Raw genomic sequence first — 57,671 nt, forward strand, 5'->3', positions numbered from 1 at the left:
GTTGGCGGTCTGAAAATCACCCGTCACGCCCCTCTCCGCACCCACCCCCTCCACCGCCCCCTCCCGCAGCGCGTCCCTCTCGCCTGGGGTGGGTGAGGGGGTGGGGGGTTGGTGGGGGTGGGTGAGTGCGGGTGGGTGGGTGGGTGCCGGTGGGTGGGTGGGTGAGTGCCGGTGGGTGGGTGGGTGCTGCGGGTTGGGGGCGCGTGTCCTGGGGTGGTTGGGGGTCGTTGTTCCCGGAGTCCGGTGTTCCAGGTGTCGGATCCGAGTAGTGGGAGGCCCCGGGATGCGGCGCTGGGTGGCGGCGGTGGTGTGCTGTCTGGCTGTGGTCAGTGGGTGTGGTGGGTCGGGTGGGGGGTCGGCGGGGGGCGGGGTGCACATGCCGCCTCCGGCGGTGTCGCGGGCGGTGTTGGCGGTGGTGCCGGCGGACGGGGCGCAGGACGTGCCGTCGGAGGGGCCGGTGCGGGTGAGTGTGACGCAGGGGCGGCTGGTGTCGGTGCGGCTGGCCGATGCGAAGGGGGTCGAGCTGCCGGGGGTGATCGGTGCGGACGGTGCCAGTTGGGCGCCGGAGGGGGCGTTGCCGCTGGGGACGGCGTTCACCCTGGACTCGGTCGCGGAGGACGACCAGGGGCAGCGGGCGGCCCTGCACTCGGAGTTCTCCACGGCGGCCCGGGCGCACACCTTCGTGGCGTTCTTCACGCCGGAGGACGGGTCCACGGTCGGGGTGGGGATGCCGGTCTCGCTGCGGTTCAGCCGGCCGATCGCCGACCGGGCGGCGGTGGAGCGGGCCGTACAGGTCACCGCGGACCCGCCGGTGCCGGTGGCGGCGCACTGGTTCGGCAACCAGCGCCTGGACGTCCGTCCGCGGCAGTACTGGGCGGCCGGCACCAGGGTGACGGTGGCGCTGCGGCTCAAGGACGTACAGGGGGCGCCGGGGGAGCTCGGCAGCCAGAACCGGGACCTGCACTTCACGGTGGGCCGGGCGCAGGTGTCCACGGTGGACCTGGACGCGCACACCCTGACGGTCCGGTCCGGGCCGGGCGGCAAGGTGGTGCGGGTGCTCAAGGTCTCCGGGGGCAGCCCCGAGCACTCCACCTACCGGGGGGTGATGGTGGTGTCGGAGAAGTACAAGCTGACCCGGATGAATTCGCAGACCGTCGGAATGGGCGACGAGTACGACATCAAGGACGTCCCGCACGCGATGCGGCTGACCGCCTCCGGCACCTTCCTGCACGGCAACTACTGGACGGACCCCGGGGTGTTCGGCACCGCGAACACCAGCCACGGCTGCATCGGGCTGGCGGACGCCAAGGGGGGCGCCGGCAAGGACACTCCGGCGGGGTGGCTGTTCGAGCACACCCTCCCCGGGGACGTGGTCGAGGTGCGGGCCTCGGCGGGGGACGTCGTGCCGCCGTCGAACGGGCTGAACGGCTGGAACCTGCCGTGGGACCAGTGGGTGGCGGGCAGCGCGCTGCGGTAGGCCACCTCCCCGGGACCCCCTCAGACCCCCCGGTTATCCTGCTCCGGCGCGTCGGGCCCGACGCGAAAGATCGGGACCCGGTGCAACTCTTCCGGTCGCCCGTCGCGTCAAGTGAGTGAGTACCTGGAGGGGAGATTCCGTGAAGACGGGGAACACGGCCGGCGCTGCGATACGCACCGGTGGGCGATACCGGCGCAGGGGCGCGATGGCACTGGTCATGGGCAGCGTGCTGCTGCTCACCGCGGCGTGCAACGACGACAAGGGCGGCACCTCGGCGGACGCGGCGGCGACCGCCCCGGCGGACGCCGGTGGGACGACCGCCCCCGGCGGCGGCAACGCGGCCTCGCCGAAGACCTCGGCGGCCGTGCTCTCGGTGTCGGCGAAGGACGGCGCCCAGGACGTCGCGCCGAACGGGCTCCAGGTCTCCGTCGCCAGCGGCAAGCTGACCGCGGTCGAGGTGACCGACAAGAACGGCAAGCCGGTCGAGGGCGCGATCACCCCGGACGGCGCCGGTTGGAAGCCCGCGGCGGCGCTCGCCGTCGGCATGACGTACAAGGTGAACGCGCAGGCGAAGGACGACGCCGGGCTGGTTGCCGCGTCGACCACCTCGTTCACCACGCTGACGCCGGAGAAGAAGGCCTCGGCCAACGACAACATCGCCGACGGCGGCACCTACGGCGTCGGCATGATCGTCTCGGTGAACTTCACCAAGGACGTCAAGAACAAGGACGCCGTCCTCAAGGGCATCTCCTTCGAGACCGACAACGGCACCGTGGTCAAGGGGCACTGGTTCGACAGCCGCCGGGTGGACTTCCGCCCGGAGGAGTACTGGAAGCCGGGCACCAAGGTGACCATCAAGTACCGGTTGAAGAGCGTCGAGATCGCGCCGGGCGTCTACGGCGACGTGGACAAGGACGAGCCGTTCACCATCGGCCGGTCGATGGTCTCCACCGCGGACGCCAAGACCCACAAGATGACCGTCGAGCGGGACGGCAAGAGCACCGTCCTGCCGGTCACCCTGGGCGCGGACGCGACGCCGTCCTGGGGCGGGACCATGGTGATCATGGACAAGGAGCCGGTCACCCGGATGAACTCGCAGACCGTCGGTCTGGGCGGCGAGTACGACATCCAGGACGTGCCGCACGCGATGAGGCTGACCACCTCCGGCACCTTCCTGCACGGCAACTACTGGTCCAACCCGTTCGGCAAGTCCAACGGCAGCCACGGCTGCATCTCGATGCAGGACGTGAAGGGCGGCAGCGACTCCTCGGTCGCGGGCAAGTTCTACAACGACTCGATGGTCGGCGACGTGGTGAAGATCGTGAACACCAAGGAGAAGACCGTCTCGCCCTCCAACGGGCTGGGCGGCTGGAACGTGTCCTGGGTCAACTGGTAGGCCCGCAGGTTTTGTCGTCGAGCGGCCCGGACCTCACCCGTTGGGGTCGGGCCGCTCGGTTTTCGGGGCGAAAGACCCTCGAATGGCGCAACCTTTCCGGTGGCTCGACACATCTATGGGGCGGGTCCGTCGTGACCGCGGGGAGCAAGGGAGGGAATCGGCGATGAGGTCGATACGCAGAGTGGTGGCCGTCGGACTGGTCGGCGGGGCGATGACGTTGACCGCGGCCTGTGGCGGCGGCAACGGGGGCGGCAGCGGGAGCGGCGCCGCCAAGGCCGACCTGGGGGCCGGTGCCGGGGCCTCGGCGTCCGCCGCGGCGCCCAGCAGCTCGGTGCCGAAGGTGTCCACGGCCGCGGTGAGCATAGAGCCGAAGAACGGCGCGGTGGACGTGGCGCCGGGCGCGCTCAAGATCGGCGCGACAGGCGGCAAGCTGACCACCGTCAAGGTGAGCGACAAGGCGGGCAAGGAGGTCCCCGGCACGATCGCCGCCGACGGCGCCAGCTGGACCCCGTCCACCGGCCTCGCGGTGGGCACCGCCTACCAGGTCAGCGCGATGGCGGCGGACGCCAACGGCGCGGTCGCCGAGGCGGACAGCAGCTTCACCACGCTGACCCCGGCGGCGCTCGCCAAGGCCGTGGACAACGTGGACGACAACGCGACGTACGGCGTCGGCATGATCGTCTCGGTGGACTTCAGCAAGGACGTCCAGAACAAGGACGCCGTGCTGAAGGGCATCTCCTTCGAGACCGACAACGGCACCGTGGTCAAGGGCCACTGGTTCGACGACCGCCGGCTGGACTTCCGCCCGGAGGAGTACTGGAAGCCGGGCACCAAGGTGACGGTGCACTACCGCCTCAAGAGCGTGGAGATCGCCCCCGGGGTGTACGGCGCGGACCGGGACGAGCCCTTCACGATCGGGCGATCCCAGATCTCGACGGTTGACGCCGCCGCGCACCGGATGACGGTGGTCCGGGACGGGCAGTCCAGCGACATCGACATCACCTCCGGTTCGGACCAACACCCCACCTGGAACGGCACGATGGTGGTCATGGCCAAGGAGGACACGGTGCGGATGCAGTCCAGCACCCTGCCCGGCATGACCGGCGCCCCGTACGACCTCCAGGTGCCGCACTCGATCCGGCTGACCACCAGCGGGACGTACGTGCACGGCAACTACTGGAGCGGCTCCGCCTTCGGCGAGGACAACGTCAGCCACGGCTGCGTGGGCCTGCGCGACGTCAAGGGCGGCGGGGAGGGCACCTCGATGGGCAAGTTCTACGCGGGCACGCTGGTCGGGGACGTCGTCACCGTGAAGAACTCCATCAAGAAGGAGCCGCTCGACCCGGCGAACGGGCTGAGCGGCTGGAACCTGCCGTGGAGCAAGTGGTAACCGCCTGGTAGGCGGGGTTCGTCGTCAACCCGGGCTTGACTTCGGTCGGCCCGGGTCGACGCTTTTCCGGGGTCGGGTTGCTGGAGGCATATGCCGACTCGGGGGAGATCGTTTGCTCATTGTCCGTACGCGGCCGCTTGCGTTCCGCAATGATGGACCGCATGGCGGGTTGGGGCGAAACAGATCAGTCATCGGTTCCCGCGGCCGGCGTGGTCGCACAGGCGTCGTGGATCGACGTCCAGGGTGCGCTCTCGGCGCTGGAGCGGCTCAGCTCCGAGGAGCTGCAGGAGATGTACACCGGCAGACTGTGCGACCAGTCCGCGCCCAACGAGGCGCGGCTGCCGTCCCGGCCGGAGTCGGGCCCGGTGGCCCGTCGGCTGGTCCTGAACGTCCTGGAGTCCTGGGAGCTCCACCAGCACCTGGAGGCGGGCGAACTGCTGACCAGCGAGCTGGTCTCCAACGCCGTCCGGCACGCCGCCGGGCGCACCATCGGACTGTACGTCAGCCGCAAGCCCGGGTGGCTGCGGATCGAGGTCCGGGACTCCTCCCGCGCGCTGCCCTGCATGATCCTCGCCGAGCCCCGGCCGGTGAACGAGCGCGGCCGCGGGTTGAAGATCGTCGACGACCTCGCCGACCGCTGGGGGGCCGACCTGCTGCCGCGGGGCAAGGGCGTGTGGTTCGAGCTGAGGGTCCGCGAGCGGGGCTGAGGCCGCCGGTCCGTTCCGGCTGCGGATACGCGCAGGGCCCCCAGGTTCGCCGTGGTCGGCGGTGGGGGCCCCTGCAAGTCATCGCGCGGCCAAGGGGGTGCGTGTCGCGCGATGGGCGTCGGCAGTGCCAGGTCGGGCCCGCCGAAGTTCTCGATGTCTCGACTATCGCACGAGTCTCAGCATGTGGGCAAACCGGGCGTCTTGGATTGCAAGGTTTGTAACCTACTTCACCTTTGGATTTTGCATAGGTTCACGCTTCGGCCTGTGAATATTCACGATCCTGTCGGTGGTCACCGCTCCTGATCACTGCTCGGTGGACGCGTGCGGGTGCGTGGCTCGGGGGTGTGACGGCCAGGGCGGCCGAGGGTGCGGGTCGCGGGCGGGACGGCCGCGAGGGGGCGGCCGCGAGGGGGGACGGCGGGCCCGGCCCGGAAGATATCGATTCGTGATAACCGTCCGGCATTTCCGGGCGGCGCGTAAAAATGTGTCGGTCCTTTTCGCCCGGGACGTATGGATGTCGTCAACGGCCGCACTGCGGCGGGATTTCCGGCCCTACCATCCAGCTTTACCGAGAAGAAGGATGGATTTGACGTGGAATCCCTGTCCCGCCTGAAACGCGCCCTGGCTTGCGGGCTCGCCGCGGTCGCCGTTTTCGGCGGCCTGTCCGTACAGGCCCCGACGGCGTCGGCGGCGCCCCCCGTGGACACCACCTGCGGAACCCCGGCCGCCGTGGGCGGCGGCAACTGCATGACTGCGCTGATCAGTTCGGCCTTCGACATGATCAGGGGCATGCGTGCCGCGGCCAACAACAACAAGCTGGACAACGCGGAGTTCACCCAGAGCACCGCGAGCAAGTTGAGCCAGAAGTTCCCGGGGTTCAACGTTCTGGTGTACAAGACGGTGGGCACCGACCTGTACGACACCGAATGGTTCAAGGGCGAGTACAAGGCCGACATGCGCGGGGTGCTGCTCGACACCACGTACAAGCTCAATCATTTCCTGGACAAGGACAAGAAGGATCCCTCCGGCTACGACGTGTTCCGCATCTGGGTCTTCCAGGGGGACTCGACGTTCCGGAACCGGACCGACGGCGGCTTCATGAACTGGGCGTTCGTCGGCAACGACGGCGACAGCGTCAAGAAGGAGTCGTGGACCTGCCGGTCGGGCACCGCGCGGCCCTACAAGTGCGACGGCGACGTGCGCAGCATCCACTTCCCCGGGCGGTCCGGCTACGGCACCAGGACCGGCAGCCTGACCCCCGACTCCAGTCGCCCCGGCTACCACGCCTGCCTGGACGTCAGCGGCAACGGCACCGCGAACGGCACCCCCGTGCAGCTGTGGGAGTGCAACGGCGGCGACGCGCAGAAGTGGACCTACAACGGCTACCGGCTCCAGGCGGCCAACGGCAAGTGCCTCGACCTGCCGGGCAACAACACCGCGAACGGCAACAAGCTCCAGGTCTGGGACTGCCTGGACAACCCCGGGCAGCGCTGGAACATGTCGGCCAGCGGCGGGTTCCGGCACCTGGTGGACCAGGAGGACCGCTCCAAGGACGTCTGCATCGACGACTACAGCGGCCGGACCGGCAACGGCAGCCCGGTGGTGGCCTGGGGCTGCGGCTCCGAGGACAAGCGGGACGCGCCCAACCAGAACTGGGCCTGGGGCGGCACCCCGCCGACCACCACCCCGACCACACCCGCCAACGGCGCCGACGTGACCCTCAAGCTCGACAACGGGCTGGGCGCCGTTCCGGTCAGCGGTTCCGCCGGCGCGTCGGTCGTCGCCGGGATCCGGGGTGGCAGCGAATCCAAGTGGAAGCTCACCCCGGTGGGTGGCGGCCGCTACCGGATCACCAGCTCCTACGGGCTGGAACTCACCGAGAGCGGCGGCTACCTGGCCGAGCTCCAGCCGTGGAGCGACTCCTCCCAGCAGAAGTGGCAGCTCGTCCCGGTCGGCAACGGCAAGTACCGGATCCGGATCTCCGGGGACGACTGCCTCGCCCACGACGCCGACTTCAAGCAGCTCGGGGTGTGGACGTGCAAGTCGGGCTGGCAGCAGGAGTGGGTGCTGGAGGGCTACTCCGGCGGCGTGATCACGCCGACCGACCCGACCACGCCGACCAAGCCCCCGACGACCGGCGGCGGTGGTGGCGGGGGCGGTGCCGGCGTCCCGACCGAGCGGCCGCTGTTCCTCAAGCTCGCCAACGGGCTGGGCGCGACCGCGCCCAACGAGACCGCGAGCTGGGGTTCGCCGATCGTCGGCGGGATCCTGGGGGCCAAGGGGTCCCGCTGGACGATCAAGCCGCTGGGCGGGGACCGCTACCGGATCGTCAACGACCTCGGGTTCAACCTCACCGAGAACCCGGCGACCTACGTCGCCGAGCAGCAGGCCTGGGGCGACACCTCAAACCAGAAGTGGCAGTTCAAGAGCCTCGGCGACGGCAAGTACCGGATCCAGATCGGTGACGACGACTGCCTCACCCACGACTCCGACTTCAAGCAGCTCGGGGTGTGGACCTGTGAGGGCGGCTGGAAGCAGGAGTGGACCTTCCAGCTCCTCTGACCGCTCCTCCGCGGTGCGTGGGAAGTCGGCCCGGCCGACTTCCCGCGCGGCACCGGCTCCGGCCCCGGTAACCTCGGGGGCGTGAACCCTTACTGGCACGTCGCACTGCCACCGCTCCGCGCCTGATCGGGCGCCCGCTCCGGTGGCTTGATCCCCGCAGCCCCCTCCAGGGGCCCTGCGGCGTGCGCCCGTTCTCGGAACCAGTCCCCTCGACGGTCCTCGACGACGGAAGTTCACGACTGTGCCGAATCGTTTCTCAGCGCCTGCGCCCACGTCCGCGCGCGCTCGACTGACCCCCGCCCCCCGCCGTACCCGTCCGATCGACGGGCCGGTGCCGATCCTGGCCTCCGCGCTGCTGTGGGGCACCACCGGGACGGCCGCCTCGTTCGCGCCCGCGGGCGCTCCGGCGGCCGGGATCGGGGCGGCGGCCCTGATGCTCGGCGGAATGCTGCTGTTCCTCACCGACCGCGCCGCCTGGTCGCTGCCCCGGGTGTGCGGGGCGGGCGAGCGGTGGCTGCTGCTGGTCGGGGCGGTGGCCGTGGTGGGGTACCCGGTCACCTTCTACCCGGCGGTGACCCGGACCGGGGTCGCGGTCTCCACCGTGATCGCCCTCGGCAGCGCGCCGGTGTTCACCGGGCTGCTCGGCCGGCTCGCCCGGCAGGGCCGCCCCGGCGCCCGGTGGGCCGGGGCGACGGCGCTGGCCGTGCTCGGCTGCGCGGTGCTGGTGCTCGGGCCCGAACTCCTCGGCGGCGGTGCGGCGGTGGACCTCCCGGGGGTGCTGCTGGCGGCGCTCGCCGGGCTCTCGTACGCGGTGTACTCGCTGATCGCCGGGCGGCTGATCGCGGCCGGGCGCCCGGCCGGCGGGGTGATGGGCGCGATGTTCGGCGGGGCGGCGGTGCTGGTGCTGCCGGTGCTCGCCCTGGGCCCGGTGGGCTGGCTGCTCTCGGCGCGCGGCGCGGGCACAGTGCTGCACCTCGGGGTGGTCACCACCTTCCTCGCCTACCGGCTCTTCGGCCACGGCCTGCGCCACACCCCGGCGCAGACCGCCACCACCCTCACCCTCGCCGAACCCGCCGTCGCCGCCGTCCTCGGCGTCGCAGCCCTGGGCGAGCGCCTCCCGGCCCTCTCCTGGTGCGGCCTCGCCGTCCTCGCGGGCGGCCTGGCAGTACTCACGCTCCCCGGCCGGCGCTGAGGCGTGTCTCGGTGTACGGCCGGTGCTGGGTAGGGTGGGGCGGACCGAATGAGCTGTGGGGGCCAAGTCTGGTGCTGTGACGGTGTCCTGACTGATCCTCTGCCGTCGAAGGGGGCGCTCGTCATGTCGGAATCCGCTGTGCCCGGTCCGGTGGAGCTGCTGGCCCGTTACCGGCGGGCGATGCTCGAGCTGGATGCGGACGCGCTGGCCGGGCTGTACGCCGAGGACGGGGTGCACGAGTTCCCGTTCCTGTTCCCGGGGATGCCCGAGTGCTACCGGGGGCGGGAGGAGGTCCGGGCCGGGTACCGGGCCGCGTGGGGGGCGAGCGAGGCCCGGCCGCGGGAGATCAGGGAGGTGGCCGTCCATCCGGGGGCGGATCCCGAGGTGCTCACCGTCGAGCAGGTGGTGATCGGGACGGTCGCCACCACCGGTGCGCCGTTCGCCCTCCCGGGCCTGCTGGTGCTGCGGGCCCGGGACGGGCTGCTGGTGCACGTCCGGGACTACATGGACGGCCTCGGCGTCGCCCACGCGATGGGGCGGCTGGGCGCGGTGGCCGCGCGCCTGGAGGGCCGGGCCTGAGGGCCGGGCCCCAGGCCTGCGGCGCAGATGGCGAAGTGGGTGGCGATGCCGTCGAGGACGGGTCCGGGGAGTGTCCAGGGAGAATTCGATGCACGAGCGGCCCCCGGGTGGATCCGATCCACCCGGGGGCCGCTCGTCAGCGCGCCGCGATCAGCACTCGATGACGTTCACGGCGAGGCCGCCGCGCGAGGTCTCCTTGTACTTGATCTTCATGTCCGCCCCGGTCTCCTTCATCGTCTTGATCGCCTTGTCCAGCGAGACGTGGTGGCGCCCGTCGCCGCGCAGCGCCATCCGGGCCGCGGTGACGGCCTTGACCGAGGCCATGCCGTTGCGCTCGATGCACGGGATCTGGACCAGGCCGCCGACCGGGTCGCAGGTGAGGCCGAGGTTGTGCTCGATGCCGATCTCGGCGGCGTTCTCGACCTGCTCGGGGGTGCCGCCGAGGACCTCGGCGAGGCCGCCCGCGGCCATCGAGCAGGCGGAGCCGACCTCGCCCTGGCAGCCGACCTCGGCGCCGGAGATGGAGGCGTTCTCCTTGAAGAGCATGCCGATGGCGCCGGCCGCGAGCAGGAAGCGCACGATGCCGTCGTCGTCGGCGCCCGGGATGAAGTTCAGGTAGTAGTGCAGGGTGGCGGGGATGATCCCGGCCGCGCCGTTGGTCGGCGCGGTGACCACCCGGCGGCCGGAGGCGTTCTCCTCGTTGACCGCCATCGCGTAGAGGGTCACCCACTCCATCGCGTTGGCCGGGCCGATGCCCTCGGCCCGCAGCGCCCGGGCCGCGGCCGCCGCCCGGCGGCGCACCTTGAGGCCGCCCGGCAGGATGCCCTCACGGGACATGCCGGCCCGCACGCACTCCTGCATGACCCGCCAGATCTCCAGCAGTCCGGTGCGGATCTCCTCCTCGGTGCGCCAGGCCTTCTCGTTCTCCAGCATCAGGCCGGAGATCGACAGCCCGGTCTCCCGGCTGAGCCGCAGCAGTTCGTCGCCGGTGCGGAAGGGGTACTTGAGCACGGTGTCGTCGGGCTTGACCCGGTCCGCGCCGATCGCGTCCTCGTCCACGACGAAGCCGCCGCCGACCGAGTAGTAGGTCTTCTCCAGCAGCGTCGAGCCGTCCGCCGCGTACGCCCACAGGGTCATGCCGTTGGCGTGGTACGGCAGCGAGCGGCGCCGGTGCAGGATCAGCCGGTCGTCCGGGTCGAAGTCGACGGTGTGCTCGCCGAGCAGCGAGATCCGCTTCTCGGCGGTGATCCGCTCGACGTCCTTGTCGGCCTGGTCGACGTCGACGGTGCGGGGCGAGTTGCCCTCCAGGCCCAGCAGGACGGCCTTCGGGGTGCCGTGGCCGTGGCCGGTGGCGCCCAGGGAGCCGTAGAGCTCGGCGCGCAGGCCGGTCACCTGCTCCAGCAGGCCTTCGGAACGCAGGCGGCGGGCGAACATCCGGGCGGCGCGCATCGGGCCGACGGTGTGGGAGCTCGACGGGCCGATGCCGATGGAGAAGAGGTCGAAGACACTGATGGCCACGGAGGACGTCCTTGTCTGGTCTCGTGGAAGGACTTGCGGGCAGGGCGGCGGGCGGGGCGGGCTGACAAGGGACGGGGCACCGCGCGCACTGTCCAGTGTGCGCGGTGCCCCGGGGTCCCCGGTACGCCGGCGGAGTGAGGCCGGTCACCCGGAGCCGGACGGCCCGGCGGACCGGGCCGCTCCGGATCAGCCCTGGTCGGCCAGGTTCGGGTAGAGCGGGTACTTCTCGGCCAGGGCGGTGACCCGGGCCTTGAGCGCGGCGGCGACGGTCTCGTCGAAGGCGGGCTTGAGCGCCTCGGCGATGATGTCGGCGACCTCGCGGAAGTCCTCGGCGACGAAGCCGCGGGTGGCCAGGGCCGGGGTGCCGATCCGCAGGCCCGAGGTGACCATCGGCGGGCGCGGGTCGTTCGGGACGGCGTTGCGGTTGACCGTGATGCCGACCTCGTGCAGCCGGTCCTCGGCCTGCTGGCCGTCGAGCTGGCTGTTGCGCAGGTCGACCAGGACCAGGTGGACGTCGGTGCCGCCGGACAGCACGGTGGCGCCGGCCTCGGCGACGTCGGCCTGGAGCAGGCGCTCGGCGAGGATCTTGGCGCCCTCCAGGGTGCGCTGCTGGCGCTCCTTGAAGTCCTCCGAGGCGGCGACCTTGAAGGCGACGGCCTTGCCCGCGATCACGTGCTCCAGCGGACCGCCCTGCTGGCCCGGGAAGACCGCGGAGTTGATCTTCTTGGCCCACTCGGCCTTGGACAGGATGACGCCGCCGCGCGGGCCGCCCAGGGTCTTGTGGGTGGTGGTGGTGACCACGTCCGCGTACGGCACCGGGTTCGGGTGCAGGCCCGCGGCCACCAGGCCGGCGAAGTGCGCCATGTCCACCATGAGCAGGGCGCCGACCTCGTCGGCGACCCGGCGGAACGCGGCGAAGTCCAGCTGGCGCGGGTAGGCGGACCAGCCGGCGATGATCAGCTTCGGCTGGTGCTCCTTGGCGAGGCGCTCGACCTCGGCCATGTCGACCTGGCCGGTCTTCTCGTCGACGTGGTACGCGACCACGTTGTAGAGCTTGCCGGAGAAGTTGATCTTCATGCCGTGGGTCAGGTGACCGCCGTGGGCCAGGTTCAGGCCCAGGATGGTGTCGCCCGGCTGGATCAGCGCGAACATCGCGGCGGCGTTGGCCTGCGCGCCCGAGTGCGGCTGGACGTTGGCGTGCTCGGCGCCGAACAGGGCCTTCACCCGGTCGATCGCGATCTGCTCGACCACGTCGACGTGCTCGCAACCGCCGTAGTACCGGCGGCCGGGGTAACCCTCGGCGTACTTGTTGGTGAGCACCGAACCCTGGGCCTCCATGACCGCCACCGGGGCGAAGTTCTCGGAGGCGATCATCTCCAGCGTGGTCTGCTGGCGGTGCAGCTCGGCGTCGACCGCGGCGGCGATCTCCGGGTCGAGGGCGTGCAGGGACTGGTTGAGAACCGTCATGGTGTGGTCTTCCCGGGGAGGAGAGCGGAGGGACGGTGGGAGTGGGACGGACCGCCGTGCTGCGGTCCGTCCCGGGGGTGGCTCAGCCCTCGGCGTGGGTGAGCGCGTCGTACTCGGCGGCGCTGAGCAGCGTGTCGGTGGCCTCCACGCGGACCTTGAACAGCCAGCCGCCCTCGAACGGGGCGCTGTTGACCAGGCTGTTGTCGTCCAGGACGTCCTCGTTGACCTCGGTGACCTCGCCGGTCACCGGGGAGTACAGGTCGCTGACCGACTTGGTCGACTCCAGCTCGCCACAGGTCTCGCCGGCGGTCACCGTGTCGCCGACCGCGGGCAGCTGCACGTAGACGATGTCACCGAGCGCGTCGGCGGCGTGCTTGGTGATGCCGACCGTCGAGACACCGTCCTCGGCGGCGGTCAGCCACTCGTGCTCCTTGGTGTACTGCAGGTGCTGGGGGTTGCTCATGGCGTCATTCTCCAGGATGGGAAGCGGGTACGACGCAGCGGGCCGCCGCACGGACGGCTCCGACGTGCGCGGATGGGAAAACGAGGGGCGCCGACGGCCTCAGCGGGCGCGCTTGTAGAACGGCAGCGCCACGACCTGGACCGGCTCGTGCTTGCCGCGGACGTCCACCGCGACGGTGCCGCCGGGGGCGGAGTGGGCCGCGTCCACGTAGGCCATCGCGATCGGCTTGCCCAGCGTGGGGGACGGCGCGCCCGAGGTGATCCGGCCGATCGGGGCGCCCTCGGTGGAGACCACCGTGTACTCAGCACGCGGCACCCGCTTGCCTTCGGAGACCAGGCCGACCAGCACCTTCGGCGGGTTGGTCTCGGCCGCGGCGGCGGCCTGCTCCAGCGCCCTGCGGCCGATGAACGCGCCCTCGTTGGTGGTCTTGTCGAAGCGCACCACCCGGCCCAGACCGGCGTCGAACGGGGTCAGGTCGGTGGACAGCTCGTGCCCGTACAGCGGCATGCCCGCCTCCAGGCGCAGCGTGTCGCGGCAGGACAGGCCGCACGGGACCAGGCCGCGGCCCTCGCCGGCGGCGGTCAGCGCCTGCCAGACCGGCTCGGCGTCGGCCGGGGCGCAGAAGATCTCGAAGCCGTCCTCGCCGGTGTAGCCGGTGCGGGCCAGCAGCACGTCCTTCCCGGCCACGGTGGCCGGGAGGATCGCGTAGTACTTGAGACCGGGCAGGTCGGCGTCGGTGGTGTCGGCCAGGATCGCGGTGGCCTCCGGGCCCTGGACGGCGATCAGCGCGTAGGTGTCGCGGTCGTCGGTGACGACGGCGTCGAAGCCCTTGGCCCGGGCGATCAGCTCGTCCAGCACCAGCTGGGCGTTGGAGGCGTTGGCGACGACCAGGAAGGCGTCCTCGCGCAGCCGGTAGACGATCAGGTCGTCCAGGATGCCGCCGTCCTCGGCGCAGATCATGGTGTAGCGGGCGCGCAGCTCGCCGAGCGCGGAGACGAAGCCGACCAGCGCGTGGTCCAGCATCTCGCCGGCCTGCGGGCCGGTGACGGTGATCTCGCCCATGTGCGAGAGGTCGAACAGACCGGCCTTGGTGCGGACCGCGAGGTGCTCCTCGCGCTCGCTGCCGTAGCGCAGCGGCATGTCCCAGCCGGCGAAGTCGGTCATGGTCGCGCCGAGGGCGCGGTGCAGCGCGTCGAGCGCGGTCAGGCGGAGGGACGACATGGCCAGGAACTCCTCGGTCGGGGCACTCAGGGGTGCACGCGCCGGACCGGACCGCTGGGGGACCGACCCCGCGCGCGGGCATGCGGCGGCGTGGGTCTCCCCATCTGTCGTCGAACCTGAGAGCTTCACCGCCCACCTGCCCGCAGCCGGCACCAGCGTCGGCTGGTTCCAGCATCGGGGACAGGACGGCGGCTTGCACCGTGGGTGGGCGCGCGACACGGTCGTGCGCCGCTTTCCAGATGTGCCTAACCCGCGCGGTAGGGGGGCCTGAGAGATTCCGGGGAGGACTTGCTCCTTCGGCGCCGGCTGTGCTCCCTGAGGGGCACTCCGGGCTCTCCCGCGCGGGTTCGAGCGGCCGGTGTGGAGTTGTGGGGGCCCGCGGCGCATGCCGTCGGACGCGCACATCATGGCACGTCCTCGCGGAGGAGGGGAGAGGGGACCCGGTCACACCACGGCTGGGCGGACCCGGGCCCTAAAATCATCGCGTCGGCGCAGCAGTGGGCGGCCGACCCGGCCGTGGGCCGGATCGGCGGCGCATGGAGTACCCGGTGGAGCAGCAGCAGGGGTGGGGCGGGCCGCAGGCGGCGCCGGCGGGCGGCACGTGGCCGGCGAACGAGCTGGAGCAGGTGCTGACGGCCGCGCTGGGCGACCCGGGAGCGACTCCGCGGGTGATCGAGGTGCTGGCCCGCAGCCAGGTGTGGATCCCGCTGCCGGCCGGGGGCGACCCGGCCGGGCAGTCGCTGGACCTGCCGACCGTCGAGCTGGCCGGGGCCCCGTACGTGCCGGTGTTCTCCTCGCAGGAGGTGTTCCTGCAGCAGGCGCCGGGGATGGCCTTCGCGGTCGCGCCGGCCTGGGAGTTCGCCCGCGGGCTGCCGCTGGGCGTGGGCATCGCGGTCAACCCGGAGGCGGCGGTGGGCATCCCGGTGCCGCCGCAGGGCGTGGCGGAGCTGCGCCGCGGGCCCCGAGAGGCCGCTCGGTGGGAGCACACCGAGAACGCGCCGGAGGGGCCGACCGGCGGCCGGGTGGCCCTGCGCGAGCCGGTGCCGGGCGAGGACCCGGAGCACTTCCTGGCCGCCTGCCGGGCGGAACTGTCGGCCTTGCCGGGGGTGTTGACCGCGCGCCGGGCGCTGGCCAGCATCGAGGGCGAGCCGACCGTGATGTTCGTGGGCGTGCAGCTGGATCCGGCCGCCCCGGCCGACCCGGGGGCGGTGAACGAGGCGCTCGGCCGGGCGCTGGGAACCGCACCGCTGCCGGGCGGCGTCCACCTCGTGCTGCTCGACCTCGCCGACGACCCGGTGGTCGAGTGGCTGTTGACCCGGGTCATGCCCTTCTACTCGCGGGTGTGAGCGGGGATCCTTCACAGGCACGTCGCCGTGGCGGCGGCCGGTGCCGCGCCATAGGGTGCGTGCAGGCGGCTGACGGGCCGGCGGGTTCAGGAAAGAGGCGCGGCGAGGTGGGCGCATGAGTGCGGGAACGGGAGCGGGCGGGGCGCCGGGGCCCTGGGGCCAGGCACCGGCCGGGCGCCCGGGCGCGGACCCGGGCGGGTTGGAGCAGGCTCTGCGCGAGGTCGCGCCGGAGCGCTTCGACGCGTACGAGCGGCTGCTGCACGCGCTGGCCGACGGCCAGGTCTGGATGCTGCTCTGGCACGGTACGCCGGGCAGCCCGGACGCGCAGTACGGGAACATGGAGATCAGCGGCCACGGCTACGCGCCGGCCGTGACCTCGCCCGAGCAGCTGACGGCCTCCGGCTGGGCGCGGGCCCACGAGGTCATCTCGGGGCGGGAGATCGCCGCCTCGCTGTACCGCACCCGCTGGGGCCTGTGGCTGAACCCGCACGCGCCGGGCGGCGGGGTGGGCGTGCCCTGGGCGGACCTGCGGCGGGTCGCCGCGGGCCTGGACCGGCTGCCGGCCGGTCCGTTGAAGCTGAGCGAGCCGCAGGTCGACGCGCAGCAGTTCTTCGCCCTGCTGGAGCGGCAGGCCGGTGAGGTGCGCGCGGTGCGGGCGCTGCGCCGGGCCTGGGTGCAGCCGGCGGTGGGGGAGCCGTACCTGGCGATCGGTCTGGACCTGTACGAGAGTTCGCCGCCGGCCGTGGAGGCGGTGCGGGCGCTGATGCAGCGCGCGATCGCGGTGGCCCCGGAGGGGCTCGCGGTGTCCACGGTGGCGATGGCGGACGAGTTCGACCCGGTGGCGCTGTGGATGCGCGCCAACGCGCGGCCGTTCTTCGACCGGGAGGCCGGGCGCCCGCCGACCGGCCCGTACCCGCCGGTGCCGCCGCCGTACCCGGGCCAGTCGATGCCGGGGCAGCCGATGCCGGGCCGGCCGGTGCCGGGGCAGCCGGTGCCCGGGCAGTCGATGCCGGGCTACGCGTACGGCACCCAGCCGCCCGCGCCGGGCTGGGGGCAGCAGCCCCAGCCGCAGTGGCCCGGCTACCCCGGGCGCTGACCGGTAGACCCAATAGCCAAAATCGCTCACCCGAAGCCGACTTGATTCACCAACAGGTCGGCTTCGGTGCTTTCCGGACGAATTTCCGCACTCTCCGCAGAGGCATCTTGACATGGCAGTTACACCCGTGTGAAGAGGTATATGCCGAAGATCGGAGGCGTGCATGCAGGCAGATCACAGTTGGGCATCTGTCGGTTGTCAGGGCTGGCGCAAGCCAGTTCGGATGACAGAGAGTTCTGCGCAACGCATCGCGCGTACTGGAAACCCCACGAAGGTGAACGCGCACGCCGACCGCTCGATCCACGCGAAGCCCATCCCGCGTGGAGGCAGTGCCCGTGCACGACGCACTGCCGCGACCACCTGCTCCTAGCACCTCCGCACGTCCGCAGCCGTACCGCCGAAGCCGGCGCCCGGCACCCGTGGGCCGGCCACCGTCGGCGAGGGGACCAACTGACCATGACCGCACCCATCACTACCGCCGGGAACGAACCCGAGGCGCCCGCCTCCCCGAGCCCGGCCACCACGATCGAGGGCCGCTCCCTCGGTCGGATCGCCTGGACCCGCTTCAAGCGGGACAAGGCCGCCGTCGCCGGCGGCGTCGTGGTGATCCTGCTGATCCTCCTGGCCGTCCTGTCCGGCCCGATCGAGGCCCTGTTCGGGCTCGACCCCGACCAGCCGAACCCGGACCTGCTGGACGCCAACCTCGGCGGACTCCCGCTCGGGGACTGGGGCGGGATGAGCGGGGACCACCTGCTCGGCATCGACCCGCTGCAGGGCCGCGACCTGCTCGCCCGCGTGGTCGACGGCTCCTGGGTCTCCCTGCTGGTCGCCTTCGGCGCGACCGTGCTCTCCAACACCATCGGCACCGTGCTCGGCGTGATGGCCGGCTACTACGGCGGCTGGGTGGACACCCTGATCAGCCGGCTGATGGACGTCTTCCTGGCGTTCCCGCTGCTGCTGTTCGCCATCGCGATCTCCGCCTCGCTCCAGGGCGGCGCGTTCGGCCTGCACGGCCTGCCGCTGCACATCCTGGTGCTGATCTTCGTGATCGGCTTCTTCAACTGGCCCTACATGGGCCGGATCGTGCGCGGACAGACCCTCTCGCTGCGCGAGCGGGAGTTCGTCTTCGCGGCCCGCAGCCTCGGTGCGCGCGGCCCGTTCATCCTGTTCAAGGAGCTGCTGCCCAACCTGGTCGGCCCGATCCTGGTCTACTCGACCCTGCTGATCCCGACCAACATCCTCTTCGAGGCCGGGCTGAGCTTCCTCGGCGTCGGCATCCAGCCCCCGCAGTCCTCCTGGGGCGGCATGCTGGCGGACGCGAAGAACTACTACCAGGTCGACCCCCAGTACATGGTGGTCCCCGGTGTGGCGATCTTCATCACCGTGCTCGCGTTCAACCTGCTCGGCGACGGGCTGCGTGACGCCCTCGATCCCAAGAGCAACTGAGCCTGCGTCAATGCGCAGGCGCCAGGCCCTTCCTCCTCCACATCCTCAAGGGGTTGATCTCACCCATGCGTAGGTCCCGTACCGTCGCGTTGACCGCCGTGGCCGCAGCCGCGGTCCTGGTCGTCACCGGCTGCTCGTCCAGCACCAAGAACAACGGCGGAAGCTCGAACTCGGCCGATTCCAACGGTGGCGGCGCCGACGCGGCCACCAAGCAGATCGTCAACGCCTCGGACAAGAAGGGCGGGACGGTCACCTACGAGATGAAGGGCACCCCGGACTCCCTCGACCCGGGCAACACCTACTACGCCTACATCTACAACTTCTCGCGCCTGTACGGGCGTCCGCTGACCACCTTCAACCCGGCCGCCGGCGCGGACGGCAACAAGCTGGTCCCGGACCTCGCCGAGTCGCTGGGCCAGCCCAGCACGGACGGCCTGACCTGGACGTACAAGCTGCGCGCCGGCCTCAAGTACGACGACGGCACCCCGATCACCTCCAAGGACGTCAAGTACGCCGTGGAGCGCTCGAACTTCGCGCCCGAGGTGAACTCCAACGGCCCGACGTACTTCCACGACCTGCTGGTCGACAACCCGACGCCGTACCAGGGCCCGTACAAGGACAAGACCGGCGACCTCAAGTCGATCGAGACGCCGGACGACACCACGATCGTCTTCCACCTGCAGCACCCGTTCGCGGACTTCGACTACCTGGTCAGCGCCCCGCAGACGGTGCCCGTCCCGCAGGCCAAGGACACCGGTGCCGACTACGTGAAGCACATCGCGTCCTCGGGCACCTACAAGTTCGAGTCCTACGAGGACGGCAAGCAGGCCGTCCTGGTCCCGAACACCAACTGGGACAAGAGCACCGACCCGATCCGGAAGCAGCTGCCGGACAAGATCGTGCTCAAGATGAACATCGACCAGGCCACCATCGACAAGGACCTGCTGGCCGGCAACGCCCAGGTCGACCTGGTCGGCGGCGGCGTCGACCCGCAGACCCAGGCGCAGATCCTGCGCGACTCGAAGCTCAAGGCGAAGACCGACAACGCCTACGGCGGCCGCCTGGTCTACATGGCGATCAACACCAAGGTCGCGCCGTTCGACAACATCGAGTGCCGCAAGGCCGTCCAGTTCGCGGTCGACAAGGTCGCGGTGCAGACCGCGCTCGGCGGCCCGATCCGCGGCCAGGTGGCCAACACCGTGCTCCCGCCGGACATCCCGGGCCACCAGGACTTCAACCTGTTCGAGACCAAGGACAACAAGGGTGACCAGGCCAAGGCCAAGGACGCCCTGAAGGCCTGCGGCAAGGACGGCGGCTTCACCACCGTGCTGTCCGCCCGCACCGAGCGCGCGACCGAGGTCGCCGCGGCCACCGCGATCCAGGCGCAGCTCAAGAACATCGGCATCAACGCCGAGATCCAGCAGTTCCCGCAGGGCAAGTACCTGACCGACTCGGCCGGTGCGCCGCAGTACACCCAGGACCACAACATCGGTCTGATGATGATGCAGTGGGGCGCCGACTGGCCGACCGGCTACGGCTTCCTGCAGCAGATCGTCGACGGCCGCGCGATCAAGGCCTCCGGCAACAGCAACCTGGCCCAGCTGAACGACCCGGCCGTCAACAAGCTGCTGGACGACGCCGCGGTCAACCCGGACCGGGCCGCCCGCGAGAAGATCTACGGCGACATCGACAAGAAGGTCATGGAGTCCGCGGTGTACGTCCCGCTGACCGACTTCAAGGTCTTCCTGTACCGCCCGGACAGCGCCACCAACCTGGCGTCCACCCCGGCCTTCTCGGGTGAGTACGACTACCTGAACATCGGCACCACCAAGTAAAGAGCCTGGCTCCGCATCCCTGAAGGCAGGTGAAGGCAGCGGCGCCCGCCGCCGTCCGGAAGACCCCGGACGGCGGCGGGCCGCCGGAGCCGCCCAACTGTGTTTGCCTACATCATCCGCAGGATCCTCGCGGCCGCGGCACTGCTGGTCGTCGTCAGCGCGGTCACCTTCGCGATCTTCTTCCTGCTCCCGCGCATCGCCGGCGAGACCACCGACCAGCTGGCCGCGCAGTACATCGGGAAGAACCCCTCGCCCGAGGCGATCCAGGCGGTCAAGCAGAACCTCGGCTTCGACCAGCCGCTGTACACCCAGTACTGGAACTTCCTCAAGGCGCTGGTCAGCGGCGCCGAGTACAAGTTCGGCCCGGAACCGGCCACCTGCCACGTGCCCTGCTTCGGCTACTCCTTCAAGAACCACCTGGAGGTCTGGCCGGAGATGACCAGCCGGATCCCGGTCACCATCTCGCTCGCCATCGGCGCGGCGGTGCTCTGGCTGGTCTCCGGCGTCACCACCGGCGTGATCTCCGCCCTCAAGCCGCGCTCGATCTTCGACCGGCTCTCCATGGGCATCGCGCTGGCCGGCGTCTCGCTCCCGGTCTTCTTCACCGGCGCCCTGCTGCTGACCGTGTTCAGCTACGAGTGGCCGATCCTGGACAACCTGGAGTACGTCGACTTCACCGCCGACCCGCTGATGTGGGCCCGCAACCTGATCCTCCCGTGGATCTCGCTGGCCTTCCTCTACTCCGCGCTCTACGCCCGGCTCACCCGCGCCGGGATGCTGGAGACGATGAGCGAGGACTACATCCGCACCGCCCGGGCCAAGGGCCTGGTCGAGCGCAAGGTGGTGGTCAAGCACGGCCTGCGCTCCGCGCTCACCCCGATCGTCACCATCTTCGGCATGGACCTCGGCCTGCTGCTCGGCGGTGCGCTGATCACCGAGCAGGTCTTCTCGCTCAAGGGCATCGGCCAGTTCGCCGTCCAGGCGATCTCCGACAACGACCTGCCCAAGATCCTCGGCGTCACCCTGCTGGCCGCCTTCTTCATCGTCGCCTGCAACCTCGTGGTCGACCTCCTGTACGCCCTCGTCGACCCCCGCGTGAGGCTCTCGTGACCGACCTCCAGAAGAACCCGGCGGACGCCGCGCCCAGCTCTCCGGGCGACCCCTTCCTGTCCGTGCGCGACCTGCGGATCCACTTCGACACCGACGACGGCCTGGTCCGCTCGGTGGACGGGGTCAGCTTCGACCTGCACAAGGGCCGCACCCTCGGCATCGTCGGCGAGTCCGGCTCCGGCAAGTCCGTCACCTCGCTCGGCATCATGGGCCTGCACCGCTCCAAGCGGGCCCGGATCAGCGGCGAGATCCGGCTGGACGGCGAGGACCTGATCGCCGCCGGACCGGACCGGGTGCGCCAACTGCGCGGCCGGGAACTGGCGATGATCTTCCAGGACCCGCTGACCGCGATGCACCCCTACTACACAGTGGGGCAGCAGATCGTCGAGGCCTACCGGGTGCACCACCCCCAGGCCTCCAAGAAGCAGGCCAGGACCCGCGCGATCGAGATGCTCGACCGGGTCGGCATCCCGCAGCCGGACCGCCGGGTGGACGACTACCCGCACCAGTTCTCCGGCGGCATGCGCCAGCGCGCGATGATCGCCATGGCCCTGGTCAACGACCCCTCGCTGCTGATCGCCGACGAGCCCACCACCGCCCTGGACGTCACCGTCCAGGCGCAGATCCTGGACCTCATCCGGGACCTCCAGCAGGAGTTCGGCTCCGCCGTCATCATCATCACCCACGACCTCGGGGTGGTCGCCGAGCTCGCCGACGACATCCTGGTCATGTACGGCGGCAAGTGCATCGAGCGCGGGCCCGCCGAGACCCTCTTCGACGCGCCCGAACACCCCTACACCTGGGGCCTGTTGGGCTCGATGCCGCGACTGGACCGGGAACTGCAGGACCGGCTGGTGCCGGTCCGGGGCACCCCGCCCAGCCTGATCAACGTGCCGTCCGGCTGCGCCTTCCACCCGCGCTGCCCGTACGCCGCCCTGACCGGCGGGCGCTCCACGGGCGAGGTCCCGGTGCTCACCGAGGCCGCACCCGGGCACTTCGCGGCCTGCCACCTGGCGGCCGACGAGCGGCACCGCATCTTCGCCGAAGAGATCGCGCCCCGGCTGTGAGCCCGGCCCCGTACCACCATTCTGGAGAGAACCGATGACGGACACTCAGGGGGCCACCATCCCTGCACCGGCGCCCGCCCCCGAGCGCGAGCCGCTGTTGAAGGTCACCGGCCTGACCCGGCACTTCCCGATCCGCGGCGGACTGCTGCGGCGCCCGACCGGCGCGGTGCGGGCCGTCGACGGCATCGACTTCACCGTCAACGCCGGCGAGACGCTGGGCGTCGTCGGCGAGTCCGGCTGCGGCAAGTCGACGATGGGGCGGCTGGTCACCCGGCTCGACGAACCCACCGGCGGGACGATCGAGTTCGAGGGCACCGACATCAGCCACCTCGGCACCGGGGCGATGCGGCCGCTGCGCCGAGACATCCAGATGATCTTCCAGGACCCGTACTCCTCGCTGAACCCCCGGCACACCGTCGGCACCATCGTCAGCGCGCCGTTCAAGCTCCAGGGGGTCCACCCCGAGGGCGGCGTCAAGAAGGCCGTCCAGGACCTGCTGGAGCTGTGCGGGCTCAGCCCCGAGCACTACAACCGCTACCCGCACGAGTTCTCCGGCGGCCAGCGCCAGCGCATCGGCATCGCCCGGGCGCTCGCGCTCAAGCCGAAGATGATCATCGCGGACGAGCCGGTCTCGGCGCTGGACGTGTCGATCCAGGCGCAGGTGGTCAACCTGCTCGACGACCTCCAGCAGGAGCTCGGCCTGACCTACCTGATCATCGCGCACGACCTCTCGGTGGTCCGGCACGTCTCCGACCGGGTGGCGGTGATGTACCTCGGCAAGATCGTCGAGATCGCCGACCGCGACTCGCTCTACCGCAGCCCGATGCACCCGTACACCACCGCCCTGATGTCGGCCGTCCCGGTGCCGGACCCGCGCCGGCGCCAGCAGGGCGGGCGCGAGCGGATCCTGCTCAAGGGCGACGTGCCCTCGCCGATCAACCCGCCCAGCGGCTGCCGGTTCCGCACCCGCTGCTGGAAGGCGCAGGACGTGTGCGCGAGCCAGGAGCCGCCGCTGGCGGTGGCGAGGACGGGGCACCAGGTGGCGTGCCACTTCCCGGAGGGGACCGACTAGGCGCAGCCCTGAGAACGCCCAGTACCGACGAAAGAGAGGCCGCCCGCCCCCGTGTTCCGGGGGCGGGCGGCCTCACGTCGTGGCGGGCGGGCGTCAGCCGCGCCCGGCGCCGTCCAGGACGGGCTGCGCCTCGGCCTCCGCGGCCGGGCCGGCCGGCTGCGGCTCGCGCGCGGCGGGGGTGCCCGGGGCGGCGGGCCGGGCCGACGGCAGCTCCGCCGGGAAGCGGCGGTTCAGCGCCTTGATCACCTTGCGGCCCAGGTTCTGGAACGGGATCTCGACCAGGCGGTAGCTGAGGTAGCTGATCAGCAGCAGGGCGGCCATCAGGCCGAAGAACTGCAGGCTGCGGTCCTGCCAGGAGGTGAAGGCCGGACGGCCCTCCAGCTTCCAGTTCATGAAGTGGATGATCGGGTTGTGCAGCAGGTACACCGAGTAGCTGATCGAGCCCGTCCAGGTCAGCCAGCGCGGGAAGCGGCGGTGGCGCAGCAGCATCCCGATCGCGAAGACGACCCAGGCGCCCAGGTAGGCGCCGGAGAACGACTGCCAGGACTCGCTCCAGGTCCGCCAGAGCGCGTTGTCGCGGTTGTACATGAAGCCGCACAGGACGCCCGAGGTGAGGACGAAGCCGCAGCACAGCAGGGCCGGCAGCCGGTCGATCTGGCCGTGCTCCAGCCGGTACAGCACCGTCCCGGAGAACATGGTGGCGAAGATCAGCAGGGTCTCGAAGGCGGCGGAGCGGCCGTTCAGCACGACCAGCACCAGGCCCAGCCCGCCGAGCATCGTCCCGCCCCAGCGGGTCAGGTCGACCCGGCCGGTGAGGAAGCAGACCATCGCGGTGATCACGATGACCAGGACGGCCACCGTCAGGTGCCGGTTGGCGGGCAGGCCGCCGTCCGCCGTGAGCAGGCCGAGCGGCAGCCAGGAGCCGAGCAGCAGCGCGGCACCGGCGAAGCCGATCGCGAGCGGGGCGCTCTTCTTGTGCTTGCCGTTGACGAACAGGGCCGTCACGAAGAAGTAGAAGATCATCTCGTAGGTGAGCGTCCACATCACCCCGATGAGGTTCGGGACGCCCGTGAGGTCCTGCACCATCGGGGCGTTGCCCACCACCGAGAGCAGCGGGTGGTCGAAGGCGAAGCCCTGGATGACCGAGTGGTTGCGGGGCAGGAGCAGCAGGCTCAGCAGCGCGGTGACGATCACCACCGGGTAGATCCGGAAGTACCGGCCCGCCCAGAACGAGCGCACATCGCCGCGCCGCTCCAGCGAGGCCGGGATGATGTACCCGCTCACCAGGAAGAACAGCATCACGCCGAAGATGCCCGGATCCCCGAAGTTGCGCGGCGCGTGGTCGATGTGGAGCCAGTAGAACGGCAGCGCGAAGTGGTAGATCGCCACGGAGAGCGCGGCTATGCCGCGCAGGGCGTCGAGCCAGCCGAGCCTCGCCGAGGCTGCTGGGGCGGCACCCGCGGCGGCACGGGTGTTCTGGCGGCGTGGGAATGCGCGTCCGGTGAGCTTCACACGCGGGAGGTTAGCGGAGTGGGCCGGGGGTGCACCCGCCCGGGCGGGGACTGCCCCGTCCGCGAGACGGTTTCATCCGGACTGTGACCGGTGTCGGGAACGACCGGGTGGATCGGGTACACATGGACGGTGAGTTCGCAGATCTTCCCCTCCGACGTGCAGCAATCGTTGGACCTCGTCGGCATTTTCGTCTTCGCCCTCTCCGGGGCGCTGCTCGCCGTCCGCAAGAACATGGACATCTTCGGGATCTGCGTGTTGGCGGAGGTCACGGCCCTCGGCGGCGGGGTGATGCGCGACCTGGTGATCGGCGCCACCCCCGTAGCCGCCTTCACCAACCTCGGCTACTTCCTCACCCCGCTGGCCGCCGGCCTCGTGGTGTTCTTCCTGCACCCCGAGGTCGAGCGGATCAACCGCTCCGTGCAGACCCTGGACGCCCTCGGCCTCGGCCTGTTCTGCGTCACCGGCACCGCCAAGGCGCACGACTACGGGCTGGGCGCGGTCGCATCGATCGCGCTCGGCATGGTGACCGCGGCCGGCGGCGGGGTGATCCGCGACGTGCTGGCCGGGGAGATCCCCTCGCTGCTGCGCTGGGACCGCGAGATCTACGCCGTCCCGGCGCTGGTCGGCGCAGCCCTGGTGGCCGTGCTGATCGGGGCCGACCGGCTCACCGGCGCCACCGGCACCGCGGCCGCGCTCACCGCCTTCGTGCTGCGGATGCTCGCCCTGAGGTACGGCTGGCGTGCCCCGCGGGCCTGGCACCGCAACGGTTCTCGCACCAGCGAGGAGTAGGCGAGCCGCCGCAGGCGAGCGAGATCGCCTCGGCCGTGCAGAGCAGCTCCGGCAGCATCCGGGCCAGCTCGGCCGGCGGCACCTGGCCGGCCGGGGCGCTCAGCGCGCAGGCCGCGACCGTCCGTCCGCCGCTGCCCGCCACCGGCGCGGCCACGCAGGTCACCGGTTCCCGGTGCTCGGCCGACTCGGCCGCCCAGCCCCGGCGGCGCACCGCCGCTAGCTCGGCCGGCAGCTCCTCCTCGCGGACGCCGTCCTCCGGCAGCCCGGCGAGCAGCACCCGCCCGACGGCCGTCCCGGTCACCGGGGCGCGGCGCCCGATCCGTGGCGGGCGGGCCGCCGAGGGCGCGGCCACCTCGTCCAGGTAGAGCACCTCGCCGTCGTGCAGCACGGCCAGCTGGACGGTGTAGCCGCAGCGCGCGTTGAGCGCGGCCAGGTACGGCGCGGCGACCTGCCGGACGTCGAAGTCCTCCAGCGCCCGGTGCGCCAGCGACAGCACCCGGCCGCCGACCCGGTAGCGCAGGTCGGGCTGGCGCCGGACGAACCCGTGCTCCTCCAGGGTGCGCAGCAGCCGCAGCGCGGTGGACTTGTGCACCCCGAGGCTGCTCGCGGCCTGTTCCAGCGAGAGCGGCCCGTCGCCGAGCGAGCCGAGCAGGGTCAGCGCGCGGTCGACCGACTGCGACATGGCGCCCCCTGGAACGCTGGAACCCGATGGAGAAGTGGTCGTCAGGCTAACCGCTGGGCGGCGCAGTGGTACAAACCAGTGCCGGACGCCGCCGTCCGCCGGCCACGGCCGTGGCCGGATCGGTGCGCACCCGGGCCCGGGCCTGCTGGGGCCCCGGAGCATGCCCTCTACAATCGGATGGTTATGCCATACCTGGACCATGCGGCGACCACGCCGATGCTGCCCGAGGCGATCGCCGCGATGTCGGCGCACCTGGGGGTGGTCGGCAACGCCTCGTCCCTGCACGCGGCCGGCCGCCGGGCCCGCCGGGTGGTCGAGGAGTCCCGCGAGTCGCTGGCCGAATCGCTGGGCGCCCGCCCGAGCGAGATCGTGCTCACCGGCGGCGGCACCGAGTCCGACAACCTGGCGGTCAAGGGCCTCTACTGGGCCCGCCGGGGCGCCGATCCGGCCCGCACCCGGGTGCTGTCCAGCCCGGTCGAGCACCACGCCGTGCTGGACGCGGTGCACTGGCTCTCCGAGCACGAGGGCGCGACGGTCGAGTACCTGCCGGTGGACGCACTGGGCCGGGTGCACCCCGGGGCGCTGCGCGCCGCGATCGAGCGCGACCCCGGCTCGGTCGCCCTGGTGACCGTGATGTGGGCCAACAACGAGGTCGGCACCGTCCAGCCGGTGCGCGAACTCGCCGCCGTGGCGGCCGAGTACGGCATCCCGATGCACGCCGACGCGGTGCAGGCGCTCGGTCAGGTCCCGGTCTCCTTCGCCGACTCGGGCCTCACCGCGCTCACCGTCACCGGGCACAAGATCGGCGGCCCGTTCGGCATCGGCGCCCTGCTGCTCTCCCGCGGCGCCACGCCCGTACCGCTGCTGCACGGCGGCGGCCAGGAGCGCGACGTGCGCTCCGGCACCCTGGACGCCCCCGCCGCCGCGGGCTTCGCGGCCGCCGCCGCGCTGGCCGTCGAACGGCGGGCGGAGCACGCGGTGACGCTCGGCGCGCTGCGCGACGAACTGGTCGCCGGGGTGGCCGCGGCCGTCCCGGACGCGGTGCTCAACGGCGACCCGGCGGGGGAGGGGCGGCTGCCCGCCAACGCCCACTTCTCCTTCCCCGGCTGCGAGGGCGATGCGCTGCTGATGCTGCTGGACGCCCAGGGCATCGAGTGCTCCACCGGCTCGGCCTGCTCGGCCGGGGTGCCGCAGCCCAGCCACGTGCTGCTGGCGATGGGGGTCGACCCGCTGCTGGCCCGTGCCTCGCTGCGGTTCTCGCTCGGGCACACCTCGGTGCGCGAGGACGTCACGGCACTGGTGGCGGCCATCGGCCCGGCGGTGCAGCGGGCCCGCAACGCGGGGCTGGCGTCCGTCCGCCGGTAGCTCCGGTACGGGCCGGGCATGTTCGACGGCCCCGTACTCTTGTAGTCACCATGACTGACTTCCCGGGTGCCCCGACCACTCCGTCCACCGGCCGCCTGCGCGTGCTCGCGGCGATGTCCGGCGGAGTCGACTCCGCCGTCGCCGCCGCCCGCGCCGTCGAAGCGGGGCACGAGGTGACGGGCGTGCACCTGGCGCTGTCCGCCAACCCGCAGTCCTTCCGTACGGGCGCGCGCGGCTGCTGCACCATCGAGGACTCCCGGGACGCCTGGCGGGCGGCCGACGTGATCGGCATCCCGTTCTACGTCTGGGACCTCGCCGAGCGCTTCCGCGAGGACGTGATCGACGACTTCGTCGCCGAGTACGCGGCCGGTCGGACCCCGAACCCCTGCCTGCGCTGCAACGAGAAGATCAAGTTCGCCGCGCTGCTGGACAAGGCGATCGCCCTCGGCTTCGACGCCGTCTGCACCGGCCACTACGCCCGCGTCGTGGACCTGCCGGACGGCTCGCGCGAGCTGCACCGCGCCGTGGACGCCGCCAAGGACCAGTCCTACGTCCTCGGCGTGCTCGACGCCGACCAGCTCGCCCACTCGCTCTTCCCGCTCGGCGACACCACCAAGGAAGAGATCCGGGCGGAGGCCGAGCGCCGGGGCCTGGCCGTCGCCAAGAAGCCCGACAGCCACGACATCTGCTTCATCGCCGACGGTGACACCCAGGGCTTCCTGGCCAAGCACCTCGGCACCGCCACCGGGGACATCCTCGACGTGGACGGCACCAAGCTCGGCGAGCACGACGGCGCGTACGGCTTCACCATCGGTCAGCGCAAGGGCCTGCGGATCGGTCGCCCGGCGGCCGACGGCAAGCCGCGCTACGTGCTGGACATCTCCCCGGTGAACAACACCGTCACCGTCGGCCCGGTCGAGGGCCTGGACGTCACCGCCCTGACCGCCATCCGCCCCCGCTGGTGCGGCACCGAGCCCCTGGTCGAGGGCCGCTACACCGCCCAGCTGCGCGCCCACGGCGAGGAGGTGCCGGTCACCGCCGCCATGGTCGACGGCGAACTCCACGTCCGCCTCGACACCCCGGCGCGCGGCATCGCCCCCGGCCAGGCGGTCGTCCTCTACGACGGCACCCGCGTCATCGGCTCCGCCACCATCGCCACCACCGAACGCCCGGCTGCGCGGGTCTGAGCGGGCCATGGCGGCGTCATCCGAAGGGATGACGCCGCTGAATCGCCCGGATGACCACGGCCCGACAGGGCATTCGTCCGGCTGATTCGGGGGTCCGGGCCGCGGACCTACCGTCTGGGACATGACCCGAATCCGCCGCATCGCGGCCGTCGCAGCGCTCGCTCTCGCCCTTCCGCTCCCGCTGGCCGGGGCCGCGATGGCCACGCCGTCGCGCTCCGCCACCGCGGCCGTCACCGCCGTCTCCAGCAATCCGGCCGCCTTCCACGGCGAGCTGCCCCGCCCGACCGGGCGGTACGAGGCCGGGGAGGAGGTGCTGCACCTGACCGACCAGGGCCGCACCGACCCGTGGGTGCCCTCGGCCGGGCCGCGGCAGCTGGCCGTGTCGATGTTCTACCCGGCCCGGCAGGGCACCGGGGAGCCCGCTCCGTACATGACCCCCGGCGAGGCCCAGGGCTTCCTGGCGACGCGGGTCCCGGCCGGCACCGGGCTCACGGCGCAGGATCTGGTCGACGTCGACACCCACGCCTACACCGGGGCGAAGGCCGCCGGCGGGAAGTTCCCGCTGGTGGTGCTCTCCCCGGGCTTCGAGAACCCCCGCGCCACGCTGACCGGCCTGGCGACCGACCTGGCCGGCCACGGCTACGTGGTGGCCCTGGTCGGCCACACCTACGAGGACTCCGGCGAGACGCTCGCCGACGGCAGCACCCCGGGCTGCGCGCTGTGCGACAGCGGCGCACCGGACTCACTCCCGGACAGCCGGGCGAAGGACGTCTCCTTCGTCCTGGACCAGCTGACCGGGCAGCACCCGGCCTGGCGCCTGTCCCACCTGATCGACCGCGACCGCATCGGCATGGCCGGGCACTCGATCGGCGGCGCGTCCACGCTGAACGCGATGGCCGAGGACCAGCGGATCCTGGCCGGGGTGAACATGGACGGCACGTTCTGGCCGCCGATTCCGACCGACAAGCTCGACGGGCGCTCGTTCCTCCTGCTCGGCAAGGACAGCGACCACTCCTCGAACGGCGGGGACACGTCCTGGGGACAGACCTGGGCGGGCTGGAAGGGCTACAAGCCCTGGCTGACCGTCGCGGGCACCAACCACGCCAGCTTCACGGACGTCACCCTGCTGGCCGCCGAGATCGGCATGCCGCTCCCTCCGGGGACGACCACCTCCCCGGAGCGCGGGATGCAGCTGACCCGGGAGTACGTCGGAGCCTTCTTCGACCGGACGCTCAAGGGCCTCGACCGGCCCCTCCTCGACGGCCCGTCGACGGCGAACCCGGAGGTGCTCTTCCAGCACCCGTGATCGCGCGTGTTTCTCGGGGCCCGGCCGTCCGGTGCGGACGGCCGGGCCCGTTCAGCGCCATAGTCTTTCAGGGCTCCTATCCTCCTGCACATGAGTAACAGCGCCGGGAATCCCCAGTCAACGCCGCTCCACTCGGTGTCCGTCGCCGGGGCGGTGGTGCGGGAGGACGGCCGGGTTCTGGCGATCCGCCGGGCCGACAACGGGACCTGGGAGCCCCCGGGTGGGGTGCTGGAGCTGACCGAGTCGGTTGAGGACGGCGTGCGCCGCGAGGTCTACGAGGAGACCGGGATCAAGGTTCGGGTGGAACGGTTGACCGGCGTCTACAAGAACGTGAGCCGTGGAATCGTCGCCCTGGTCTTCCGCTGCCGACCGGAGACCGGGGCGGAGCGGCTCTCCGACGAGTCGGTCGAAGTCGACTGGCTCACACCTGCCGAGGTTTCCGACCGCATGGCCGAGGTCTACTCCGTGCGCCTGTTGGATGCGTTCCGGGACGACACGGCACCGAGCATCCGAACCCACGACGGCCGCCACCTGCTGTGACCCGGCGGCCAAACCCGGTGAGCGGCGGCGGGCGGACGTGATAGACCAGTCGGCATTATGAACATCTGCGTCTTCTGCTCCGCGTACTCGCTCGACGACCGTTACACCGCCCCCGCCGCCGAGTTCGCCCGGCTCCTGGGGGAGGGCGGGCACACCCTGGTCTGGGGCGGCTCCAACGCCGGCCTGATGGGCCTGCTCGCCGACGAGGTGAAGGCGGCGGGCGGCCGGCTGGTCGGCGTGCTGGTCGAGATGCTCAAGCACAAGGGCTACGTCGGCGCCGACGAGCTGGTGATGACCGCCGATCTGGCCGAGCGCAAGCGGGAGTTGGCCGCCCGGGCGGACGCCGTCGTGGTGCTGGTCGGCGGGCTGGGCACGATGGACGAGGTCACCGAGGTGCTGGAGCTCAAGAAGCACGGGATCTTCGACAAGCCGGTCGTCCTGCTGGACACCGAGGGCTTCTACGCGGGCCTGCGCACCCAGCTGGAGCGGATGGACGCCGAGGGCTTCCTGCCGCGCCCGCTCTCCGAGCTGGTCGGCTTCGCCGACACGCCCGCCGAGGTCTTCACGCTGCTCAAGGCCTGAGAGGATCGGGGCCATGGCTGCACATCTGATCACCGGTGCCGGTTCCGGCATCGGCGCCGTCCTGACCGAGAAGCTCGCCGAGCGCGGGGACGAGCTCTGGCTGCTCGCCCGGGACGCCCGGCGGGCCGGCGAGCTGCGGGACCGCTTCCCCGGCGCCCGCACCCTGGTCGGCAACCTCGGCGACCCCGCCAAGCTCTCCTGGGCCTTCGGGCAGCAGCAGCTGCCCGTCACCCTCGACTCGCTGCTGCACGTCGCGGGCATGGTCGAGCTCGGCACGGTCGGCGACCTGCCGGTGAAGGCCTGGCAGGACACCCTGAACGTCAACCTGGTCGCCCCCGCCGAGCTGACCCGGCTGCTGCTGCCCTCGCTGCGGCTGGCCAAGGGCCATGTGGTGCTGGTCAACTCCGGCGCGGGCCTGACCGCCCACGCCGAGTGGTCGGCGTACGCGGCCAGCAAGCACGGGCTCAAGGCGCTCGCCGACGCGCTGCGCCAGGAGGAGCACGCGAACGGCGTGCGGGTCACCTCGGTCTACCCGGGCCGCACCGCCACCGCGATGCAGGCCAAGGTGCACCAGCAGGAGGGCAAGGAGTACGACCCCGCCCGCTGGATCGAGCCGGAGTCCGTCGCGAAGGCCGTCCTCGCGGCCCTGGACGCCTCCCGGGACGCCGAGATCACCGACATCACGGTCCGCCCGGGACGCTGAGGGCTGCCGAGGGTAGCTGAGGGCCGCCGAGGGCCGCTGACGAACCGGCCCGGCGCCGCGCACTAGGCTCGGACGGGTGAGCACTCCGAACGCCTTCCCCGACCTGCGCGGCGCCGCCACCGGCGTCGGCTCGCTGCCCGGCACCGATGCCCGGGAGGCCGCCAAGACCTCCACCGGCGCGCTGGAGCAGCTCCCGTTCCTGCCCGAGCTGCCCGCCCGCGGGCCGGGCGCCGACATGATCGGCCGCAGCGCCGGCCTGCTGGTGGAACTCTTCGCACAGACCGAGCCCAGCGGCTGGCGGTTCGCCGACCGCCCCGGCCGGGACACCCGCCGCGCCCACTCCTGGCTCGGCGAGGACCTGGACGCCCTGGAGGAGTTCACCCAGGGGTACCGGGGGGCGCTCAAGGTCCAGGCCGTGGGCCCGTGGACGCTGGCGGCCGCCATCGAGCTCAAGCACGGCGAGAAGGCCCTCGCCGACCGCGGCGCCTGCCGGGACGTCGCCGGCTCGCTCACCGAGGGGCTGCGCCGCCACCTGGCCGAGGTCCGCAAGCGCGTCCCGGGGGCCGAGGTGGTGCTCCAGCTGGACGAGCCCTCGCTGCCCGCCGTGCTGGCCGGGCAGGTGAAGACCGCCAGCGGCTTCCAGCGGCTGCGCGCCGTCGACCGGCAGGTCGCCGAGGAGGTGCTGCGCGAGCTGGTCCGCGGCCTGGACGCGCCGGTCGTGGTGCACTCCTGCGCGCCGGACGTCCCGATTCCGCTGCTGCGCCGGGCCGGTGCCGCCGGGATCTCGCTGGACTTCTCCCTCCTCACCGAGCGCCAGGACGAGGACCTGGGCGAGGCGGTGGAGGGCGGCACGGCGATCCTCGCTGGTGTCGTCCCCTCCGTTGACCAGGTGGTGTCGGACCCGGCCGGTAGTGTCCAGGGGATCAGGACCTTGTGGCGCAGGCTCGGGTTCGCTCCGGAGCTGCTGGGCCGCCGCGTGCTGGTGACGCCGACCTGCGGGCTCGCCGGGGCCTCCCCGGCGTACGCGCGCAAGGCGCTGTCGCTCGCCGCGCGGGCGGCGCAGAGCCTGGTGGACAACCCGGAATGAGAACGTAGGAGGGCTTGCGGTGACGGCTGTCGAGGGCTGGGAGGACGTCCCGGCGGAGGTGCGCCGGCGGCACGCCGAGCTGGCGCAGGAGATCACCGACCACCGCGCCCGGTACTACGAGCAGGACGCGCCGGTCGTCAGCGACGCCGAGTTCGACGCGCTGATGCGCGAGCTGGAGGAGCTGGAGGCCGAGCACCCGGCCCTGGTGACGCCGGAGTCGCCGACCCAGCGGGTCGGCGGCGCCCCCACCGCGCTGTTCGCCGCCGTCGAGCACCGCGAGCGGCTGCTCAGCCTGGACAACGCGATGGACGACGAGGAGCTCGGCGCCTGGGCGGACCGCGTCGCCACCGAGCTGCACGGCATCGAGTACCACTACCTGTGCGAGCTCAAGGTGGACGGCCTGGCCGTCAACCTCACCTACGAGAACGGCCAGTTGGTGCAGGCGGCGACCCGCGGCGACGGCCGGGTCGGCGAGGACATCACCGCCAACGTCCGCACCATCAAGGAGATCCCGCACCGGCTCAAGGGCGAGAACGTCCCCGAGCTGGTGGAGATCCGCGGCGAGGTCTACTTCCCGACCGAGGAGTTCGACGCGCTCAACGCCTCGTTCGCGGCGGAGAACGAGCGCCGCCGGCAGGAGAACGAGGAGCGCGCCAAGGAGGGCAAGCGGCCCCGGGCGATGATCCGGCTGTTCATGAACCCCCGCAACGCCGCCGCCGGTTCGCTGCGCCAGAAGGATCCGCACGTCACCGCCTCCCGCCCGCTGCACATGGTGGTGCACGGCATCGGCGCCCGGGTCGGCTTCGACATCGACAACCAGTCGCACGCCTACCAGTTGCTGCACGACTGGGGCCTGCCCACCGCCCGGCACAACAAGGTGGTCGGCACGCTGGCCGAGGTGCGGGCCTTCATCAAGCACTTCGGCGAGCAGCGGCACTCGGTCGAGCACGAGATCGACGGCGTCGTGGTCAAGGTGGACGAGATCGCCCTCCAGGGCCGGCTCGGCGCCACCTCCAAGTCCCCGCGCTGGGCGATCGCCTGGAAGTACCCGCCGGAGGAGGTCACCGGCAAGCTGGCCGAGATCAAGGTCGGCATCGGGCGCACCGGCCGGGCCACCCCGTACGCGGTGCTGGCCGAGCCGGTGAAGGTGGCCGGCTCGATGGTGCAGTACGCGACGCTGCACAACCAGGACGTGGTCAAGGCCAAGGACGTCCTGCTCGGGGACACCGTGGTGCTGCGCAAGGCCGGTGACGTCATCCCGGAGATCCTCGGCCCGGTCTACGACCTGCGGGACGGCACCGAGCAGGCCTTCGTGATGCCCTCGCACTGCCCGGAGTGCGGCACCGAACTGCGCCCGATGTCCGAGGGGGACATCGACCTGCGCTGCCCCAACGCCCAGCACTGCCCGGCCCAGATCCGGGAGCGGATCGCCTTCCTCGGCGGGCGCTCCTGCCTGGACGTCGAGGGTCTGGGCTACGTCGCGGCCACCGCGCTGACCCAGCCGCTGGAGCCGGCCGAGGCCCCGGTGCACAACGAGGGGGACGTCTTCGGGCTGACGGCGGAGCAGCTGCTGCCGATCAAGGTGCTGGTGCGCGACCAGAAGACCGGCATGCCCAAGCTGGACGACCGGACGGGCAAGGAGAAGGAGGTCTTCTTCTTCGCCACGACCAAGGGCGAGCCGAAGAAGTCGCTGCAGACCCTGCTGGACAACCTGGAGGCGGCGAAGGACCGTCCGCTCTGGCGCTTCCTGAACGGCCTGTCGATCCGGCACGTGGGTCCGGTGGCGGCGCAGGAGCTGGCGCGTGAGTTCCGTGACCTGGACCGGGTCTTCTCGGCCACCGAGGAGGAGTTGGCGGCGGTCGAGGGCGTGGGACCGACCATCGCCCGCTCGATCCGGGAGTGGTTCGAGGAGGAGTGGCACCGGGAGATCCTGGAGAAGTGGCGGGCCGCCGGGGTCCGCTTCGTCGAGGAGTTCGCGGACGAGGAGGAGGCGGAGCGTCCGCTGGAGGGCCTGACCGTGGTCGTCACCGGGACGCTGGCCGGCCACACCCGGGACGGCGCCAAGGAGGCGCTGACCTCGCGTGGAGCGAAGGTGACCGGTTCGGTTTCGAAGAAGACCGACTTCGTGGTCGCCGGTGACAATCCCGGGTCCAAGTATGACAAGGCAGTTCAGCTCGGCCTGCCGGTCCTGGACGACGCCGGCTTCGCGGTGCTGCTCGCCGACGGACCGTCTGCCGCCCGTGCCCACCTGGGACTTCCGGAGCCCGCGGGGGCGGAGGCGGCCGTCGAGGCACCCGCGGAGGGCTGAGCCCGGGCGGACCCGAGCGGCCGCCGGCCGGATCCGGGTTGTTATCGTCCTGATGCGGCGTCACCGGGTGCCGTCCAGTGAAAGCGGGCATTGTGTCACTGTGCGGCACCCGGGCGCGGTGGCGCGTTTCCGGTTGTCCGAAAGTCTGCCCACCGGGGAGACCCCGGCATACCCTGGAGCGCAACAGAGTGTCAGCAGGGGTGGGGGCACCGGCTGAGCCGGTGCTCCTCGGGGTCGCTCCATGCCCGGCAGCTGTCGGTACCGGCACGGTGCCTCACCGTAAGGCGGCCTGACGGGGCGGGCCCGACGGAGGACAGGGCTTATGGATCGTTCGACCGGCGGCGCGCCCACACGCCCGCCGCAGGGGGTGGCAGGTGCGGTCCTGCTGCTCGGCGTGCTGCTGGCCGGAGCCGCGCCGCTCATCCCGCTGGCCGTCCTGGTCTACCGGTTCGAACCCGAACTGCTGCCACTGTTCGCGGTACCGCTGGCCGTCCTGGTGGCGGCCTGGCGGATCGCCCGGGACCGGGCCCGCGACCAGCTGACCGATCCCCTGACGGATCTGCCCAACCGTCAGGCCTTACTGCTGGCCGCCCAGGAGGCCATCGTCGAGCGCGAGGAGGGTTACAGCGTCGGTCTCATCCTGCTTGACCTCGACCGCTTCCGATCACTCAACGACACACTTGGTCATACGGCCGGTGACCGCCTCCTGGTTCACATCGCCCGCCGGCTCCATCGGGCGCTGCGCTCCGGCGGCCCGGCCGGCAGCGCCACCCGGGAGTCCATCGACGACGTCTTCGCCGGTCTGCCCCGGCACTACCGGCGCGGACGCCCCATGGTGGCCCGGATGGGCGGCGACGAGTTCGCCGTCCTGCTCCCCGGCATCAACTGCCCCGACAGCCTGGAGCGGGTCGCCAAGGCCCTGATCGCCGAACTCGCCGCGCCGATCCGGCTGGACGGCCTGCTGCTGGTGCTGGAGGCCAGCGCCGGCGTCTGCGTCTACCCGCAGGGCGCCCAGGACGCCGAGTCGCTGCTGCGCCGCGCCGACGTGGCGATGGGCCACGCCCAGCGCGAGTGCAGCGGGGTCGCCCAGTACGACGAGACCCAGGACGCCGACACCCCGTACCGGATCGGCCTGCTCGGGGACCTGCGCCGGGCCCTGGAGACCGGTGAGGTGCAGCTGCACTACCAGCCGAAGGTGGCCTTCGACGGCCGGGTGGTCGGCCTGGAGGCGCTGCTGCGCTGGGAGCGCCCGGGGCAGGGGAAGGTCTCCCCGGACGAGTTCGTCGGGCTCGCCGAGTCCAGCGGACTGATGCCCCGGCTCACCGACTACGTGCTGGAGGCGGCGGTCGGCCAGCTCGCCTACTGGCGCGACCAGGGCCTCCAGGTGCAGGTCGCGGTCAACGTCTCGCCGCGCGACGTGCTCAACCCCGGCTTCGCCCAGCGCGTCGCCGGGCACCTGGTCCGCCACCAGGTGCCGGCCCACGCGCTCCAGCTGGAGATCACCGAGCGGCTGCTGCTGGACGACTCCCGGCGCGCCGCCGACACCCTGGCGGAGCTGCGCGGCTACGGCGTCGGGATGTCCCTGGACGACTTCGGCACCGGGCACTCCTCGCTGGTGCGGCTGCGCAGCCTGCCGGTCGGCGAGCTCAAGATCGACCGCTCCTTCGTCTCCCGGATGGTCGCCGACGACCACGACGCGGCGGTGGTCCGCTGCTCGGTCGAGCTGGCCCACTCGCTCGGCCTGACCGTGGTCGCCGAGGGCGTCGAGGACGACGAGACCTGGGAGCGGCTGCACTGCATGGGCGTGGACGCCGTCCAGGGCTGGCTGGTGTCCGCGGCCCTGCCCGCCGAGCAGGCCACCGCCTGGCTGCGGGTGCACCGCACCACCGGTGCCCCGACGGTGGAGCGCCTCGGCGCCCCGCCGCAGCTCCCGTCGATCATCAAGCCGGTCGACCGGTCCGCCGCGGTCAAGCCGGCCGACCGGCCGGCCACGTTGCCCCCGGTGCTGCCGCCGACCCTCCCGCCGGTGCTGCCGCCCGCCCTGCAGGCCGGGCAGCGCGGCCAGGCGCTGCCCGCCGCGCAGGTCGGCTTCCAGACGCCGGGCGCGCAGGGTTGGGCCCGGACCGGGCCGCAGTAGCCGCAGGGGTGACGGGGGCGACGGGGGCGGTAACGGGGCCGCGGCTCCACTCGTTGGCCGGTGGCCGGGCCGGGCCCCATAGGATGGGGTCCAAAGACCACGAGGACGGAGCGCCGAACCCGGCTGCTCCTGCCCGGGCCCGGCACCGCGCAGGCGTCGCCGGGTCTCACCAGAACTCACCCTGAGGATCGCTGCATGCCTGGCATCACGCGCGAGGAGGTCGCCCACCTCGCCCGGCTGTCGCGTCTTGAGCTGAAGCCCGAAGAGCTGGACCACTTCGCCGAGCAGCTCGACGTGATCATCGGCGCGGTCGCCCGCGTTTCCGAGGTCGCCGGACAGGACGTCCCGCCGACCTCCCACCCGCTGCCGCTGACCAACGTCATGCGCGCGGACGAGGTGCGGCCGTCGCTGACCCCGGAGCAGGCGCTGTCCGGCGCCCCCGCCGCCGAGGAGCAGCGTTTCCGTGTGCCGCAGATCCTCGGGGAGGACTGAGCGAGATGACCGAGCTGATCAAGTACACCGCGGCCGAGACCGCGGGCGCCATCGCCAAGGGTGAGGTCTCCGCCGTCGAGGTCGCCCAGGCGCACCTGGACCGCATCGAGGCCGTCGACAAGAAGGTCAACGCCTTCCTGCACGTCGACACCGAGGGCGCGCTGGCCGCCGCCAAGGCCGTCGACGACAAGCGCGCCAAGGGCGAGGAGCTGGGCCCGCTGGCCGGCGTCCCGCTCGCGCTCAAGGACGTCTTCACCACCAAGGGCATCCCGACCACCTGTGGGTCCAAGATGCTCGAGGGCTGGATCCCGCCCTACGACGCCACCCTGACCACCCGTCTCAAGGACGCCGGTGTGGTCATCCTCGGCAAGACCAACATGGACGAGTTCGCGATGGGCTCCTCCACCGAGAACTCGGCCTACGGTCCGACCGGCAACCCGTGGGACCTCACCCGCATCCCCGGCGGCTCCGGCGGCGGTTCGGCCGCCGCGCTGGCCGCCTTCGAGGCCCCGCTGGCGATCGGCACCGACACCGGCGGCTCGATCCGCCAGCCCGGCGCCGTCACCGGCACCGTCGGCGTCAAGCCGACCTACGGCTCGGTGTCCCGCTACGGCCTGGTCGCCTTCTCCAGCAGCCTGGACCAGGGCGGCCCGTGCGCCCGTACGGTGCTGGACGCGGCCCTGCTGCACGAGGCCATCGCCGGTCACGACCCGCTGGACTCCACCTCGATCGACGCGCCCGTCCCGGCCGTGGTCGAGGCCGCGAAGATGCGCGACATCCGCGGCATGCGGATCGGCGTCGTCAAGGAGTTCGCGGGCGAGGGCTACCAGGCCGGCGTGATGCAGCGCTTCGCCGAGTCGGTGGAGCTGCTGCGCGAGCTGGGCGCCGAGGTCGTCGAGGTGTCCTGCCCGTCGTTCACCCTGGCGCTGCCGGCGTACTACCTGATCGCGCCGTCGGAGTGCTCCTCCAACCTGGCCCGCTTCGACGCCATGCGCTACGGCCTGCGGGTCGGCGACGACGGCTCGCGCTCGGCCGAGGAGGTCACCGCGCTGACCCGCGAGGCCGGCTTCGGCGACGAGGTCAAGCGCCGCATCATCCTGGGCACCTACGCCCTCTCCTCGGGCTACTACGACGCCTACTACGGCTCGGCCCAGAAGGTCCGCACGCTCATCTCGCGGGACTTCGACGCCGCCTTCGCCGGTGTGGACGTGCTGGTCTCGCCGACCACGCCGACCACCGCCTTCCCGATCGGCGAGCGCGCCGACGACCCGATGGCGATGTACCTGGCCGACCTGTGCACGATCCCGTCCAACCTGGCGGGCAACGCGGCCATGTCGCTGCCGGTCGGCCTGGCGCCGGAGGACAATCTCCCGGTCGGCCTGCAGATCATCGCTCCCGCGATGGCGGACGACCGCCTGTACCGCGTGGGCGGCGCCGTCGAGGCCGCACTCAACGACAAGTGGGGGCACACCCTGCTGGAGGAGGTACCGGCACTGTGAGCAAGATCGAGAAGGCCAAGGCCCCGAGCTCCCTCAAGGGGTGGAAGCACAGCAAGCCCGGCCTGTGGCTGTCCATCGGCACCAGCGCGTTCGGTGCGGTCTCCGTGGTCAAGGACGTCCGCAAGGCGCGCGAGGAGAGCGACACCCTCAAGCTGGTCAACGCCCTGGTCGGCGCCGCCGCGCTGATCACCGGCACCGCCCTGCTGGTGCGCGAGCTGCGTCAGCTCGCCTCCGACGACGTACTGCTGGGCTGACGCCCCGGCCCGGCCCCGCGCGACGCGGCGGCCGGGCCCGTACCTCCCAAGCTTCAAGTGAGAAGGGACGCTGTGAGCGTCATGAACCTGGTCTCCTACGAGGACGCTCTCGCGTCGTACGACCCGGTGATGGGCCTTGAGGTCCACGTCGAGCTGGGTACCAAGACCAAGATGTTCTGCGGTTGCTCGACCGAGCTGGGCGCCGAGCCGAACAGCCAGACCTGCCCGACCTGCCTGGGCCTGCCGGGCTCGCTCCCGGTGGTCAACGCGGTCGGCGTGGAGTCGGCCGTCAAGATCGGCCTGGCGCTGAACTGCGAGATCGCCGAGTGGTGCCGGTTCGCGCGGAAGAACTACTTCTACCCGGACATGCCCAAGAACTTCCAGACCTCGCAGTACGACGAGCCGATCGCCTTCAACGGCTACCTCGACGTGCAGCTGGAGGACGGCTCGACCTTCCGGGTGGAGATCGAGCGCGCCCACATGGAGGAGGACACCGGCAAGTCCAGCCACGTCGGCGGCGCCACCGGTCGCATCCACGGGGCCACCCACTCGCTGCTCGACTACAACCGGGCCGGCATCCCGCTGATCGAGATCGTCACCAAGCCGATCGTCGGCGCCGGCGAGCGCGCCCCCGAGGTCGCCAAGGCGTACGTGGCCGAGCTGCGCGAGCTGATCAAGGCGCTGGGCGTCTCCGAGGCCCGGATGGACAAGGGCCAGATGCGCTGCGACGTCAACCTGTCGCTGCGCCCGAACGGCACCGAGACCTTCGGCACCCGCTCGGAGACCAAGAACGTCAACTCCCTGCGCAGCGTGGAGCGGGCCGCCCGGTTCGAGATCCAGCGGCACGCCACCGTGCTGACCGACGGCGGCACCATCGTCCAGGAGACCCGCCACTTCCACGAGGACGACGGCACCACCACCTCGGGCCGGATCAAGGACAACGCCGAGGACTACCGCTACTTCCCCGAGCCGGACCTGGTGCCGGTGGCCCCCGCCCGGGAGTGGGTCGAGGAGCTGCGGGCCGGGCTTCCGGAGCTGCCGCGGGTGCGGCGCGCCCGGCTGCAGGCCGAGTGGGGCCTGTCCGACAAGGACATGCAGTCGGTGCTCAACGCCGGTGCGGTGGAGCCGATCCAGGAGACCATCGCGGCCGGCGCCCCCGCCGACCAGGCCCGCAAGTGGTGGATGGGCGAGCTGGCCCGTCGCGCCAACGAGACCGGCACCGAGCTGAGCGAGCAGCCGATCACCCCGGCGCAGGTCGCCCGGGTCACCGCGCTGGTCGCCGAGGGCAAGCTGAACGACAAGCTGGCCCGCCAGGTCATCGAGGCCGTGCTGGCCGGCGAGGGCGAGCCGGACGAGGTCGTCGAGAAGCGCGGCCTGGCCGTGGTCTCGGACGACTCCGCGCTGGGCGCCGCGGTCGACCAGGCCATCGCCGAGAACGAGGCGATCGCCGCCAAGATCCGCGACGGCAAGGTCGCCGCCGTGGGCGCGCTGGTCGGCGCGGTCATGAAGGCCACCCGTGGCCAGGCGGACGCGGCCCGGGTCAAGGACCTCATCCTGGAGCGGCTCGGCGTGGAAGGCCAGTAGGCACAGTCTGGAGCGGCTCGGCGTCTCCGGCTGAGTCATTCATGGGTTCCTAGGTCGTCAAGCCCGCCTTCCTAAGGCACCTAAGGCATCTAAGGCCCTCTAAGTAAGGCCTAAGGCCCCGTCTCACCTACGTATCTAGGTGAGGCGGGGCCTTAAACCTTTTCTGGCGCCGAATCTAAGGCACTCGGCCTTCGGAAGATGGGGCACGCTCCCGATGTGGCACCCCCCACTGGGGGAGGAAGCTCTTACATGTCAGGGAAACGAAGGTGAAACCCCAGGGGGAACCCGAAGTGATCGAGTACCAGCTCATCCAGCAGCAGGCCCACGAGCTCGAAGCCCGCGCCGAGCACGAGCGTCTGGTCCGCGAGGCCAGGCAGGTCGCCCGGCTGCGCCGCCGTCCGGTGGCCGCCCGCTTCCAGCGGCGCCCCGTGCGTCAGACGGAATGCTGACGACCCGGCACCAGGACGGTGCCGATGCAGTTCCGGAGGGGGAGGCGCCGCGGGTGAGCGCCTCCCCCTCCGGGCGTTCGCCCCGCGAGATAACCCCTCTCACCAGTGGCTCCGGCTATGGCATGCTCGCCTCCATGCAGCAGATATCGGTGAGTCCCGTCTTCGTCGGCCGCGGCAGCGAGATCACCGAACTGACCGACGCGCTGCGCCGGGCGGGCAGCGGCAGCCCGCAGGCCGTGCTGATCGGCGGCGAGGCCGGGATCGGCAAGACCCGGCTGCTGGAGGAGTTCCTGCAGCGGGCCGCCGACGGGGGAGCGGTCACCACGCTCGGCAGCTGTCTGGAGGTCGGCGCCGAGGGCCTGCCCTACGCCCCGCTGGCCGCCGCGCTGCGTCGGCTGCACCGCTCGCTGGGCACCGAGTTCGAGGCGGCCGCGGCCGGCAGCGAGGGCCATCTCGCCCGGCTGCTCTCCGAGTTCGGCGAGGGGGACGGCGAACCCAACGACGAGTACGGCCGGGCCCGACTGTTCGAGCACACCGCAAGACTGTTCGAACGGTTCGGCGCGGAACGTACCCTCGTGCTCGCGGTGGAGGACCTGCACTGGTCCGACCGCTCCACCCGCGAGCTGCTCGCCTTCCTGGTGCGCACCCTGCACCGCTCCCGGGTGCTGCTGGTCGCCACCTACCGCACCGACGACCTGCACCGCCGCCACCCGCTGCGCCCCTTCCTGGCCGAGCTGGAGCGGCTGCGCACCGTGCAGCGCCTGGAGCTGGAGCGGTTCGGCCGCCGCGAGGTCGCGGCCCAGCTGGCCGGCATCCTCGGCACCGGCGCCCCCGACCGCCAGCTGGTGGACCGGATCCTGCGCCGCTCGGAGGGGAACCCGTTCTTCGTCGAGGAACTGGCCACCGCCTTCGAGGACGGCTGCGGCGCCGGTCTGACCGACTCGCTGCGCGACATCCTGCTGGTCCGGGTGGAGAGCCTGGACGAGGAGGCCCAGAAGGTGGTGCGGATCGCCGCCGAGGGCGGCTCGCACGTCGAACACGCCCTGCTGGCCGCCGTCCTGGCCGACGACGAGGAGGCGTTGATCGAGGCGCTGCGGGCGGCCGTCGGCGCCAACATCCTGCGCCCGGACAGCGAGGGCGAGGGCTACCGGTTCCGGCACGCGCTGGTCCGCGAGGCCGTCTCGGACGACCTGCTGCCCGGCGAACGGCACCGGATCAACCGCAGGTTCGCACTCGCCGTGGAGGCCCGGCCGCAGCTCGTCCCGGCGGACGCGCTGCCCGCCCGGCTGGCCAACTACTGGTACCACGCCCACGACCCGGCCCGGGCCCTGCCGACCGCCCTGGACGCCGCCCGCGCGGCCCGCCGCCGCAATGCCTTCGCCGAGCAACTCGGCATGCTGGAGCGGGCGTTGGAGCTGTGGGACCTGGTCTCCGAGGACGTTCTGGCGCACACCCTGCGCCCGTACGACTGGGCCGAGACCTACCCGCCCGGCGCCTGCGACCACAGCCCCGCGGACGCGGACTGCGACCGGATCCAACTGGTCGACGTGCTGGCCGAGGCGGTGGTCGCGGCCCGGCGCTGCGGCGACCGCGAGCGCGGGCTGAGCCTGGCCAAGCGCGGCATCCGGCTGGTCGACGAGGCCGAGCACCCGGTGCGCGCGGCCTGGTTCCGGATCAACCGGGCCCGGATGCTGGGCAACCTGCGCCGCTCCGGGGACGACGAGGAGATCACCCGCGCCCACCGGCTGGTGGAGCACCTGCCGCCGTCCGCGACCCAGGCCGAGGTGTTCGCCCTGGCCGCGGGCGTGTCGGTGGTCCGGGGGCCCCGCCCCGAACACCTGGAGCTGGCCGAGCGGGCGATCGGGATCGCCCGGCAGGTCGGCGCCCACTCGGTCGAGGTGCACGCCCGGATGACCCTCGGCAGCCTGCGCTACGACCTGCTGGGCGACGCCGAGGGCGGGCTGGCCGAGCTGACGGCCGCGGTCGAGCGGGCCCGGGCGCTGGGCATTCCTGACCTCCTGCTGCGCGGCATCAACAACCTGGCCAGCATGCAGCGCGGACTGGGCCGGGCCGAGGAGGCCGTCCGACTGGCCCGGGAGGGGCTGGAGTTCGCGGACGGCAACGGGCTGCAGCGCAACATCGGCAACATCCTGACGGGCAACCTGGTGGAGGCGCTCGCCGACCTCGGGCAGGTGCGGGAGGCGGAGGAGCTGCTCGACGCCAGCGAGCTGATCGGGCTGCCCGGCTCGCACGCGGAGTTCCTGGACCGGATGCGCGGCGACCTCGCCATGCTGCGGGGCGACCTCGCGACCGCGGCGACCATGCTGGCCCAGGCCCGGTCCGCCAACCGGACCGGCCAGGCGCAGCACAGCGTGCCGATCAGCCGGCTGGCGGTGCGGATCGCCGCGCACACCGGGCGGCCGCTGGACGCCCGGGCGGAACTGCTCGCCGCGCTCGCGGAGGAGGGGCGGCTCGGTTACGAGTCCGACGTCTACCCGCTGCTGGTGGAGGCCGCCGGAGTGGAGGCGGACAGCCTGGGCGTGCCGGAGACCGCGGCCGGCCGGGCCGAGGCGCTGACCGCGATCGCCGCCGCGGCCACCCAGCTGCGGCCCCAGTCGCCGCTGCACCACGGCTGGGCCCGGCTGCTGGAGGCCGAGCTGGCCCGGGCCGCGGCCGCCGACACGGCCGAGCACTGGGCGCAGGCGGCCACCGAGCTGCGGGCGACCGGCCTGCCCTACCCGCTGGCGCTCGCCCTGCTGCGCGGCGCCGAGGCCCAGGTACGGGCGGGGCGGCGCGAGGCCGCGACCGAACTGCTGCGCGAGGCGGGCGAACTGGCGGACGCCCGGGGGGACCGGCCGCTCGGGGCGCAGGTCACCGCGCTGGCGGAGCGCGCGGGGCTCACCCTGGCCCCGGTGGAACGCCCGGCCGCCGCGGGCGGACCGGCCCCGGCGGTCGGGGACTCCTTCGGGCTCACCCCCCGTGAGCGGGACGTGCTCCGGTTGCTCGCCCGGGGCTGGACCAACCGGCAGATCGCCGAGGAGCTGTACATCTCTCCGAAGACCGCAAGCGTGCACGTGTCCAACATCCTGGGCAAGCTGGAGGTCGGCGGTCGCGGCGAGGCCGCCGCGCTGGCCCACCGGTTGCGTCTGTTCCCCGACGACCTGGCCCCCTCGGGGCGGTGAACCCGCAGGTCGCCGGCCGTGTCCGGACGGTCGGCGACCGGTGCCGCCGGGGTGGGCGGGCGCCGTCGCGTGCTCCCGTGCGCGCCGCGTGAGCCCCTGTCCGCGCGCCGCCGCCAACCGGGCCGATCGGTCGGAATGGGGTGCCTTTCCCCGCTCTGTCGCCATTACTCTAAGTTGAGTGTGCGTGTCATTGAGTGACGGAATTGGTGTAGGGTCCCGAACGGGAGCATCGGTGCGGTGCGGTGGCCGGACGGCCGCCCACCCCCTGGGCCGCCGTCCCGACGGGGCGCCAGGCCACCGCGTACGGTCGAGAGGTGCGCGGCCGGTGGTCCGTGGCCGGGGCGCCAGGCCCCGGGCCGGAGGGGGAGAGGCCGAGTGAGCTCCACCGATACGGTGCTGCCCGGATCCGGACGACCGGGCGTACCGCCCGCCGACACGTCCGAGCCCGAGCCGCCGGGGCCGGTCGGACGCGGCCCGCTGGGCCGGCTCCGGGAGAGCCGCTCGCTGCCCGGACTGGTCCTCGGTGCGCTCTGCCTGGCCTATGCGCTGGGCGCCGCCACCAACTGGGGATCCAGCCAACTCGCCTCCTTCATGGGCGACTTCGGGCTCGCCGCGGCGGCCCTGGCGGCCGCGCTGTCCTGCCTGGTGTACGGCTGCACGGTCGCCGGCCACGCCCGCCCGGCCTGGCTGCTGTTCGGCCTCTCCTCGCTCATGGTGGCCTTCGGCAACGGCACCTGGGGCTGGTACGAGGTGGTGGTGCGCACCGCGCTGCCGCAGGACTCGCTCGCCCCGTACGCCTTCCTGCTGTTCGCCCCGCTCGCCATCACCGGCGTGCTGGTGCTCGCCCAGCACCCGCGGACGGCGGCCGGCTGGCTGTGCCTGCTGCTCGACGGCTGGCTGATCGCCGGCTCGCTGTTCACCCTCAGCTGGAGCCTGGCGCTCGGCCGGATCGCGGCCGGCGAGGCCGGCTCCCCGCTGCGGCTGGCCCTCAACCTGGCCTACCCGGTGCTGGACATCCTGCTGGTCAGCCTGGTGGTGGGGCTGCGCTTCGGCGGCCGGGACGGCAACCGGGCGGCGGTGCACACCGCGATGCTCGCGCTCGCCGTCACGGTCATCTGCGACGCCCTGTTCACCTCCCCCGAGCTGCACAGCAACTACCACTCCGGCGAACTGCTGGACGCCGGCTGGTTCTCCGGCAGCCTGCTGCTCGCCTGGGCGCCGTGGTCGTCGCGCTGGCGCCGCCCGCTGCGCGAGCACCCCTCGGCCGGCGGTCTGCCGCGCCGCCGGGTGGCCACCACGTTCAGTGCGCTCACGCCGTACGCGGCCGCCGCGGTGTGCACCGCCGGAATCCTCTACAACGCCCTCGGCGGGCGGCAGTTGGACCGCGTGGTGGCCGCGGCCGCGTGCACCGTCGGGCTGGCACTGATCCTCAGGCAGGGCGTCATGCTGCTCGACAACCTCTCGCTGGCCCAGGAGCTCGCCCACAAGGAGTCGCACTTCCGCTCCCTGGTGCAGGGGTCCAGCGACGTCATCATGATCGCCGGGGCCAACGGCGTGCTCTCGTACGTCTCCCCGGCGGCGCTGGGCGTCTACGGGCGGGATCCGGAGGAACTGGTCGGCGGCAACCTGCTGGACCTGGTCCACCCCGAGGACGTGGACCGGGTGCTCGCCGAGGTCCGCCGCTACCTCGCGCGGGTGCGCCTCGCCGCCCACCGCACCCCGGGCACGGTCGAGCCCTCGGCCCGGGTGGAGTGCCGGATCAGCTCCGGGATCGGGGAGTGGCTGCACGTCGAGTCGACCGTCAGCCGGCACCGCGACGGGCTGCTGCTGAACAGCCGGGACGTCACCGAACGCGTCATGCTCCAGGCCCAGTTGCAGCACAACGCCTTCCACGACCCGCTCACCGACCTGCCCAACCGGGCGCTGTTCACCCAGCGGCTGCGCGGCGCCCTCGGCACCCGCGGCCAGCAGGGCGGGACGGGCGCCGGCGTCGCGGTGCTCTTCCTCGACCTGGACGGCTTCAAGGCGGTCAACGACACCGCCGGCCACCAGGTCGGCGACGAACTGCTGGTGCAGGCCGCCCGCCGGCTGCAGGGCGCCGTCCGCTGCGGGGACACCGTGGCCCGGTTCGGCGGCGACGAGTTCGCCGCGCTGGTCTGCGGCCCGCTCGGCCGGCTCCAGGTCCAGGAACTGGCCGAGCGGCTGCGGGTCGCGCTGTCCGAGCCGTACTGGATCGGCGGCGTCGAACTCGGCGTCGCCGCCAGCATCGGCATCGCCTTCGGCACCCCCGAACGCGGCCCGGCCGCCGACCCCAGGGCCGCCGCCGACGAGCTGATGCGCAACGCCGACCTGGCGATGTACCGGGCCAAGTCCGAGGGCAAGGGCCGGGTGGTGCTCTACGCCCCCGCGATGCGGGCCGACCTGGAACGCCGCACCGAGCTGGAGGAACGGCTGCGGGTGGCCGTCCGGGAGGGCGGCTTCACCCTGCTCCACCAGCCCGTGGTGGACCTCGCCAGCGGCGCGGTGACCGCCGTCGAGGCCCAGGCCCGCTGGCGTTCGGCGGGCGGGCTGCTGCTCACCCCGGCCGAGTTCATGCGCTCGACCGAGCACGGCGACGCGGCGACCCGCTTCTCCCGCTGGCTGGTGCACGAGGCGGTGGCGGCCGCGGCCGACCGCCGCGACCCGGCCGGCCGGCGCCCCGGCGCCCCGGCGCCCGTCCCGGTGGCCGTCCGGCTCTCGGTCGAGCGGCTCTGCTCGCCCGGCCTGTACGAGACGGTGGCCGCGGCGCTGCGCGACAGCGGGCTGCCGGCCGGCGAGCTGGTGATCGAGGTGGCCCGGATGGGCCCGGACCAGCTCGCGGACGAGCTCGGCCGCCGGCTGGCCGCGCTGCGCGGACTCGGCGTCTCCACCTGGCTGGCCGGCTACGGAGCGGGCAGCGGCTCGCTGGGGGCGCTCGGCAGACTGCCGCTGGACGGGCTCAAGCTGGACCGCACGCTGGTCCAGGACCTGGGCGAGTCCGCGCTCAGCCGCACCCTGGCCGGGCACGCCCTGCGGCTCGGCCGGGACCTCGGGATGGCCACCGCCGCCGAGGGGGTGGACCTGCCCCGGCAGGTCGCCGTCCTCCAGGAGCTGGGCTGCCGGCTGGGCCAGGGCTCGGCCTTCGCCCCGCCGCTGGACGAGACCCGGCTGCGCCGGGCGCTGGCCCGCCGCGGCTATCCGCTGCCCAAGCCGCTCGGCCCGCTCTCCGCCCGCCGCGCCCACCTCGCCCCGGACACCCGGACGAGTGGCCGCACGGACGCCCAGGGAGGACGTGTCGTACCTCACCACGGGGCCCCCGACCTGCCCGAACACCGGGCCGTGGCCGGTCCGGGAGCCGGTCCGCATGGCGAGACGGTCATCCCACCTGCTTGACACGCCACCCCGGACGGGAGGAAGGTCGTTGCCATGCGCACCCGAATTCTCGTACTTGGCGGGCGCGTCGGCTGAGTGGGCTCGCACGCCCCGCTCGTGACAGACCGACGCGCCACCCCTCGCATGCCCTTGGGCACGAGGGGTTTTTTGTTGCACTGACGCTGTTCCCACCGCAAGACCCCTGGCCCCGACCGCCCCGAAGCGTCCGACTTGTCGGAATCGGCGGGACGATTGAGGCAGAGCCGGCGATCGGCCCGGACCGGGACCCCACCCTCGCAGCACCGGGGCCCGCAGCACCGGGCCGGCAAAACCCGAGAAGAGACAGGCAGATGACCGAGCACGCCGCATCCCCCCGCCGCGGGGACACCCCGGCCGCCCAGGCTCCCCAGCACGTCGTCGAGACCATGACCGGCGCCCAGTCGCTCATCCGCTCGCTCGAGGCCGTGGGCGCCGACACCGTCTTCGGCATCCCGGGCGGGGCCATCCTTCCCGCGTACGACCCGCTGATGGACTCGGTCAAGGTGCGCCACATCCTGGTCCGGCACGAGCAGGGCGCCGGTCACGCCGCCACCGGCTACGCCCAGGCCACCGGCCGGGTCGGGGTCTGCATGGCCACCTCCGGCCCCGGTGCCACCAACCTGGTCACCCCGATCGCCGACGCGTACATGGACTCCGTGCCGATCGTCGCCATCACCGGCCAGGTCGCCTCCAAGGCGATCGGCACCGACGCCTTCCAGGAGGCGGACATCTGCGGCATCACGATGCCGATCACCAAGCACAACTACCTGGTCACCGACCCGGCCGAGATCCCCCGGGTGATCGCCGAGGCCTTCCACATCGCCGCCACCGGCCGCCCCGGCCCGGTCCTGGTCGACATCGCCAAGGACGCCCTCCAGGCCACCACCACCTTCCGCTGGCCGGTCGAGACCGCGCTGCCCGGCTACCGCCCGGTCACCAAGCCGCACGCCAAGCAGATCCGCGAGGCCGCGAAGCTGCTGGTCGCCAGCAAGCGCCCGGTGCTCTACGTCGGCGGCGGCGTGCTCAAGGCGAACGCCACCGCCGAGCTGCGGATCCTCGCCGAGCTGACCGGCGCCCCGGTCGTCACCACCCTGATGGCGCTCGGCGCCTTCCCGGACAGCCACCCGCAGCACCTGGGCATGCCCGGCATGCACGGCTCCGTCCCGGCCGTCACCGCGCTGCAGAAGTCGGACCTGCTGTTCACCCTCGGCGCCCGCTTCGACGACCGGGTCACCGGCAAGCTGGACAGCTTCGCCCCGTACGCCAAGATCGTGCACGCGGACATCGACCCGGCCGAGATCGGCAAGAACCGCCCGGCGGACGTGCCGATCGTCGGCGACGCCCGCGAGGTGCTGGCCGACCTGATCGTCGCCGTCCAGGCCGAGTTCGACGCCGGCCACAAGGGCGACTACGCCGAGTGGTGGGAGAAGCTCGACGAGTGGAAGAAGACCTACCCGCTGGGCTTCGAGCCGGCCCCGGACGGCCAGCTCTCCCCGCAGCAGGTCATCGAGCGGATCGGCCAACTGGTCGGCCCGGAGGCGATCTACGCGGCGGGCGTCGGCCAGCACCAGATGTGGAGCTCGCAGTACATCCGCTTCGAGAAGCCCGGCACCTGGCTCAACTCCGGCGGCGCCGGCACCATGGGCTACGCCGTCCCGGCGGCGATGGGCGCCAAGGCGGGCCGCCCGGAGTCGGCGGTCTGGGCCATCGACGGCGACGGCTGCTTCCAGATGACCAACCAGGAGCTGGTCACCTGCGCCCTGAACGACATCCCGATCAAGGTCGCGGTCATCAACAACGGCTCGCTGGGCATGGTCCGGCAGTGGCAGACGCTGTTCTACAACCAGCGCTACTCCAACACCGTGCTGCACTCCGGCCCGGAGCACGACGGCATCGAGCCGCCGGCCCAGGGCACCCGGATCCCCGACTTCGTCCTGCTGTCCGAGGCGATGGGCTGCGTCGGCCTGCGCTGCGAGCGCCCCGAGGACCTCGACGCGGTGATCCGTCAGGCGATGGAGATCAACGACCGCCCGGTGGTCATCGACTTCATCGTCCACCAGGACGCCATGGTGTGGCCGATGGTCGCGGCCGGCACCAGCAACGACGAGATCCAGTTCGCCAAGGGCGTCCGGCCCGACTTCGGCGACGATCTCGACTGACCGCCCCGAAACCCTCCAGAACGACTGAGGAACCACATGTCCAAGCACACCCTCTCCGTCCTGGTCGAGAACAAGCCCGGCGTGCTCGCCCGCATCGCCGCGCTGTTCTCCCGTCGGGGCTTCAACATCGACTCCCTCGCCGTCGGCCCGACCGAGCACCCGGACGTGTCCCGGATGACGATCGTGGTCAACGTCGAGGACCTCCCGCTGGAACAGGTCACCAAGCAGCTCAACAAGCTCGTGAACGTGATAAAGATCGTCGAACTCGACCAGGCCGCTGCGATCCAGCGGGAACTGGTCCTGGTGAAGGTCCGCGCCGACAACGAGACCCGGTCGCAGATCGTCGAGATCGTCCAGCTGTTCCGTGCCAAGACCGTCGACGTGTCGCCGGAGGCGGTGACCATCGAGGCCACCGGCAGCTCGGACAAGCTGGAGGCCATGCTCCGGATGCTGGAGCCTTACGGCATCAAGGAGTTGGTCCAGTCCGGCCTGGTCGCCATCGGCCGCGGCGCGCGTTCCATCACGGACCGCTCGCTGCGCGCCCTCGACCGCAGCGCCTGACCCCAGCGCTGTCTCACCTTCTGAAGTAAAACGACCGCACCGCGCCGGGTGCGCATACGGTAGGAAACCGCGTACCCGGCACCCACACGCAAGGAGATGTGCCCCCGTGGCCGAGCTGTTCTACGAAGACGACGCCGACCTGTCCATCATCCAGGGCCGCAAGGTCGCGGTCATCGGCTACGGCAGCCAGGGCCACGCCCACGCGCTGTCCCTGCGCGACTCCGGCGCCGACGTCCGGGTCGGCCTCAAGCCGGAGTCCAAGTCCCGCGCCAAGGCCGAGGAGGCCGGGCTGCGCGTGGTCACCCCCGCCGAGGCCGCCGCCGAGGCCGACGTCATCATGATCCTGGTGCCGGACCCGATCCAGGCCGACGTCTACGAGGCCGACATCGCGCCGCACCTCAAGGCGGGCGACGCCCTGTTCTTCGGCCACGGCCTGAACATCCGCTTCGGCTTCATCAAGCCCCCGGCGGACGTCGACGTCTGCATGGTCGCCCCGAAGGGCCCGGGCCACCTGGTCCGCCGCCAGTACGAGGAGGGCCGCGGCGTCCCCGCCATCGTCGCGGTCGAGCAGGACGCCTCGGGCAACGCCTTCGCCCTCGCGCTGTCCTACGCCAAGGGCCTGGGCGCCACCAAGGCCGGCGTCATCAAGACCACCTTCACCGAGGAGACCGAGACCGACCTGTTCGGCGAGCAGGCCGTCCTCTGCGGTGGCACCGCCGCCCTGGTGAAGGCCGGGTTCGAGACCCTGGTCGAGGCCGGCTACCAGCCGGAGATCGCCTACTTCGAGTGCCTGCACGAGCTCAAGCTGATCGTCGACCTGATGTACGAGGGCGGCCTGGAGAAGATGCGGTGGTCGGTCTCCGAGACCGCCGAGTGGGGCGACTACGTCACCGGCCCGCGCATCATCACCGCCGACACCAAGGCCGAGATGAAGAAGGTCCTGGCCGAGATCCAGGACGGCACCTTCGCCAACACCTGGATCGCCGAGTACAAGGCCGGTCTGCCCAAGTACAACGAGTACAAGAAGGCCGACGAGGACCACCTGCTGGAGACCACCGGCAAGAAGCTGCGCTCGCTGATGAGCTGGGTCAACGAGAAGGCCTGAACCTCCTCGGGGCGGTGCATTTTGTAACGCCCTTGTACAAGTCGGCTGCTCTCGTCCGGGTGATTTCGCCGGACGGGAGCAGCCGGGCACCCAGCCCGTCGATACACTCCGAGTGCGCGTCAGGCCCACAGCGTCGTGCGTCTACTTACGCGGCATGCCACCTTCCCCGCCCTCACACGCCACCTACGTGCGCCGGGGAACCGGACAGTTAAGGACCCACTGTCGTGAGCACTGTGACATCCAGAAGCGCCGTCGTTCTGATCGCCGAAGAGCTTTCGCCCGCCACCGTCGACGCCCTCGGCCCCGACTTCGAGATCCGCCACTGCAACGGCGCCGACCGCACCGAGCTGCTCACCGCGATCGCCGACGTGGACGCGATCCTGATCCGCTCCGCCACCAAGGTCGACGCCGAGGCGCTGGCCGCCGCCCGCAAGCTCAAGGTCGTCGCCCGGGCCGGCGTCGGCCTGGACAACGTGGACGTGTCCGCCGCCACCAAGGCCGGCGTGATGGTCGTGAACGCGCCGACCTCCAACATCGTCACCGCCGCCGAACTCGCCTGCGGCCTGCTGATCTCCGTCGCCCGCAACATCGCCCCGGCCAACGCGGCGCTCAAGCAGGGCGAGTGGAAGCGCAACAAGTACACCGGCGTCGAGCTGAGCGAGAAGACCCTCGGCGTGGTCGGCCTCGGCCGGATCGGCGTGCTGGTCGCCCAGCGGATGTCCGCGTTCGGGATGAAGATCGTCGCGTACGACCCCTACATCCAGGCCGCCCGGGCCGCCCAGATGGGCGTCAAGCTGGTCTCGCTGGAGGAGCTGCTGGAGGTCTCGGACTTCATCACCGTCCACCTACCCAAGACCCCCGAGACGATCGGCCTGATCGGCGACGAGGCGCTGCACAAGGTCAAGCCGAGCGTGCGCATCGTCAACGCCGCCCGCGGCGGCATCGTGGACGAGGAGGCGCTCGCCGCCGCCCTGCGCGAGGGCCGGGTGGCCGGCGCGGGCCTGGACGTCTACGCCAAGGAGCCGTGCACCGACTCCCCGCTGTTCGCCTTCGACAACGTGGTCGCCACCCCGCACCTGGGCGCCTCCACCGACGAGGCGCAGGAGAAGGCCGGCATCGCGGTCGCCAGGTCGGTGCGCCTGGCACTGGCCGGCGAGCTGGTACCCGACGCCGTCAACGTCCAGGGCGGCGTGATCGCCGAGGACGTGCGCCCGGGCCTGCCGCTGGCCGAGAAGCTCGGCCGGATCTTCACCGCGCTGGCCGGCGAGGTGGCCGTCCGGCTGGACGTCGAGGTCCGCGGCGAGATCACCCAGCACGACGTGAAGGTGCTCGAACTGTCCGCGCTCAAGGGCGTGTTCGAGGACGTCGTGGCGGAGACGGTGTCCTACGTCAACGCCCCGCTGTTCGCCCAGGAGCGCGGTGTCGAGGTCCGCCTGACCACCTCCAGCGAGAGCGCCGAGCACCGCAACGTGATCACCGTGCGCGGCACCCTCGGCAACGGCGAGGAGATCGCCATCTCCGGCACGCTGGCCGGCCCCAAGCAGGCCCAGAAGATCGTCGGCGTGGACACCTTCGACGTCGACGTGGCGCTCACCGACCACATGGCCTTCTTCAAGTACGAGGACCGCCCCGGCGTGGTCGGCGTGCTCGGCCGCCACCTCGGTGACGCGGGCATCAACATCGCGGGCATGCAGGTCGCCCGGGACGGCGGCAGCGCGCTCGCCTCGATCACCGTGGACAGCGAGATCCCGCAGGACGTGCTGACGGCGATCGCCGCCGAGATCGGCGCCCGCTTCGCGCGCTCGGTCGACCTGGGCTGACCCCCGCACCGCCCTGACCAGGGCCCGGACCGCCGTTCCAACGGCGGTCCGGGCCCTGCTGCGTCCCCCCGGGTGGCCGCCGTCTCAGATACTAGGAAATCCGAGTATTCGTGCAGACACGGCCGGGGCGGGGTCGTACCGTGGAAGGGCCATACGGTGTGCCGCCCCTGTAGCCAGGGTGTGCGGCCCGTGTGCGCGTGCGCCCCCACGGGCAGGCGATCCCTGCCCCCGCGCGTACCCCTCCCACCCCCTGCCGCGCTTGCCCGCGCGCCGCTTCCAAGGAGCCCGGTATGCCCACCACCGCCGACCGCCACGCCACCACCGCCCCCGCCGCCACCCCCGTCCGCGCCCCGCGCCGCCGCCGGGCCGCCGAGCGGAACCCCTTCGCCGCCGCCGCGCTGCAGCGCTCGCTGGACCGCCGGGACAACGGCGGCGCCACCGGGCACTGAGCGCGGCCGGGGCCGGCCGGCGCCGTCGAGCGGCGTTGATCGCCGTCGATCGGCGTTGATCGGACTACTGGGCCGACCGGGCTGACGTCGCGTCACCCCATCGGGTGCGAAGGGGACCCGTTCGAGGGAAGTCACTCGCCCCCGTCATCGCGATCATCCTAATTTGGGGCCCCCGGAAGGGTGATCGACGTCCGCGCGGGCGGGCGTCTGCGACACGGTGTGCGGATCAGTCCCCCTCCCGGGGGAGAGTCACCAGTGCGTCTGCCACCCGTCCGCCGACCGGTCGCCCGGATCGGCCTCACGCTCGTCCTGCTGGCCACCGGCGCGGCGCTCGCCGCCACCCCGGCCGCGGGCGGACCGCCCAGCGCGGGACCGCCGGGCCGGACGGCCTCCGTCCTGCTCGAACTCGACACCGAGGCGGCCGGACCGGCCTGGCGCAGCGCCGCCGACGGCGCCCGGCGGGCCCGGCGCTCGCCGGACGCCGTCCGCCGGGAGGCCGCCCGGGCGGGCGCCGCCCAGCGCTCCCGGGCCGGGGACGCGCTCGACCGGCTCGCCGGGGCCGTCCACCGGTCGGCGCCCGCCGCCCGCGAGCTCTACCGCACCCGCACCCTGCTCACCGGCCTGGCGGTCAGCCTCCCCGCCGACCGGCTGCCCGCCCTGCGGGCGCTGCCCGGCGTCCGGGCCGTCCACCCGATCGTGAACAAGCAGCGCGACAACGCCTACTCCGTCCCGCTGACCGGCGCCCCGCAGGTCTGGTCCGGGGACACCGCGCCGGACGGGAACACCGGCCGGGGCGTGCGGATCGGCATCATCGACAGCGGCATCGACTACACCCACGCCGACTTCGGCGGCCCCGGCACCGAGGAGGCCTTCCGCTCCGTCGAGCGCGGCAAGCCCGCCCCGGCCGCGCTGTTCCCCAACGCCAAGGTGGTCGGCGGCAAGGACCTGGTCGGCGACGACTACAACCCCGACCCGGCCGCCCCGAACCACCAGCCGGTGCCGCACCCCAGCGACAACCCGCTGGACTGCGTGCGCAACGGGCACGGCACCCACGTCGCCGGGACGGCCGCCGGGTACGGCGTCACCGCCGACGGCCGCCCGTACGCCGGCCCCTACCGGCCCGGGCTCGACCCGGCCTCGTTCCGGATCGGCCCCGGCGCCGCCCCCGGCGCGCAGCTGTACGCGATCCGGGTGTTCGGCTGCGACGGCTCCACCGACCGGCTCGCCCAGGCCCTCGACCTGGCCGCCGACCCGAACGGCGACGGCGACCTCGGCGACCGGCTCGACGTGGTCAACCTGTCCCTCGGCAGCCGCTTCGGCAGCCCCGACGACGCCGACGCGCTGGCCGTCGACCGGCTCGCCGAACTGGGCACCGTGGTGGTCGCGGCGGCCGGCAACGAGGGCGACGTGTACGGCATCGGCGGCAGCCCCGGCACGGCCGTGCGGGCGGTCACCGTCGCCGCCTCCGTGCACGGGCACGCCGACGTGGACGGCATCACCGTGCTCGCCCCCGCCGCGCAGGCCGGGGTCGTCCCCGGCCACTGGAGCGAGCGCTACCGGGGCTGGACCACCGCCGAGGTGACCGGCGGGCTCGCCGTCCCCGCCGACCAGGCGGACGGCTGCACCGAGTTCAGCGAGGCCGACAAGCAGCGCCTCAAGGGCCGGATCGCGGTGCTCACCTGGAACACCCGCGACCCGGACCGGGCCTGCAACTCCGGCCCGCGGGCCGACCACGCCGCCGACGCCGGGGCGATCGGCGCGCTCTACGCCGCCGACACCGACCACCTGGCCGAGATCTCCGGCGACGACCGGATCCCGGCCGTCCTGCTCGGCCGGGCGGACGGTGAACGGCTGTTGAAGGCCGCCGCCGACGGGGACGTCCAGGTGCGGCTCGCCGCGCCCGGCAACCCGCTGCACGGCTCGGTCGCGCGGAACCAGCCGGCCCGGGTCGACACCCTCACCGACTTCACCTCCCGGGGCGTCGGCCTGCCCGGCGTGGTCAAGCCCGACCTCGCCGCCCCCGGGGAGACCATCTGGTCCGCCCTGGTCGGCAGCGGCACCGGCGGCCAGCGCGAGAACGGCACCTCGATGGCCACCCCGCACGTCGCCGGACTGGCCGCGCTGGTCCGGGCTGCCCACCCGGACTGGCCGGTCGAGCAGGTCAAGGCCGCCCTGATGAACACCGGCACGGACACCTACCTCGGCGACGACCACAGCGGGCCGGTCTACGGGCCCGAGCGCACCGGCGCCGGGCGGGCCCGGGTCGACGGCGCGGTCCGCACCCCGGTGGTGGCCTACGCGGCGGGGGAGGGCGCGGCGCCGGGCGGCGTCGGGGTCTCCTACGGGCCGGTCGAGGTCGGCGGGCCGACCGCCCTGGTCCGCGAGATCGAGCTCACCAACCACTCGTCCGCGCCGCTGAGTTACCGCACCGGCTACGCGGCCGCCACCGAACTGCCGGGCGCCGCCTTCGAGGTGAGCCCGGGACAGGTGGAGGTGCCGGCCGGCGGCACCGCGCGGGTGCGGGTCACGCTGTCCGTCCCGGGGCGGCTGGGGCGCGTGCCCGATCCGACCATCGACACCGAGCAGGGCGGCCGGGCCCGCAGCTACCGGGGCGAGCTGTCCGGCCGGGTGCTGTTCAGCCCGGTCACCGACCGGGCCCTGCCGCAGCTGCGGGTCCCGGTGTTCGCCGCCCCGCGCCCCACCGGGGACCTCGGCGTCGCCGCCTCCGCCCGGACCGCCCGGGACGGCACCCTGGTCACCCTCGGCGGCCGGGCCGCGCCCGGCGCGGCCCCCGGACTGGTCAGCGCCTTCGCCCTCGGCGGCGAGGGCGCCCGCTGGCCGGACTGCCGGCTCGGCGACGGCAAGGCCGTCGGCCCCGGCGCGGGCATCCGGCCCGAGGACGCCGGGGAGTCGGCCGTACCGTCCCAGGAACCCTGCGTCGAACACCCCGGCGACCGGGTCGCGGACCTGCGGGCCGTCGGCGCGGCCGCCGACTCCGACCTGCTGTACGTGGGTGCCCGGCTGTGGGCCCCGGCGGCCACCCCGGTCGGGCTGTACGGGGTGCGGGTGTCGCTGGACACCGACGGGGACGGTGTCACCGACGTGGTCCTCAAGGCCGACCGGCTGCGCGGCAGCGACGTCCTGGTCTCCCGGGCGCTGGACGCCCGCACCGGCGCCGAACTCGACGTCCAGCCGCTGAACGCCCGCTGGGGCGACACCGACACCGAACTGCTGGACAGCGACGTGGTGGTGCTCCCGGTTCGGCTGAGCGCCCTGCCCGGCGTCGGGCCCGGGCACAGCACCGTCCGGTACGGGGCCTGGACCGGCGTGGCCGCCCCCGGCACGCCCGACCCGGCCGACTCCTTCTCCGCGATCGGCCTGCGCGGCACCCGCCCGACCGTCCCGCTGGACGTCCTGCACCCGGCCCTCACCGTGCGGGCCGGCCTCACCGGTCCGGCCGTGATGGTCACCCCGGCGAGCCCCGGCACCCTGCTCGACGTGCACCGCGCGCCCGGCGACGGCTCCCGGCTCCTGCTGCTGTACCAC

Annotated in this window: 43 protein-coding genes and 1 riboswitch (1 of these 44 running past the window's edge); of the genes, 37 read left to right on the plus strand and 6 right to left on the minus strand. The window is 72.5% G+C overall.

Annotation, left to right across the window (positions count from 1 at the left end; genetic code table 11):
* Nucleotides 1-283 precede the first annotated feature (283 nt).
* The 7 genes from AB0F71_RS14610 (at nt 284) to AB0F71_RS14640 (ending at nt 9,303) form a co-directional block, all read left to right on the plus strand.
* Nucleotides 284-1,477, plus strand: a complete 1,194-nt coding sequence (locus AB0F71_RS14610) for an Ig-like domain-containing protein (protein ID WP_360232898.1) — start codon at nt 284-286, stop codon at nt 1,475-1,477.
* A gap of 205 nt (nt 1,478-1,682) precedes the next feature.
* Nucleotides 1,683-2,873 (plus strand): Ig-like domain-containing protein, encoded by a 1,191-nt coding sequence (locus tag AB0F71_RS14615; RefSeq protein ID WP_360232901.1) that lies wholly within the window; start codon nt 1,683-1,685, stop codon nt 2,871-2,873.
* Nucleotides 2,874-3,036: 163 nt separating this feature from the next.
* Complete coding sequence (locus tag AB0F71_RS14620) at nt 3,037-4,263, plus strand: Ig-like domain-containing protein (RefSeq protein ID WP_360232904.1); 1,227 nt, start codon at nt 3,037-3,039, stop codon at nt 4,261-4,263.
* Between the two features lie 209 nt (nt 4,264-4,472).
* The gene (locus tag AB0F71_RS14625) at nt 4,473-4,970 is read left to right on the plus strand and encodes an ATP-binding protein (protein WP_360232907.1); all 498 of its coding nucleotides are present in this window, start codon (nt 4,473-4,475) and stop codon (nt 4,968-4,970) included.
* 591 nt (nt 4,971-5,561) lie between these two features.
* Nucleotides 5,562-7,532, plus strand: coding sequence for a ricin-type beta-trefoil lectin domain protein (locus AB0F71_RS14630; protein WP_360232910.1), 1,971 nt, complete (start codon nt 5,562-5,564; stop codon nt 7,530-7,532).
* 331 nt (nt 7,533-7,863) lie between these two features.
* A complete protein-coding gene (locus AB0F71_RS14635; protein WP_360232913.1) occupies nt 7,864-8,724 on the plus strand; it encodes an EamA family transporter in 861 nt (286 codons plus the stop codon).
* Nucleotides 8,725-8,847: 123 nt separating this feature from the next.
* Entirely contained in the window at nt 8,848-9,303 is a 456-nt protein-coding gene (locus AB0F71_RS14640) for a nuclear transport factor 2 family protein (RefSeq protein WP_360232916.1), read from the plus strand.
* Between the two features lie 150 nt (nt 9,304-9,453).
* Here AB0F71_RS14640 and AB0F71_RS14645 read toward each other — a convergent pair whose 3' ends face one another.
* From AB0F71_RS14645 to gcvT, 4 genes are all read right to left on the minus strand, one after another.
* The gene (locus AB0F71_RS14645) at nt 9,454-10,821 is read right to left on the minus strand and encodes an L-serine ammonia-lyase (protein WP_360232919.1); all 1,368 of its coding nucleotides are present in this window, start codon (nt 10,819-10,821) and stop codon (nt 9,454-9,456) included.
* 186 nt (nt 10,822-11,007) lie between these two features.
* The gene (glyA, locus tag AB0F71_RS14650) at nt 11,008-12,288 is read right to left on the minus strand and encodes a serine hydroxymethyltransferase (protein WP_360232922.1); all 1,281 of its coding nucleotides are present in this window, start codon (nt 12,286-12,288) and stop codon (nt 11,008-11,010) included.
* Nucleotides 12,289-12,370: 82 nt separating this feature from the next.
* Complete coding sequence (gcvH, locus tag AB0F71_RS14655; RefSeq protein WP_360232925.1) at nt 12,371-12,751, minus strand: glycine cleavage system protein GcvH; 381 nt, start codon at nt 12,749-12,751, stop codon at nt 12,371-12,373.
* Between the two features lie 99 nt (nt 12,752-12,850).
* A complete protein-coding gene (gene gcvT, locus AB0F71_RS14660; RefSeq protein WP_360232928.1) occupies nt 12,851-13,972 on the minus strand; it encodes a glycine cleavage system aminomethyltransferase GcvT in 1,122 nt (373 codons plus the stop codon).
* A 245-nt stretch (nt 13,973-14,217) separates the two neighbouring features.
* Nucleotides 14,218-14,322, minus strand: a riboswitch (glycine riboswitch).
* A 186-nt stretch (nt 14,323-14,508) separates the two neighbouring features.
* Here gcvT and AB0F71_RS14665 point away from each other — a divergent pair.
* From AB0F71_RS14665 to AB0F71_RS14695, 7 genes are all read left to right on the plus strand, one after another.
* Nucleotides 14,509-15,318 carry an enhanced serine sensitivity protein SseB C-terminal domain-containing protein gene (locus AB0F71_RS14665; protein WP_360232931.1) on the plus strand — a complete coding sequence of 270 codons (810 nt, stop codon included), beginning with the start codon at nt 14,509-14,511 and terminating at the stop codon, nt 15,316-15,318.
* Nucleotides 15,319-15,433: 115 nt separating this feature from the next.
* Nucleotides 15,434-16,414: an enhanced serine sensitivity protein SseB C-terminal domain-containing protein gene (locus AB0F71_RS14670; RefSeq protein ID WP_360232934.1), complete on the plus strand. Its 981-nt coding sequence runs from the start codon at nt 15,434-15,436 to the stop codon at nt 16,412-16,414.
* Nucleotides 16,415-16,870: 456 nt separating this feature from the next.
* Nucleotides 16,871-17,860 (plus strand): ABC transporter permease, encoded by a 990-nt coding sequence (locus AB0F71_RS14675; protein WP_360232937.1) that lies wholly within the window; start codon nt 16,871-16,873, stop codon nt 17,858-17,860.
* 65 nt (nt 17,861-17,925) lie between these two features.
* Nucleotides 17,926-19,695 (plus strand): ABC transporter substrate-binding protein, encoded by a 1,770-nt coding sequence (locus tag AB0F71_RS14680; RefSeq protein ID WP_360232940.1) that lies wholly within the window; start codon nt 17,926-17,928, stop codon nt 19,693-19,695.
* Between the two features lie 99 nt (nt 19,696-19,794).
* Nucleotides 19,795-20,805 (plus strand): ABC transporter permease, encoded by a 1,011-nt coding sequence (locus AB0F71_RS14685; protein ID WP_360232943.1) that lies wholly within the window; start codon nt 19,795-19,797, stop codon nt 20,803-20,805.
* Nucleotides 20,802-21,872, plus strand: coding sequence for an ABC transporter ATP-binding protein (locus tag AB0F71_RS14690; protein ID WP_360232946.1), 1,071 nt, complete (start codon nt 20,802-20,804; stop codon nt 21,870-21,872). Before AB0F71_RS14685 ends, AB0F71_RS14690 begins: the two co-directional genes overlap by 4 nt.
* 34 nt (nt 21,873-21,906) lie before the next feature.
* Entirely contained in the window at nt 21,907-22,944 is a 1,038-nt protein-coding gene (locus AB0F71_RS14695; RefSeq protein ID WP_360232949.1) for a dipeptide ABC transporter ATP-binding protein, read from the plus strand.
* Between the two features lie 93 nt (nt 22,945-23,037).
* On the opposite strand, the gene AB0F71_RS14700 is transcribed toward AB0F71_RS14695, so the two are convergent.
* A complete protein-coding gene (locus tag AB0F71_RS14700) occupies nt 23,038-24,456 on the minus strand; it encodes an acyltransferase (protein ID WP_360232952.1) in 1,419 nt (472 codons plus the stop codon).
* Nucleotides 24,457-24,585: 129 nt separating this feature from the next.
* On the opposite strand from AB0F71_RS14700, the gene AB0F71_RS14705 reads away from it, so the two are divergent.
* Nucleotides 24,586-25,245, plus strand: coding sequence for a trimeric intracellular cation channel family protein (locus AB0F71_RS14705; RefSeq protein WP_360232955.1), 660 nt, complete (start codon nt 24,586-24,588; stop codon nt 25,243-25,245).
* On the opposite strand, the gene AB0F71_RS14710 is transcribed toward AB0F71_RS14705, so the two are convergent.
* Complete coding sequence (locus AB0F71_RS14710; RefSeq protein ID WP_360232958.1) at nt 25,151-25,927, minus strand: IclR family transcriptional regulator; 777 nt, start codon at nt 25,925-25,927, stop codon at nt 25,151-25,153. The genes AB0F71_RS14705 and AB0F71_RS14710 overlap by 95 nt on opposite strands.
* 183 nt (nt 25,928-26,110) lie before the next feature.
* Here AB0F71_RS14710 and AB0F71_RS14715 point away from each other — a divergent pair, with 183 nt between their 5' ends.
* From AB0F71_RS14715 to AB0F71_RS14820, 22 genes are all read left to right on the plus strand, one after another.
* The gene (locus AB0F71_RS14715; protein ID WP_360232961.1) at nt 26,111-27,292 is read left to right on the plus strand and encodes a cysteine desulfurase family protein; all 1,182 of its coding nucleotides are present in this window, start codon (nt 26,111-26,113) and stop codon (nt 27,290-27,292) included.
* 50 nt (nt 27,293-27,342) lie between these two features.
* Complete coding sequence (gene mnmA, locus AB0F71_RS14720; protein ID WP_360232964.1) at nt 27,343-28,479, plus strand: tRNA 2-thiouridine(34) synthase MnmA; 1,137 nt, start codon at nt 27,343-27,345, stop codon at nt 28,477-28,479.
* A gap of 121 nt (nt 28,480-28,600) precedes the next feature.
* A complete protein-coding gene (locus AB0F71_RS14725; RefSeq protein ID WP_360232967.1) occupies nt 28,601-29,785 on the plus strand; it encodes an alpha/beta hydrolase in 1,185 nt (394 codons plus the stop codon).
* 90 nt (nt 29,786-29,875) lie between these two features.
* Nucleotides 29,876-30,325: an NUDIX domain-containing protein gene (locus AB0F71_RS14730; RefSeq protein ID WP_360232970.1), complete on the plus strand. Its 450-nt coding sequence runs from the start codon at nt 29,876-29,878 to the stop codon at nt 30,323-30,325.
* Nucleotides 30,326-30,382: 57 nt separating this feature from the next.
* Nucleotides 30,383-30,907 (plus strand): TIGR00730 family Rossman fold protein, encoded by a 525-nt coding sequence (locus tag AB0F71_RS14735; RefSeq protein WP_360232973.1) that lies wholly within the window; start codon nt 30,383-30,385, stop codon nt 30,905-30,907.
* A gap of 13 nt (nt 30,908-30,920) precedes the next feature.
* Complete coding sequence (locus tag AB0F71_RS14740) at nt 30,921-31,610, plus strand: SDR family oxidoreductase (protein ID WP_360232975.1); 690 nt, start codon at nt 30,921-30,923, stop codon at nt 31,608-31,610.
* 76 nt (nt 31,611-31,686) lie between these two features.
* A complete protein-coding gene (locus tag AB0F71_RS14745) occupies nt 31,687-32,697 on the plus strand; it encodes a methionine synthase (protein ID WP_360232977.1) in 1,011 nt (336 codons plus the stop codon).
* Nucleotides 32,698-32,716: 19 nt separating this feature from the next.
* Nucleotides 32,717-35,005 carry an NAD-dependent DNA ligase LigA gene (ligA, locus tag AB0F71_RS14750; protein ID WP_360232980.1) on the plus strand — a complete coding sequence of 763 codons (2,289 nt, stop codon included), beginning with the start codon at nt 32,717-32,719 and terminating at the stop codon, nt 35,003-35,005.
* A 322-nt stretch (nt 35,006-35,327) separates the two neighbouring features.
* Entirely contained in the window at nt 35,328-37,142 is a 1,815-nt protein-coding gene (locus AB0F71_RS14755; protein ID WP_360232983.1) for a bifunctional diguanylate cyclase/phosphodiesterase, read from the plus strand.
* Nucleotides 37,143-37,337: 195 nt separating this feature from the next.
* The gene (gene gatC / locus AB0F71_RS14760; RefSeq protein WP_030057414.1) at nt 37,338-37,634 is read left to right on the plus strand and encodes an Asp-tRNA(Asn)/Glu-tRNA(Gln) amidotransferase subunit GatC; all 297 of its coding nucleotides are present in this window, start codon (nt 37,338-37,340) and stop codon (nt 37,632-37,634) included.
* 5 nt (nt 37,635-37,639) lie between these two features.
* Entirely contained in the window at nt 37,640-39,133 is a 1,494-nt protein-coding gene (gene gatA, locus AB0F71_RS14765; RefSeq protein ID WP_360232986.1) for an Asp-tRNA(Asn)/Glu-tRNA(Gln) amidotransferase subunit GatA, read from the plus strand.
* Nucleotides 39,130-39,387 (plus strand): hypothetical protein, encoded by a 258-nt coding sequence (locus tag AB0F71_RS14770; RefSeq protein ID WP_360232989.1) that lies wholly within the window; start codon nt 39,130-39,132, stop codon nt 39,385-39,387. The genes gatA and AB0F71_RS14770 overlap by 4 nt, the downstream gene beginning before the upstream one ends.
* A gap of 72 nt (nt 39,388-39,459) precedes the next feature.
* On the plus strand, nt 39,460-40,971 hold the full coding sequence (gene gatB / locus AB0F71_RS14775; protein ID WP_360232992.1) for an Asp-tRNA(Asn)/Glu-tRNA(Gln) amidotransferase subunit GatB: 1,512 nt from the start codon (nt 39,460-39,462) through the stop codon (nt 40,969-40,971).
* Nucleotides 40,972-41,261: 290 nt separating this feature from the next.
* The gene (locus AB0F71_RS14780) at nt 41,262-41,420 is read left to right on the plus strand and encodes a hypothetical protein (RefSeq protein WP_360232995.1); all 159 of its coding nucleotides are present in this window, start codon (nt 41,262-41,264) and stop codon (nt 41,418-41,420) included.
* 134 nt (nt 41,421-41,554) lie between these two features.
* Nucleotides 41,555-44,602, plus strand: a complete 3,048-nt coding sequence (locus AB0F71_RS14785; protein ID WP_360232998.1) for an AAA family ATPase — start codon at nt 41,555-41,557, stop codon at nt 44,600-44,602.
* A 477-nt stretch (nt 44,603-45,079) separates the two neighbouring features.
* Complete coding sequence (locus AB0F71_RS14790) at nt 45,080-48,013, plus strand: EAL domain-containing protein (protein ID WP_360233271.1); 2,934 nt, start codon at nt 45,080-45,082, stop codon at nt 48,011-48,013.
* A gap of 329 nt (nt 48,014-48,342) precedes the next feature.
* On the plus strand, nt 48,343-50,190 hold the full coding sequence (locus AB0F71_RS14795) for an acetolactate synthase large subunit (RefSeq protein ID WP_360233001.1): 1,848 nt from the start codon (nt 48,343-48,345) through the stop codon (nt 50,188-50,190).
* A gap of 36 nt (nt 50,191-50,226) precedes the next feature.
* A complete protein-coding gene (gene ilvN / locus AB0F71_RS14800) occupies nt 50,227-50,751 on the plus strand; it encodes an acetolactate synthase small subunit (protein ID WP_097236150.1) in 525 nt (174 codons plus the stop codon).
* A 106-nt stretch (nt 50,752-50,857) separates the two neighbouring features.
* The gene (gene ilvC / locus AB0F71_RS14805; protein ID WP_360233004.1) at nt 50,858-51,856 is read left to right on the plus strand and encodes a ketol-acid reductoisomerase; all 999 of its coding nucleotides are present in this window, start codon (nt 50,858-50,860) and stop codon (nt 51,854-51,856) included.
* 224 nt (nt 51,857-52,080) lie between these two features.
* Nucleotides 52,081-53,676 carry a phosphoglycerate dehydrogenase gene (gene serA / locus AB0F71_RS14810; RefSeq protein ID WP_360233007.1) on the plus strand — a complete coding sequence of 532 codons (1,596 nt, stop codon included), beginning with the start codon at nt 52,081-52,083 and terminating at the stop codon, nt 53,674-53,676.
* Between the two features lie 290 nt (nt 53,677-53,966).
* On the plus strand, nt 53,967-54,125 hold the full coding sequence (locus AB0F71_RS14815) for a hypothetical protein (protein WP_360233010.1): 159 nt from the start codon (nt 53,967-53,969) through the stop codon (nt 54,123-54,125).
* Between the two features lie 255 nt (nt 54,126-54,380).
* Nucleotides 54,381-57,671: the 5' portion of a S8 family serine peptidase gene (locus AB0F71_RS14820; RefSeq protein ID WP_360233013.1), read on the plus strand. The gene runs 45 nt beyond the window's last position; only the first 3,291 of its 3,336 coding nucleotides appear in the window; it begins with the start codon at nt 54,381-54,383; its stop codon lies off the right edge, out of view.

The organism is Kitasatospora sp. NPDC028055 (genome assembly GCF_040637885.1).
In the GTDB taxonomy this organism is placed as follows: Bacteria; Actinomycetota; Actinomycetes; order Streptomycetales; family Streptomycetaceae; genus Kitasatospora.

What these genes read in the sequence shown, in the direction of transcription:
- AB0F71_RS14795 (WP_360233001.1), top strand. Translation starts at nt 48,343, where the DNA reads ATGACCGAGCACGCCGCATCCCCCCGCCGCGGGGACACCCCGGCCGCC.
- AB0F71_RS14735 (WP_360232973.1), top strand. Translation starts at nt 30,383, where the DNA reads ATGAACATCTGCGTCTTCTGCTCCGCGTACTCGCTCGACGACCGTTAC.
- AB0F71_RS14695 (WP_360232949.1), top strand. Translation starts at nt 21,907, where the DNA reads ATGACGGACACTCAGGGGGCCACCATCCCTGCACCGGCGCCCGCCCCC.
- AB0F71_RS14815 (WP_360233010.1), top strand. Translation starts at nt 53,967, where the DNA reads ATGCCCACCACCGCCGACCGCCACGCCACCACCGCCCCCGCCGCCACC.
- AB0F71_RS14615 (WP_360232901.1), top strand. Translation starts at nt 1,683, where the DNA reads ATGGCACTGGTCATGGGCAGCGTGCTGCTGCTCACCGCGGCGTGCAAC.
- AB0F71_RS14715 (WP_360232961.1), top strand. Translation starts at nt 26,111, where the DNA reads ATGCCATACCTGGACCATGCGGCGACCACGCCGATGCTGCCCGAGGCG.
- ilvN (WP_097236150.1), top strand. Translation starts at nt 50,227, where the DNA reads ATGTCCAAGCACACCCTCTCCGTCCTGGTCGAGAACAAGCCCGGCGTG.
- gatC (WP_030057414.1), top strand. Translation starts at nt 37,338, where the DNA reads ATGCCTGGCATCACGCGCGAGGAGGTCGCCCACCTCGCCCGGCTGTCG.
- AB0F71_RS14665 (WP_360232931.1), top strand. Translation starts at nt 14,509, where the DNA reads ATGGAGTACCCGGTGGAGCAGCAGCAGGGGTGGGGCGGGCCGCAGGCG.
- gcvT (WP_360232928.1), bottom strand. Translation starts at nt 13,972, where the DNA reads ATGTCGTCCCTCCGCCTGACCGCGCTCGACGCGCTGCACCGCGCCCTC.
- AB0F71_RS14710 (WP_360232958.1), bottom strand. Translation starts at nt 25,927, where the DNA reads ATGTCGCAGTCGGTCGACCGCGCGCTGACCCTGCTCGGCTCGCTCGGC.
- AB0F71_RS14730 (WP_360232970.1), top strand. Translation starts at nt 29,876, where the DNA reads ATGAGTAACAGCGCCGGGAATCCCCAGTCAACGCCGCTCCACTCGGTG.
- AB0F71_RS14755 (WP_360232983.1), top strand. Translation starts at nt 35,328, where the DNA reads ATGGATCGTTCGACCGGCGGCGCGCCCACACGCCCGCCGCAGGGGGTG.
- glyA (WP_360232922.1), bottom strand. Translation starts at nt 12,288, where the DNA reads ATGACGGTTCTCAACCAGTCCCTGCACGCCCTCGACCCGGAGATCGCC.
- AB0F71_RS14675 (WP_360232937.1), top strand. Translation starts at nt 16,871, where the DNA reads ATGACCGCACCCATCACTACCGCCGGGAACGAACCCGAGGCGCCCGCC.
- AB0F71_RS14725 (WP_360232967.1), top strand. Translation starts at nt 28,601, where the DNA reads ATGACCCGAATCCGCCGCATCGCGGCCGTCGCAGCGCTCGCTCTCGCC.
- mnmA (WP_360232964.1), top strand. Translation starts at nt 27,343, where the DNA reads ATGACTGACTTCCCGGGTGCCCCGACCACTCCGTCCACCGGCCGCCTG.
- AB0F71_RS14640 (WP_360232916.1), top strand. Translation starts at nt 8,848, where the DNA reads ATGTCGGAATCCGCTGTGCCCGGTCCGGTGGAGCTGCTGGCCCGTTAC.
- AB0F71_RS14740 (WP_360232975.1), top strand. Translation starts at nt 30,921, where the DNA reads ATGGCTGCACATCTGATCACCGGTGCCGGTTCCGGCATCGGCGCCGTC.
- AB0F71_RS14620 (WP_360232904.1), top strand. Translation starts at nt 3,037, where the DNA reads ATGAGGTCGATACGCAGAGTGGTGGCCGTCGGACTGGTCGGCGGGGCG.
- gcvH (WP_360232925.1), bottom strand. Translation starts at nt 12,751, where the DNA reads ATGAGCAACCCCCAGCACCTGCAGTACACCAAGGAGCACGAGTGGCTG.
- AB0F71_RS14670 (WP_360232934.1), top strand. Translation starts at nt 15,434, where the DNA reads ATGAGTGCGGGAACGGGAGCGGGCGGGGCGCCGGGGCCCTGGGGCCAG.
- AB0F71_RS14610 (WP_360232898.1), top strand. Translation starts at nt 284, where the DNA reads ATGCGGCGCTGGGTGGCGGCGGTGGTGTGCTGTCTGGCTGTGGTCAGT.
- gatA (WP_360232986.1), top strand. Translation starts at nt 37,640, where the DNA reads ATGACCGAGCTGATCAAGTACACCGCGGCCGAGACCGCGGGCGCCATC.
- AB0F71_RS14680 (WP_360232940.1), top strand. Translation starts at nt 17,926, where the DNA reads ATGCGTAGGTCCCGTACCGTCGCGTTGACCGCCGTGGCCGCAGCCGCG.
- AB0F71_RS14785 (WP_360232998.1), top strand. Translation starts at nt 41,555, where the DNA reads ATGCAGCAGATATCGGTGAGTCCCGTCTTCGTCGGCCGCGGCAGCGAG.